47 protein-coding genes and 1 pseudogene (2 of these 48 only partly in view) are annotated in these 57,671 nt (G+C 46.6%); 26 read left to right on the forward strand and 22 right to left on the reverse strand.

Annotated features, from left to right (window positions below; genetic code table 11):
* On the forward strand, positions 1-954 hold the 3' portion of the coding sequence (locus L5M11_RS02385; protein ID WP_028761419.1) for a chemotaxis protein. 27 nt of this gene lie to the left of the window's left edge; 954 of the gene's 981 nt are visible here — the last part of the coding sequence; the start codon falls outside the window, past its left edge; its stop codon occupies positions 952-954.
* Positions 955-1,106: 152 nt separating this feature from the next.
* On the opposite strand, the gene L5M11_RS02390 is transcribed toward L5M11_RS02385, so the two are convergent.
* Positions 1,107-2,363, reverse strand: coding sequence for an adenylosuccinate synthase (locus tag L5M11_RS02390; RefSeq protein ID WP_113939327.1), 1,257 nt, complete (start codon positions 2,361-2,363; stop codon positions 1,107-1,109).
* A 140-nt stretch (positions 2,364-2,503) separates the two neighbouring features.
* On the opposite strand from L5M11_RS02390, the gene L5M11_RS02395 reads away from it, so the two are divergent.
* On the forward strand, positions 2,504-3,394 hold the full coding sequence (locus tag L5M11_RS02395; protein WP_028761417.1) for a LysR family transcriptional regulator: 891 nt from the start codon (positions 2,504-2,506) through the stop codon (positions 3,392-3,394).
* 28 nt (positions 3,395-3,422) lie between these two features.
* On the opposite strand, the gene L5M11_RS02400 is transcribed toward L5M11_RS02395, so the two are convergent.
* The 3 genes from L5M11_RS02400 to L5M11_RS02410 all read right to left on the reverse strand — a co-directional run bounded on the left by L5M11_RS02400 (position 3,423) and on the right by L5M11_RS02410 (position 5,242).
* Positions 3,423-4,247, reverse strand: coding sequence for a substrate-binding periplasmic protein (locus L5M11_RS02400; protein ID WP_263181185.1), 825 nt, complete (start codon positions 4,245-4,247; stop codon positions 3,423-3,425).
* A 156-nt stretch (positions 4,248-4,403) separates the two neighbouring features.
* On the reverse strand, positions 4,404-4,586 hold the full coding sequence (locus L5M11_RS02405; RefSeq protein WP_263191253.1) for a hypothetical protein: 183 nt from the start codon (positions 4,584-4,586) through the stop codon (positions 4,404-4,406).
* Positions 4,587-4,807: 221 nt separating this feature from the next.
* Positions 4,808-5,242 (reverse strand): PACE efflux transporter, encoded by a 435-nt coding sequence (locus L5M11_RS02410; protein WP_263161960.1) that lies wholly within the window; start codon positions 5,240-5,242, stop codon positions 4,808-4,810.
* 90 nt (positions 5,243-5,332) lie between these two features.
* Here L5M11_RS02410 and L5M11_RS02415 point away from each other — a divergent pair, with 90 nt between their 5' ends.
* Positions 5,333-6,220 (forward strand): LysR family transcriptional regulator, encoded by an 888-nt coding sequence (locus L5M11_RS02415; RefSeq protein ID WP_212599308.1) that lies wholly within the window; start codon positions 5,333-5,335, stop codon positions 6,218-6,220.
* Positions 6,221-6,319: 99 nt separating this feature from the next.
* Here L5M11_RS02415 and L5M11_RS02420 read toward each other — a convergent pair whose 3' ends face one another.
* Positions 6,320-6,937, reverse strand: coding sequence for a TetR/AcrR family transcriptional regulator (locus L5M11_RS02420; protein WP_198572928.1), 618 nt, complete (start codon positions 6,935-6,937; stop codon positions 6,320-6,322).
* Between the two features lie 418 nt (positions 6,938-7,355).
* Here L5M11_RS02420 and L5M11_RS02425 point away from each other — a divergent pair, with 418 nt between their 5' ends.
* From L5M11_RS02425 to L5M11_RS02450, 6 genes are all read left to right on the forward strand, one after another.
* Positions 7,356-8,594 (forward strand): efflux RND transporter periplasmic adaptor subunit, encoded by a 1,239-nt coding sequence (locus L5M11_RS02425; RefSeq protein ID WP_263191256.1) that lies wholly within the window; start codon positions 7,356-7,358, stop codon positions 8,592-8,594.
* A 13-nt stretch (positions 8,595-8,607) separates the two neighbouring features.
* The gene (locus L5M11_RS02430; RefSeq protein ID WP_263178743.1) at positions 8,608-11,766 is read left to right on the forward strand and encodes an efflux RND transporter permease subunit; all 3,159 of its coding nucleotides are present in this window, start codon (positions 8,608-8,610) and stop codon (positions 11,764-11,766) included.
* Positions 11,767-12,208: 442 nt separating this feature from the next.
* Positions 12,209-12,886, forward strand: a complete 678-nt coding sequence (locus L5M11_RS02435) for a methylamine utilization protein (RefSeq protein WP_263178744.1) — start codon at positions 12,209-12,211, stop codon at positions 12,884-12,886.
* Complete coding sequence (locus tag L5M11_RS02440; protein WP_263191257.1) at positions 12,876-15,182, forward strand: EAL domain-containing protein; 2,307 nt, start codon at positions 12,876-12,878, stop codon at positions 15,180-15,182. Before L5M11_RS02435 ends, L5M11_RS02440 begins: the two co-directional genes overlap by 11 nt.
* Positions 15,183-15,258: 76 nt before the next feature.
* Positions 15,259-16,140, forward strand: coding sequence for a DUF3034 family protein (locus tag L5M11_RS02445; protein WP_263178746.1), 882 nt, complete (start codon positions 15,259-15,261; stop codon positions 16,138-16,140).
* Positions 16,137-16,613, forward strand: coding sequence for a group I truncated hemoglobin (locus L5M11_RS02450; protein WP_263178747.1), 477 nt, complete (start codon positions 16,137-16,139; stop codon positions 16,611-16,613). Before L5M11_RS02445 ends, L5M11_RS02450 begins: the two co-directional genes overlap by 4 nt.
* Before the next feature lie 94 nt (positions 16,614-16,707).
* Here L5M11_RS02450 and L5M11_RS02455 read toward each other — a convergent pair whose 3' ends face one another.
* Both L5M11_RS02455 and L5M11_RS02460 read right to left on the reverse strand, forming a co-directional pair.
* Positions 16,708-17,181, reverse strand: a complete 474-nt coding sequence (locus L5M11_RS02455; RefSeq protein WP_006082658.1) for an NYN domain-containing protein — start codon at positions 17,179-17,181, stop codon at positions 16,708-16,710.
* Positions 17,182-17,296: 115 nt separating this feature from the next.
* Positions 17,297-18,156, reverse strand: a pseudogene (locus tag L5M11_RS02460) (helix-turn-helix transcriptional regulator).
* Between the two features lie 192 nt (positions 18,157-18,348).
* Between L5M11_RS02460 and L5M11_RS02465 the strand changes: the two are divergent.
* Positions 18,349-19,260 carry a DMT family transporter gene (locus L5M11_RS02465; RefSeq protein ID WP_263186084.1) on the forward strand — a complete coding sequence of 304 codons (912 nt, stop codon included), beginning with the start codon at positions 18,349-18,351 and terminating at the stop codon, positions 19,258-19,260.
* 75 nt (positions 19,261-19,335) lie between these two features.
* Here L5M11_RS02465 and L5M11_RS02470 read toward each other — a convergent pair whose 3' ends face one another.
* Positions 19,336-20,103: an AraC family transcriptional regulator gene (locus tag L5M11_RS02470; RefSeq protein ID WP_263186086.1), complete on the reverse strand. Its 768-nt coding sequence runs from the start codon at positions 20,101-20,103 to the stop codon at positions 19,336-19,338.
* Positions 20,104-20,248: 145 nt separating this feature from the next.
* Between L5M11_RS02470 and L5M11_RS02475 the strand changes: the two genes are divergently transcribed.
* The 3 genes from L5M11_RS02475 (at position 20,249) to L5M11_RS02485 (ending at position 23,929) form a co-directional block, all read left to right on the forward strand.
* The gene (locus tag L5M11_RS02475; protein WP_263186088.1) at positions 20,249-21,412 is read left to right on the forward strand and encodes a multidrug effflux MFS transporter; all 1,164 of its coding nucleotides are present in this window, start codon (positions 20,249-20,251) and stop codon (positions 21,410-21,412) included.
* 678 nt (positions 21,413-22,090) lie between these two features.
* On the forward strand, positions 22,091-22,894 hold the full coding sequence (locus L5M11_RS02480) for a sensor domain-containing diguanylate cyclase (RefSeq protein WP_197018086.1): 804 nt from the start codon (positions 22,091-22,093) through the stop codon (positions 22,892-22,894).
* A 111-nt stretch (positions 22,895-23,005) separates the two neighbouring features.
* Positions 23,006-23,929, forward strand: a complete 924-nt coding sequence (locus L5M11_RS02485) for a GGDEF domain-containing protein (RefSeq protein ID WP_219254128.1) — start codon at positions 23,006-23,008, stop codon at positions 23,927-23,929.
* 116 nt (positions 23,930-24,045) lie between these two features.
* Here L5M11_RS02485 and L5M11_RS02490 read toward each other — a convergent pair whose 3' ends face one another.
* From L5M11_RS02490 to L5M11_RS02520, 7 genes are all read right to left on the reverse strand, one after another.
* Positions 24,046-27,189 (reverse strand): multidrug efflux RND transporter permease subunit, encoded by a 3,144-nt coding sequence (locus L5M11_RS02490; RefSeq protein ID WP_028761399.1) that lies wholly within the window; start codon positions 27,187-27,189, stop codon positions 24,046-24,048.
* The gene (locus L5M11_RS02495) at positions 27,189-28,298 is read right to left on the reverse strand and encodes an efflux RND transporter periplasmic adaptor subunit (protein ID WP_198572920.1); all 1,110 of its coding nucleotides are present in this window, start codon (positions 28,296-28,298) and stop codon (positions 27,189-27,191) included. The genes L5M11_RS02490 and L5M11_RS02495 overlap by 1 nt, the downstream gene beginning before the upstream one ends.
* A gap of 210 nt (positions 28,299-28,508) precedes the next feature.
* Positions 28,509-29,303 carry a substrate-binding periplasmic protein gene (locus L5M11_RS02500; protein ID WP_263140189.1) on the reverse strand — a complete coding sequence of 265 codons (795 nt, stop codon included), beginning with the start codon at positions 29,301-29,303 and terminating at the stop codon, positions 28,509-28,511.
* A gap of 247 nt (positions 29,304-29,550) precedes the next feature.
* The gene (locus L5M11_RS02505) at positions 29,551-30,753 is read right to left on the reverse strand and encodes a metallophosphoesterase (RefSeq protein WP_263186090.1); all 1,203 of its coding nucleotides are present in this window, start codon (positions 30,751-30,753) and stop codon (positions 29,551-29,553) included.
* Between the two features lie 308 nt (positions 30,754-31,061).
* Positions 31,062-31,532 carry a nuclear transport factor 2 family protein gene (locus L5M11_RS02510; RefSeq protein WP_263186092.1) on the reverse strand — a complete coding sequence of 157 codons (471 nt, stop codon included), beginning with the start codon at positions 31,530-31,532 and terminating at the stop codon, positions 31,062-31,064.
* Positions 31,533-31,534: 2 nt separating this feature from the next.
* A complete protein-coding gene (locus L5M11_RS02515) occupies positions 31,535-32,227 on the reverse strand; it encodes a DsbA family protein (protein ID WP_131523576.1) in 693 nt (230 codons plus the stop codon).
* A 189-nt stretch (positions 32,228-32,416) separates the two neighbouring features.
* Positions 32,417-33,340 (reverse strand): MBL fold metallo-hydrolase, encoded by a 924-nt coding sequence (locus L5M11_RS02520; RefSeq protein ID WP_263186096.1) that lies wholly within the window; start codon positions 33,338-33,340, stop codon positions 32,417-32,419.
* A gap of 288 nt (positions 33,341-33,628) precedes the next feature.
* Here L5M11_RS02520 and L5M11_RS02525 point away from each other — a divergent pair, with 288 nt between their 5' ends.
* Entirely contained in the window at positions 33,629-34,570 is a 942-nt protein-coding gene (locus L5M11_RS02525; RefSeq protein ID WP_212599293.1) for a LysR family transcriptional regulator, read from the forward strand.
* A gap of 138 nt (positions 34,571-34,708) precedes the next feature.
* Here the strand turns inward: L5M11_RS02525 and ettA are convergent, their stop codons facing one another.
* Positions 34,709-36,376, reverse strand: coding sequence for an energy-dependent translational throttle protein EttA (gene ettA, locus L5M11_RS02530; RefSeq protein WP_028761391.1), 1,668 nt, complete (start codon positions 36,374-36,376; stop codon positions 34,709-34,711).
* A gap of 189 nt (positions 36,377-36,565) precedes the next feature.
* On the opposite strand from ettA, the gene glyA reads away from it, so the two are divergent.
* The 9 genes from glyA to L5M11_RS02575 all read left to right on the forward strand — a co-directional run bounded on the left by glyA (position 36,566) and on the right by L5M11_RS02575 (position 44,293).
* On the forward strand, positions 36,566-37,819 hold the full coding sequence (glyA, locus tag L5M11_RS02535) for a serine hydroxymethyltransferase (protein ID WP_263140204.1): 1,254 nt from the start codon (positions 36,566-36,568) through the stop codon (positions 37,817-37,819).
* A 204-nt stretch (positions 37,820-38,023) separates the two neighbouring features.
* Positions 38,024-38,473: a transcriptional regulator NrdR gene (gene nrdR / locus L5M11_RS02540; protein ID WP_006082643.1), complete on the forward strand. Its 450-nt coding sequence runs from the start codon at positions 38,024-38,026 to the stop codon at positions 38,471-38,473.
* A 109-nt stretch (positions 38,474-38,582) separates the two neighbouring features.
* A complete protein-coding gene (ribD, locus tag L5M11_RS02545) occupies positions 38,583-39,761 on the forward strand; it encodes a bifunctional diaminohydroxyphosphoribosylaminopyrimidine deaminase/5-amino-6-(5-phosphoribosylamino)uracil reductase RibD (protein ID WP_263140207.1) in 1,179 nt (392 codons plus the stop codon).
* A gap of 105 nt (positions 39,762-39,866) precedes the next feature.
* Positions 39,867-40,523: a riboflavin synthase gene (locus L5M11_RS02550; RefSeq protein ID WP_263140209.1), complete on the forward strand. Its 657-nt coding sequence runs from the start codon at positions 39,867-39,869 to the stop codon at positions 40,521-40,523.
* 95 nt (positions 40,524-40,618) lie between these two features.
* Positions 40,619-41,722 carry a bifunctional 3,4-dihydroxy-2-butanone-4-phosphate synthase/GTP cyclohydrolase II gene (gene ribBA / locus L5M11_RS02555; protein ID WP_263191259.1) on the forward strand — a complete coding sequence of 368 codons (1,104 nt, stop codon included), beginning with the start codon at positions 40,619-40,621 and terminating at the stop codon, positions 41,720-41,722.
* A gap of 130 nt (positions 41,723-41,852) precedes the next feature.
* On the forward strand, positions 41,853-42,332 hold the full coding sequence (gene ribE / locus L5M11_RS02560) for a 6,7-dimethyl-8-ribityllumazine synthase (RefSeq protein ID WP_113939351.1): 480 nt from the start codon (positions 41,853-41,855) through the stop codon (positions 42,330-42,332).
* A gap of 11 nt (positions 42,333-42,343) precedes the next feature.
* A complete protein-coding gene (gene nusB / locus L5M11_RS02565; RefSeq protein WP_006082638.1) occupies positions 42,344-42,748 on the forward strand; it encodes a transcription antitermination factor NusB in 405 nt (134 codons plus the stop codon).
* A 78-nt stretch (positions 42,749-42,826) separates the two neighbouring features.
* A complete protein-coding gene (gene thiL / locus L5M11_RS02570; protein ID WP_049821775.1) occupies positions 42,827-43,783 on the forward strand; it encodes a thiamine-phosphate kinase in 957 nt (318 codons plus the stop codon).
* Positions 43,784-43,798: 15 nt separating this feature from the next.
* A complete protein-coding gene (locus L5M11_RS02575; RefSeq protein ID WP_263140216.1) occupies positions 43,799-44,293 on the forward strand; it encodes a phosphatidylglycerophosphatase A in 495 nt (164 codons plus the stop codon).
* Positions 44,294-44,446: 153 nt separating this feature from the next.
* Here the strand turns inward: L5M11_RS02575 and recN are convergent, their stop codons facing one another.
* Together recN and L5M11_RS02585 are read right to left on the reverse strand one after the other, a co-directional pair.
* Entirely contained in the window at positions 44,447-46,105 is a 1,659-nt protein-coding gene (gene recN / locus L5M11_RS02580) for a DNA repair protein RecN (protein ID WP_263162017.1), read from the reverse strand.
* A gap of 128 nt (positions 46,106-46,233) precedes the next feature.
* The gene (locus L5M11_RS02585; protein WP_263191260.1) at positions 46,234-47,196 is read right to left on the reverse strand and encodes an AEC family transporter; all 963 of its coding nucleotides are present in this window, start codon (positions 47,194-47,196) and stop codon (positions 46,234-46,236) included.
* Between the two features lie 299 nt (positions 47,197-47,495).
* Between L5M11_RS02585 and L5M11_RS02590 the strand changes: the two genes are divergently transcribed.
* Positions 47,496-48,395, forward strand: coding sequence for a LysR family transcriptional regulator (locus L5M11_RS02590; protein ID WP_263140224.1), 900 nt, complete (start codon positions 47,496-47,498; stop codon positions 48,393-48,395).
* A gap of 36 nt (positions 48,396-48,431) precedes the next feature.
* On the opposite strand, the gene L5M11_RS02595 is transcribed toward L5M11_RS02590, so the two are convergent.
* From L5M11_RS02595 to barA, 3 genes are all read right to left on the reverse strand, one after another.
* Complete coding sequence (locus L5M11_RS02595) at positions 48,432-48,665, reverse strand: DUF3319 domain-containing protein (protein ID WP_131523583.1); 234 nt, start codon at positions 48,663-48,665, stop codon at positions 48,432-48,434.
* 142 nt (positions 48,666-48,807) lie between these two features.
* On the reverse strand, positions 48,808-49,407 hold the full coding sequence (locus L5M11_RS02600) for a YjaG family protein (protein ID WP_028761381.1): 600 nt from the start codon (positions 49,405-49,407) through the stop codon (positions 48,808-48,810).
* Positions 49,382-52,183 carry a two-component sensor histidine kinase BarA gene (barA, locus tag L5M11_RS02605; protein ID WP_263191261.1) on the reverse strand — a complete coding sequence of 934 codons (2,802 nt, stop codon included), beginning with the start codon at positions 52,181-52,183 and terminating at the stop codon, positions 49,382-49,384. The genes L5M11_RS02600 and barA overlap by 26 nt, the downstream gene beginning before the upstream one ends.
* Before the next feature lie 100 nt (positions 52,184-52,283).
* Between barA and rlmD the strand changes: the two genes are divergently transcribed.
* Positions 52,284-53,636 carry a 23S rRNA (uracil(1939)-C(5))-methyltransferase RlmD gene (rlmD, locus tag L5M11_RS02610; RefSeq protein WP_263191262.1) on the forward strand — a complete coding sequence of 451 codons (1,353 nt, stop codon included), beginning with the start codon at positions 52,284-52,286 and terminating at the stop codon, positions 53,634-53,636.
* Positions 53,637-53,788: 152 nt separating this feature from the next.
* Positions 53,789-55,996 (forward strand): GTP diphosphokinase, encoded by a 2,208-nt coding sequence (gene relA, locus L5M11_RS02615; protein WP_028761378.1) that lies wholly within the window; start codon positions 53,789-53,791, stop codon positions 55,994-55,996.
* 501 nt (positions 55,997-56,497) lie between these two features.
* On the opposite strand, the gene L5M11_RS02620 is transcribed toward relA, so the two are convergent.
* A protein-coding gene (locus tag L5M11_RS02620) for an FAD-dependent oxidoreductase (protein ID WP_263191264.1) crosses the window boundary here: on the reverse strand, positions 56,498-57,671 show its 3' portion. 107 nt of this gene lie beyond the right edge of the window; only the last 1,174 of its 1,281 coding nucleotides appear in the window; its start codon lies off the right edge, out of view — the gene reads right to left on this strand; it ends in the stop codon at positions 56,498-56,500.

The raw sequence follows: 57,671 nt of genomic DNA on the forward strand, positions 1-57,671 counted from the left end.
TTGACAGAGAGTGGCACAAATGAACTCGAAATTATTGAGTTTCATCTACATAAGACACTTCCCAATGGTGGCCATAAAGTGTGCCATTACGGTATTAATGTCGCCAAAGTGAGAGAAGTAATTAGGGTGCCAGAAACGTCAGATTATCCCAATGCCCAGCGGCACATGGTTGGGGTGTTCTCGCTGCGAGAAAAGTTGATCCCTTTGGTCGATCTTGCCGGTTGGCTCGGAATATCGACACCAGAGGATTTAACCCACAAAGTGGTCATCGTGACTGATTTTAATAAGATGATTAATGGGTTTTTAATCGATAGTGTTCGTAGCATCCATAGAGTGTCGTGGGAGCAAGTTGAATCGCCGAGTCAATTTTTAGAAGCGGGTGAAAATGATTGTGTCGTTGCCGTAGTGCGCCGTGATGGCATGCTCATTATGATATTGGATTTTGAGAAAATTATTGCTGACATTAATCCTGAACTGAGTATGGATAAGTACGATGTCACGCTCGATAGAAGTGTACTGATCAATGATAAAATGCTGGCGAAACGTGAAGCGAAAACGATTTTAATTGTCGATGATTCCGCTTTTATTCGTAAGATGATCGAAAATACCCTTCGCAGCGCAGGTTACAACATTATCACAGCCAAAGATGGTGGTGATGCCCTTGAAATGCTGATGGAATTTGAGAATCTTGCTGACCAAGATAATGCTTCTATTTCTGATTTTGTCAGCGCCATTATTACGGATGTTGAGATGCCTCGCATGGATGGCATGCATTTGGTGAAACGCTTAAGAGAATCCAAGGCGTATCGACAAATGCCAATTGTGATGTTTTCCTCTTTAATGAGTGAAGATAACCGCGCAAAGGCGATGGCATTAGGTGCTAACGATACCATTACTAAACCAGAAATTGGTCGTATGGTCGGTATGATAGATAAATACGTATTCGAAGAGTAATGCCATTTCATTTAGTGGCGATATTTGAATATGGGGTATTCGAGTCATCGCTATCAACGTCTTGAGTGATTCTTCAATGACAAACCATATCAAAGTAAAAAGCCATATTCACCGAGGCGAATATGGCTTTTTTGTAGGGTAAATGTTGTTTACTAGCGGATGATCATTTGATCGCGCTCTGGTCCAACAGAAACCATGCTAACGCGTACACCCATTAAGTCTTCAATACGTTCAACATATTGTTGTGCGGCGACTGGTAGGCTTTCGAAGGTGCGACAACTAGTAATATCTTCGCTCCAGCTTTGCATTTGCTCATACACTGGGCTTAACGCAGCAGTTTGTGGCCAAATTGGGTTCTCAGTGTGTTCACCAGCATAGGCAACACAGATTTTTAGATCTTTCATGCCAGAAAGACAATCAATCTTAGTCAGGGCAATTTCGGTTGCTGCTTGTAGCTCAACACCATTACGGGTGGCAACAGCGTCGAAGTAACCCATGTCACGTGGACGGCCTGTCGTTGCACCAAACTCGTTGGCATTTTCGCGGAAGGCGTCTTGCTCTTCCATTGCGGTCACTAACGTACCTGTGCCGACTGATGAGCTAAAGGCTTTCGCGACAGCAATTACGCGCTCTGGACGCAGAGCTGGTAAACCGCTGCCGATACCCGCGTAAGCCGCAGTCACGTTTGAAGATGTGGTATAAGGATATTCGCCGTAGACTAAGTCGCGGCCAGCACCTAATTGCGCTTCAAACAGTAAGCTCGCATCTTGTTTTTGTAATGCTTTTAATGGCTCTGTCACGTTACAAATAAACGGACGCCAAGGTGCCGTCACTTCTAATAACCATGCGGTCATTTCGGCGGCGGTTTGATTAAAATCGCAACTTGGATAAAGTGCTTTTAACTGCGGTAATTTCCAGTCGAGCATAAATTGAATGCGCTCTTGCAGCACTTCAGGTTGGTTTAACCAGCCGACTAAAATGCCTTTTTTCATCACGCGATCGCCATAGGCTGGTGCAATCCCTTGACGGGTTGAACCATAGGCGAGGTCGCCAAGACGTTGTTCTTCTAAGGTATCTTCTAATGCATGTAGAGGTAAGCACAGGGTAGCACGGTCAGAAATGCATAATTTGACTTCTATGCCAGCCGCTTGCACTTCAGCAATTTCTACACTGAGTTTTTCAGGGCTGATCACCATACCAGGGCCTAAAACTGCAACGCAGTTAGGGTTGAAAATGCCACTCGGTAATTGGTGTAATTTAAAGGTGCCATAGTCGTTGACGACGGTATGGCCAGCGTTGTTACCACCTTGAAAGCGAATACTGGCAGCGGCATCCGCGGCTAAATAATCTACGATGCGGCCTTTGCCTTCATCACCCCAATTTGCACCCACAACCACGATCGACGGCATAACAACATCTCCTCATTGATTAAGACGCTATGCTAGACCCGTCATTTAAATAAGAGAAATTAATTATGGTTATCATCCCAATAAGAATTTCATATATCATTGGCTATCATTAACTCTAATACTTTGCAAAAGGTGACGTTATGCTCGATATCCATTGGTTAAAGACCTTCGTGACTTTAGCTGAATACAAGCATTTTGGGAAAGCGGCCACAGCGCTGCACATGACGCAGCCCAATGTTAGCTTGCATATTAAGCAGTTAGAGCAAAGCACTCGAGTCAAGCTGATTGACCGTAATCCCTTTCGATTAACGCAAGCGGGATTTCGCCTGTTAGAGAGCAGTCAGAAGACGTTAATGGAGCTGCAAATTTGTCAGGCGGATCTCAATGCGATTAATGACCTTAGCCAAGGCACCTTGACCATTGCCGCCAGCGATATTATCTCGCGGTTATTGTTGATCCAGCCGTTTCAGCTCTTTAAGGCGGAGTTTCCGGGAATAGATTTCTCTCTGCTCAACACAACCTCATCACAAGCCTCTGAATTGGTGAAAAATGCCGAGGCCGATTTAGGGTTTGTGATTGCGCAGAAGGAAAGTCAGCCACTGCATTTTACTGAGCTACAACAGATTAAATGGTGTGCAATCGGAGATAACTTACAGCAATGGCAGCAGGCAAAACCCTCTGTGGATACGCCCTTAGCCGAGCAACCGACGTTGATTTTATTAGGACACGATACGCGAACCCGCGAATTGTTAGATCCTGCATTGCCGTCGCTGAACTTATCGAATTACAGAATAATGGAAGTCGGCAGTGTTGACGCGCAAATCGATTGGGCTGAGGCGGGATTTGGTGTGGCGATCGTACCGGAGTTTTCGGTTTACACTAAGGCGAATCTCACCACTAAAGTCACTCCTCTACCGCAATTCCCTACAACGAGTTTAGGTTATATTGTGCGCCAGAATCAGATCCTGTCGAAGGCTATTAAGCAGCTGTTATATTGGGTGAATCAAGAGATCATTCGCTCGCAGCGGTAATCTATCATTCGCTTGTAGCGATAGTGGATTAGTCAGCGACTAAGAGCAGTTTGTCGTATTGGCCTGTGGCTTTTAGCTGTGATAAGCCAGCGTCGAGTTGGGTCGCTAAGGTCTGTGCCTGTGGATTTTCCTTTGAGAAGGCCAAAAAAATATCGCTGCTATGGTTAGCAAATACAGGAATGACGTCATCATCTACGCCCATTTTTTTCAGGTTTTCCTTGGCGACTAAGTCGAACATCAAGGCGGCATCTATGCGACCAATCAATAATAAATTGATGAGCTGTTGTTGGTTGGCGACGGTGACGATATTGAGCTGTTGCTGTTTAACTAATTTGGGAAATTCATCGCCATATTCATAGCTTTTAATCACGCCGATAACGGTGCCTTTAGGTAGCGCCCATTTATTGTCTGCAAGAATAGGTTTTTGTTTCTTTTGATAAAAAGAAGCCGTGGCGATAAATAATGGGGTGTTTCCAAAGATGAAGCGTTGCTCAGTACTGTTCTCGCGGGTGACGTTAAACACCCCATCAACTGCACCTTTTTCCGCCATCATTAAGGCGCGGGAGTAGGGCACAACTAAGCTATTCACTTCAATATGCGACTGTTTAAATGCGGCTTGGATTAAACGATGGGAAATACCTTGACCAAACTGATTGGCGAAAGGTGGCCAACTGTCTTCTGCGGCTAAGGTTATGGCTTGAGGTTGCGATTCTGCTGGTATTGCATTGCTTTCTTTAGCGAGTGCCATGTTGCAAATAATGGATATGAGCAATAAAACGATGCTAAGTATCAATGCTGACGGCAAATTTAATGCCTGCTGCATCCTGAGCCTCATTCTGTTCCCTGCACGCATTTTGCTTCCATCTCCCCGCTTAATATATGGCTTTTATAGCATAAAGAATTATATCTAGACTAATGATTTGAATATTAATTACTGATAGTTAGTCCTTTTGTGATGCTTATAGGATATTTCAACAACCTCAGTTTACTGTGTGCGGGTCTATTATTTTTATGTTGTGTTTAAGGGGGATTTTACGCTGGGCAACACATGAACTGGCTTAGCTTTCTTGCTAATACCAATCGTACTAAATATCTGTTCATTCAGCGGGAGTTCAACGCGCTTTAGACAAGGCGAAGGCTTGAAGGCATAGTGGTACTCTGTTCCGCCGCCCTTCGGGAGCCTCACAGGCATCCCACTCCCGTGTTGCATTGACTTAAAAGGGAATAACCATTTCTGCGTCAATGCGCCTTGGATTGAGATGCCTGTGAGGCTCTGAACTGATTAGATATTTAATGTGATTGGTAATAAGTAGAAGAAATTGAAATGGATAAGTTTCAATGCTGCCATCAAACGAATCGCTAAATTGTTTAGTGAGGTTCGTTTGATGGTGATGTGTGTTGATCTTAGCTGCGCTATTTGACCTTAGTGGCTTGCATAGTAAACCAAGTCTTGTAGGGCTGATACTTGTCATAGCACCAATGGAATAGGGTGCTGTAGAAGAAGAAAAAGATCAAAAAAACCGCCTCTAAGCCCATGGCTGCCAACCAACCTATCTGTAGAAACCAGGCGATGGTCGGTATGCTAATAAAAATAAGTCCCCCTTCAAATCCAAAGGTATGCAGTATTCTGGTTTTCAAAGTGCGTTGCTCTCGATTTGCCCCAAATACCCTGTCGAATCCTAGGTTGTAGAAGTAGTTCCATACCACGGTATAAAGACTCAAAGCGATACCAACTATGACAAGTTCACTGGTTCCCTTGCCTGATATAAGGGCAGAAAAGGGGATAATAATAGCGAGTGCAATCGCTTCAAAGAGTAAGGCGTTAAAGATACGTTCTGTCGTTTTCATGGCTATTTCCCATTCATTTAATGTGACTATGGCCATAATTTTATCTAGTATAGGGATAAGTTATAGTTAGATAGTATCGGTAAAAGCGATATGTTTAGTCTCGAACAACTCGAAGCCTTTATGGAAACCGTAGAATCGGGTTCATTTTCGAATGCTGCAAGGCAACTTAAGAAAGCACAATCCGTGATTAGCCAGCATGTGATGAATCTTGAAATTGACTGTGGGGTTGAGTTATTTGACCGTTCGGGTCGTTATCCGGTATTAACGGCCGAAGGTAGTAAATTACTGCCCTACGCAAGAGCGACGATTCTTCAACATCGTAGGCTCAAACATACCGCCTTATCGCTCTTCAGTAGTCAATCTTCAGAAGTGTGCCTTGCGATGGATGAAGGCATTCCGATACAGAGAATATCTGAAATTATTCGGTTGTTAGAAGGTGATTTCCCTAATATCGAACTCGAGTTTCTCAGTGCCTCAAGCATAGATATTATCGACATGGTGCATTCGGGAAGAGCATCTACAGGATTGATTTTTAGTGAATTATCTATGCCAAGTAGTATAGATTTTGAGAGTATTGGGGTGATTCAATTCGATCTTTATGTGGCGAGTTCGCATCCCTTAGCAAAATCAGTTGCACCGAACATGGACTCATTGCGACTGTATCGACAATTACTCATCCGCTCACGGAATACTAAAACCAGTAGTTTTCAGCAGGCGTTCAGTCCTGATGTTTGGTATGCCGATAACTATTACGTGTTATTGGAGCTCGCATTACAGGGCCATGGTTGGTGTCTATTGCCCGAGCATATGGTGTCCAATTTAGTTTCATCGGGTAACTTAACTCGCGTCCCCATAGAATTTGAGCAGATAGGCTGGCATGCAAACGTCGATGTGATCCAGCATCAAGATAAAAGCAGCCTGCCATTATTGAAACGACTCAGACAACTGTTTAGAGAACTCTTGGTTGGACAGAAATAAATGGTTGGACAGAAATAAAGCAAAGCATAAATAAAACCCCAGTTAAGTGAGTACTATACTGGGGTTTAGTTTTTGTGGATCAGGATTGGTGAATCAGGATTAATTATTACGCGGAAAGTTAGCCAGCACTAGTTCGGCCACTTTGCGCAGTTCATTCGGGCAAATTCCACTGGTCGCTTGTACGGCCATACCTTGCAATACAGTGCCTATATAACGGGCAAGCAGCAAGGGATCGGCGTCAGCGGGCAAATCACCTTCATCTTTGGCGCGTTGCAGTCGTTCGCACAGGGCTATTTCTCCGTCACGGCGACGATTAATCAAAGTATCTTTAATCGCTTGTCCTGCTTCACTACAGGTGAGTGCCCCTTGAACAATCAAACATCCCTGTGGATGGCTTTTATCCACCAAAGAGCTTGCCGCACCTAGTAGCATTGACTCGATAACCTGATAGGCGGTTTTTTGTTCAAGTGCCGGGTAGAAAAACGCACAGGGGCGTTGTTCATATAATTCTATCGCCTTGAGAAATAACTGTTCTTTATTACCGAAAGCGGCATAAAGGCTAGGTTTATTAATGCCCATAGCTTGGGTGAGATCGGTTAACGATGTACCTTCAAAACCTTTGAGCCAGAAGACTTCTAAGGCTTTTGCTAATGCATCGTCAGTGTCAAAAGCTCGTGGGCGACCAACACAGGGCGTCTGGGTGACGGTTGACATCATTAGGCTCCTCAATTCTCAATTGCCCCTAGGATAGACATGGGTTTAGTCCCTGTCCAGCCACACTTGCCACCGATGACGGACTTAGGGGGATATGTCTACTTAGTCATTCAAGGTGTCACCTAAGTTCAGCATGTTATCTGCGTTAGTCAGTGTTTGCTTCAATATTCATCAAAATGCTTTGCAGTTCAAACTCGTAGCCTTTTGCCTCTGGACGCATTGCCTGCCTAGGGTAAGTGCACACTTTTAATTAAATACCGATCGGTACATAAATTTGTTGACAGCATCATTTTACGCTATATATTACCGTCCAGTACAGAATATTTTTTACCAGTCGGTATTTAATTGGTTTGGTTTGTAACACATCTGCATGTGTGTGGTTCGAACAGCGTGAAATGCCCGCCACTTTGAGGATAGTAATATGATGAGTAACAAACCTTTACGAATAATGATGTTAACGGCTGTGGCTGCTTTCGTCCTTTCAGCTTGTGGTGAGCAAACTGCGCAGCAGGGACCTGCACCGAGTGCGCCTAAGGTGGATGTCGCTCAGGTATTACATGAGCGAGTCACCGAATGGGATGAGTTTACCGGTCGTTTACAGGCGCCAGAAAGTGTCACCCTTATCCCGCGGGTGTCGGGTTATATAGACTCAGTAAATTTTAAAGAAGGCGCCTTAGTGAAAAAAGGCGAAGTGTTATTTCGCATCGATCCAAGCGTGTTTGAAGTGGAAGTGGCCCGGTTAAAAGCAGATCTTGCTAGCGCACTCTCTGCAGAGCAACTGGCCACTAATGATTTTGAACGAGCACATAAGTTATTTGACCAAAAGGCGGTCTCGGCCGAATTACTCGATACCCGTGAGTCGAATAAACGTCAGACTGCAGCCGCAGTCGCTTCGGTGAAAGCAGCACTCATGCGCGCCGAGCTTGATTTAGCTTATACCCAAGTGCAAGCGCCGATTGATGGCCGCGTATCCTACGCTAACGTCACTGCGGGTAACTATGTCACCGCAGGGCAGAGTGTGCTGACCAGCTTAGTCTCTACCGCCAGCATGTATGCCTATTTTGATGTGGACGAGCAAACCTACCTTAAATACGTGAAGTTAACCGCGCAGAACAAACGTAACGATCCCCGTGCTGGCGATAATCCTGTTTACATGGCTTTAGCCAATGAGCGCGATTATCACCATATTGGCATGGTCGACTTTGTGGATAATGCGATGGATAAGCAGACGGGTACTATTCGAGTTCGTGCGACTTTTAACAATGAAGACAATAACCTATTGCCAGGCTTGTTTGCGCGTCTTCGTACTGCGGGCAGTGGCGCCTATGAGGGGATCTTGATTGACGATAAAGCGGTTGGCACAGATCTCAATAATAAGTTTGTGCTGGTCATCGCTCATGATGGCACGGTCGAATATCGCGGTGTGACCTTAGGCGAAAAAGTCCAAGGACTGCGCATTGTAACCCAAGGCTTGATGGCCGATGACAAGATCGTCGTTAATGGTATGCAACGCGTACGTCCTAAGATGCAAATTGAGCCAAACATAGTGGACATGGTCGACAGCGACAAGCTCGAGGCACTGCGCCAAGCCCAGTTAATACTCGATAAAAATCAAGAGCATTTGACGGCGCAAGCGGTCGAAACGGCGAGCCGCGGTTAAGGAATAACACACTATGTTGTCGCAATTTTTCATTAAAAGACCGATATTTGCAGCCGTACTGTCATTGCTGTTTTTTATCACTGGGGCGATTGCCGTTTGGCAGTTGCCTATTACCGAATATCCCGAGGTGGTACCGCCAACCGTAGTGGTCACCGCTAACTATCCTGGCGCTAACCCTAAAGTGATTGCCGAAACTGTGGCTTCGCCGCTGGAGCAGGAAATTAACGGCGTCGAAGACATGTTGTATATGTCATCGCAGGCGACGTCCGATGGACGCATGACCTTGACCATCACCTTTGCGATTGGCACGGATGTGGATAAGGCTCAAACCCAAGTGCAGAGCCGAGTGGATAGGGCTATGCCCCGTCTGCCGCAGGAAGTACAACGCTTAGGTATTGTTACTGAAAAATCATCGCCGGATCTCACCATGGTGGTGCATTTGTTATCGCCGGATAACCGTTACGACATGCTGTATTTGTCTAACTATGCGGCGCTAAACGTCAAAGACGAACTCGCACGGATTAACGGTGTCGGCGCGGTACGCTTGTTTGGCGCCGGCGAATACAGTCTGCGAATTTGGCTCGATCCGAATAAAGTCTCGGCGCTGGGTTTATCGCCCGCAGACATTATTGCCGCCGTACGTGAGCAAAACCAACAGGCAGCAGCGGGCAGTTTAGGCGCGCAGCCCAGTGGTAGTGCTGACTTTCAACTTTTGATTAACGTGAAAGGCCGTTTAACTGAACTGTCTGAATTTGAAGATATTATCATTAAAGTTGGTCAGAATGCTGAGGTGATCCGCCTTAAAGATGTCGCGCGGGTGGAACTCGGGGCAACGAGTTATGCGCTGCGCTCTTTACTCGATAATAAGGATGCGGTCGCTATTCCTGTATTCCAAGCATCGGGTTCTAACGCGATTCAGATTTCCGACGATGTACGCGCCAAAATGGCAGAGCTGTCTAAAGGATTCCCTGAAGGATTAACGTACGAAATCGTTTACGACCCAACAGTGTTCGTGCGTGGCTCGATTGAAGCTGTGGTAAAAACCCTGCTCGAAGCCGTGTTGCTGGTGGTGTTAGTGGTGGTGCTATTCCTGCAAACTTGGCGCGCATCGATTATTCCGCTGGTGGCCGTGCCTGTGTCTTTGGTCGGTACCTTTGCCTTTATGCATCTGCTCGGTTTCTCGTTAAATGCCTTGTCGCTATTTGGGCTGGTGCTCGCCATTGGTATCGTGGTTGACGATGCCATCGTCGTGGTCGAAAACGTCGAGCGTAATATTGCCGCAGGATTAAGCCCAGTAGAGGCAACGCAAAAGGCGATGAAGGAAGTGACTGGCCCGATTGTGGCAACCACCTTAGTGCTGGCGGCGGTGTTTATTCCAACGGCCTTTATGAGCGGTTTAACCGGGCAGTTCTATAAACAGTTTGCCTTGACTATTACTATCTCGACCTTTATCTCGGCGATTAACTCACTCACTTTGAGTCCGGCATTATCGGCGCAGTTACTCAAGAGCCATGATGCACCTAAGGACGGCTTAACCCGTCTAATGGATAAGTTGTTTGGTGCTTGGTTATTTGTGCCTTTTAATCGTTTATTTAACCGTGCATCCGATGGTTATGGCTGGTTAGTGCGTAAGGTGATCCGTTTTGGCGGCATTATTGGCCTAGTGTATTTAGGCATGGTGGCGTTAACGGGTGTGCAATTTGCCAATACACCAACGGGTTATGTACCCGGCCAAGATAAACAGTATTTAGTGGCCTTTGCTCAGTTGCCCGATGCGGCATCCCTTGAACGTACGGATAGTGTGATCAAGAAGATGTCTGAGATTGCGCTAAATCACCCCGGAGTCGCGCACTCGATTGCTTTCCCTGGCCTTAGCATCAACGGTTTTACCAATAGTCCTAACTCAGGCGTGGTGTTTGTTGCGCTCGATGATTTTGACTCGCGTACCAGTCCTGAACTGTCGGCGAATGCCATTGCAGGACAATTGAATCAGCAATTTGCTGTTATTCAAGACGCGTTTATTGCCATCTTCCCGCCGCCACCTGTGCAAGGCCTCGGCACCATAGGAGGGTTCCGTCTGCAAATTCAAGACAGAGCCAACCTTGGTTATGAGGCCTTGTATCAGGTGACCCAACAAGTGATGTACAAGGCGTGGGCCGATCCTCAGTTAGCTGGCGTTTTCTCTAGCTATCAAGTGAACGTGCCACAACTTGAACTGGATATCGATCGGACTAAAGCGAAACAGCAGGCAGTGTCGCTCGATCAAATCTTCCAGACATTACAAACCTATATGGGCTCGACCTATGTCAACGACTTCAATCGGTTCGGTCGAACCTATCAGGTGAATATGCAAGCCGACGAGGCGTTCCGCCAAAGTCCGCAACAGATAAGCCAGCTAAAGGTGCCGAATCTGAATGGTGACATGATCCCGCTAGGTTCGTTCATCAACGTCAGCCAAAGTTCAGGCCCAGACAGAGTGATGCACTATAACGGTTTCACGACCGCTGAAATCAACGGTGGTCCAGCGCTCGGAGTGAGTACAGGCCAAGCGCAGGCGGCGATTGAGAAAATTTTGGCTGAAACCTTACCTAATGGTATGACTTATGAGTGGACCGAGCTGACCTATCAGCAAATTCTCGCGGGCAATACGGGTCTTTTGGTTTTCCCGCTGGTGATCATCTTAGTGTTTATGGTGCTAGCCGCCCAGTACGAGAGCTTAAGCTTGCCATTGGCGATTATCTTAATCATCCCAATGACCTTACTTTCAGCCCTCAGTGGTGTGCTGATTTACGGTGGGGATAATAATATCTTCACCCAAATTGGCCTGATAGTGCTGGTGGGGCTGGCGACTAAGAACGCTATTTTGATTGTCGAGTTTGCAAAGGAGAAACAAGACCATGGTATGGCACCTATGGAGGCGATATTAGAGGCAGCAAGATTACGTTTACGTCCTATCTTGATGACATCTATCGCCTTTATCATGGGAGTGGTGCCTATGGTGTTCTCCACTGGCGCGGGCGCCGAGATGCGCCAAGCCATGGGCGTGGCAGTATTCGCCGGTATGATAGGGGTGACAGTTTTTGGTCTTATCCTAACGCCGCTGTTTTACTATGCCTTAGCAAAGAGAGGCGGTAAAAAAGCCGATGAGTATAAAGAGATAACAGTCGGTTAAGCTTGTTTTCTAGTTGAAAACACATGAAAGGTCTACATTGAGTAGGCCTTTTTTGTTTATTCACGGCGAGAGCGATTAGATTTGACTATCTTTAGCTGGGGTTAATTAACATTAGGTCAATTGATGTTTAGTGATGGTATTGCTCGCCAGATTAAAACTAAAACCAGAAATGAGGAATATCGTTGGTATTTTCTGGATCATCAATAAGAAACAATGAATAATTATTACCAGACCATTCTGTTAGCTTATAACTTATTGCCACTTGAGCGCGTCATTATCACAGTATGATTAGAATGGTTACTGTTTTACGACTTTTCTATATAATTTGATGATTATTCAATGTATTAGTAATGTACAATGCTAGATGAATCTAGATCGTTTTTTTACGCAGAACTCAGCTAAGGTACTTGTTGGCCTTGCATCACTATGCCCGAGGTAACGGATGATCCTATATCGCGTTTTATATGCGTTAGTACTTTGCGTTTTGATCTATTTCACGCCTCAAGTCATGGCTGCTGAACTCAATATTAATGTAGTAGATCTGCAACAACAGGCCATTGCCGATACTGTTGTGGAGCTGATCCCTGCAGTGATGCCCGATAATGCAATACCTATCGAGCATTATGAAATGTCGCAAAAAAATCGAACCTTTATCCCCTTTGTGCTGGCGGTGCCTAAAGGTGCAAAGGTGGATTTTCCCAACTTAGATCGTACTCGTCACCATGTGTATTCTTTTTCAGAAGCTAAACCTTTCGAACTTAAATTGTATGTGGGTCAGGCCGAAGCGCCGATTCAGTTCGATAAACCCGGTTTGGTCGCGCTTGGCTGTAATATTCACGATTATATGCAAGCATTTATCTATGTGGCAGATAGCCCTATTGTCGCGGTGACGGACGAAAAAGGTGAGCTCCAGTTTAAGGGACTTATCGCCGGTCAATATAAAGTTAAGCGCTGGCATCCATGGCAGAAGGCGGCATCAGAGCCAACGGATTTACTGATCGCTAATGGTCCTAATCAACTCAGTCTGTCTTTAGACATTGAGCGTCAAGCTAAACCGTCGTCGCCGCCGTCGGGATTTGGTCACTACGATTCTGAAGGTAAGCCATTACATGCTAAATAGTTTTCGCGCTCGGTTGATTTTAGTTTTCTTTATTGTGCTGACGTTAGTGCAATTTGCCACAGCATTTTCTGTGTTGACAGCGACCGAAAAAGATAACTTTTTACAGCAACAGAAAAGCCTCGATATTGGCGCGAATGTGTTTCTTGAAGTGTTATCGAATCGCGGTATTCAGCTCAGTCAAAGTTTGTCCGTACTCAGTGCCGATTTTGGTTTTAAGCGCGCGATTGCTACTGGTGAGCAAGAAACCATTGAGTCAGTGTTATCTAATCACGGCTCTCGTATTGGTGCCGACGCCGCTGTATTGTTATCACCTAAAGGGGAGCTCTTGACCTCGAGTTTGCCCGGACTCACTCAGGATGATATTCAATCCTTATTTAATATGACCACCAGCAATCATAATGCGTTAGCTATCCTTAATTTTGATCATGCTAGCTATCAGTTTGTGCTGCAGCCGGTGAAGGCGCCGACCTTAATCGCTTGGGTTGGCATGGGGTTTCTATTAGATGAGAAGGTCGCCCAACAAGCTAAAGCTATTACGGGCATCGATGTGAGTTTTGTCAATCAGGCAACGGGCCGCACTGAAATTGCTTCAACCTTATCAGATAATGAAAAGTTAAGCGTAATTGAGCAGGCGAGCTTATTGCCTAGCTTGCTGCAAATGCCTAGTGAAAGTATTCCCGTAGATCATCTGTCTATGGGCATCAAACTTTATGATCACAACGGCAGCCAATTAGCGCTACTACACCAATCAAACCTCAAGTGGCAGCAAAGTTATCAGCAACTACGTAATAATATGCTGCTGATCTTTGCTTTGACCTTAGCGCTGGCGATTGCGATTACGATTTGGTTGTCGGGCAGTTTGACTGAACCCGTGCATCAACTTGTGAATTATGCCCGCAAAATCGGTCAAGGTAAGCAGCCTGCCAATATTCAAGGTGCGCCAGCAGAGCTTAGGGTGTTGGCTAAGAGTTTATCCTTAATGCGCGATGATATTGAAGCGCGGGAAAAGGATTTAGTCTACCAATCTCGCCACGATAGCTTGACAGGTTTACTCAATCGTTTTGCCGCAAAACAGCATTTGGCGGATCTTAACGATAAATTATCCGGTGCTATGGTGTTGTTAGATATTAAACATTTCCGCCATATCAACGATATTATTGGTTTTGCCAATGCCGATACTTTGTTACTGCTTTTTGCTCGTCGCCTAGAGCAATTAGCACCCACTCCGGATTTACTGGCGCGTTTAGACGGTGACTCATTTTTACTTCTGTATAGTCAAGGTATTCGCCCCGAACATTTACTGAAGTCATTGGATATGTTGGAGTCACCTTTTCCAATCCAAGGCTCAAACATTTCTCTTACCGTGCGGGCGGGATTACTTGAAATCGATGGTAATGGTGCTGATATCGATGTGTTAGTGCGCCGCGCCGAAATTGCCCTCAATCAAGCCTGTCTCGAAGAGCAACGTATTGTCAGTTATCGTCAAGGCGCCGATGAAAAGTATCAGCGTGAGCTGACGATTATCCGTGATTTGCCTATAGGTTTAGCGCAAAACCAATTGTATTTAGTGTTCCAACCTAAAGTGGATTTACGCCTAAACCAGTGCACTGGCGCCGAAGCATTGATCCGCTGGCAACATCCTACGCTAGGGTTTATTCCGCCCGATGAATTTATCCAACTGGCTGAAAATTCAGGCAACATTGATATTGTTAGCCAGTGGGTATTGAAGCAGGCAATTCAGCAATTAGTGACATGGCAGCGGCGGGGTATGGTGCTAAAACTGGCTATTAACCTGTCGGCCCATGATTTAGTCGATACTCGCTTACCGAATCAAATCGCCATTTTACTGAAAGACAATAATCTGCCAAGCGGTGCACTCTGTATCGAAGTCACTGAAGGCGCCGTGATGAAAGATGCACAGACTGTGGTGAGTGTATTACAGCGATTTCGTGACATGGGCGTGTCTGTTGCCATTGATGATTTTGGCACAGGTCATTCATCATTAGCCTATTTGAAAATTTTACCCGTTAATGAGGTGAAAATTGATCGCAGCTTTATCAAAGACATGCTCACGGATAGCCAAGATGTGATGATAGTCGATACGAGTATTAAATTGATCCATGGCTTAGGTTTTACCGTAGTAGCCGAAGGCGTTGAAGAACAAGAAGGTGTTGAGATATTGCGTAATCTTGATTGCGATATCATTCAAGGTTACGTGTTTTCGAAACCCTTAAAAGCGGCTGAATTTGATCTGTGGTTCGAGGCGTTTAACCATCCAAATGCCTCTGATGCATAAGCGCGTTTACTCAAGTCAATATGCAAAGACGTTAGACTAACGATTCATCGTCGAAAGAATGAGAGCGGAGCATCAAGTGAACATTTCCATAAATGCATTGAAGTTGAATTCATTAACTTGGAATTATGTTAAGGCCTTGTTTTGCCTATTTTTACTATTGGGTACTGTTCCTGCGTTTGCCGAAGGTAGCCGCGTGGTTGCGACTGGCGGCGGGACGACGATTGAGGGCAGTGCTGGCGGTGGCATAGTGCCGTGGGCGGTGATCAACGGTTATGGCAGTAGCGATGAATGGTCCGCTACAGCGATGGCGACAGGCGTTTATGTCGATGACTTTACGCTGAAAGTGATTGGCGCTTCATTGAGTTTTGATAATCGATTCGAGCTCAGCGTTGCGCGGCAAACCTTTGATTTGGATACTATGGGCGGCGAGTTAGGCCAAGATATCTTCGGCGTAAAATACAAGCTTACCGGAGAGCTGCTTTATACGGCTATGCCGCAAATTACCTTAGGTGCCCAGTATAAAAGAGTCGATGACTTTGAGATTCCTCAGGCGGTTGGGGCGCGGGATGATTGGGGTTTAGATGTGTATATTGCTGCCAGCAAAGTATTTTTTGATGCGGTAGCGGGACGAAATGTATTACTCAATGGGACCGTGCGCGCGACCAAGGCGAATCAAACGGGTTTATTGGGTTTTGGTACTCAAGCCAATCATGATTACCAGTTTGTGCTCGAAGCCTCTGCCGCGGTATTGCTGACGGATAATGTGGCACTGGGTATCGAATATCGCCAGAAACCCGATGAGTTAGCTTTTGCCCAGGAGGATGATTGGCAAGATGTGTTTTTAGCGTGGTTTATCAATAAGCATTTTTCCGTGGTTACGGCCTATGCGAATTTGGGCAGTATTGCGGGGTTTGAAGAGCAACGGGGTTGGTACCTGTCGGTGGAGGGGGCGTTATGAGGCGTTTACGGGTGAAGCTAATACCTTTCGTCGCAGTGTTTTTTTTCACTGGCTGTGCGGTGCAAACGACCGAAACCTCAGCATCACAAACTCACTCGAGTCGCCAAACCGCAAGCCATCAAACCTTATACCAAGATTTAGGTGGTAACGCAGGCGTATCGGCGATAGTCGATGGTTTACTGGCTCGTATTGCCACAGATCCACGCATAGTGCATCACTTTCAAGAGACAGATATTGCGTTATTTCGTGAGCGTGCCATTGAACATTTTTGTCTGGTTGCCGATGGCGGCTGCGTGTATCACGGCGAAAGTATGGCGCACAGTCATAGAGGCTTGAATATTACTCAAGCGGATTTCGATGCCTTAGTCGGCCATTTGATTGAATCGATGAAAGAGCAACATATTCCGCTATCGACCCGTAATGCCTTTCTAAAACGTCTCGCCCCTATGTATACGGACATTACCTATCACTAGTGTGTTGTTTGTATTATCAAAAAGTGGCCTTTAAATATGGCTAAGGTGTTTGATGCTGTTAGTGTGATGAGTAGCCGCATTTTTTGTCTTGTGACTAGAGCAATAACGCCTCATCTATGGGATGAAATTGAGAGGCTGCATCCCTTAAGGATTTAGCCGTCAGGGTAGGAACGCCATACACTTGGGTTTCAACGCCATACTTTTGATGAATTTTTTGCAGCAATAAATCGAAATCGCCATCACCAGACAATAAGATCACTGTATCCACTTCACTCGCCGCTTCCATAATATCTATGGTGATCCCCACGTCCCAATCGCCTTTGGCTGAGCCATCGCTGCGCTGAATAAACGGTTTTAACTTCACCTCAAAACCTATGTGCTTTAGTGCGTCTTGGAATTTCAATTGCCCATCGTCGCCTTTATGGATGGCATAAGCCACGGCCAACGCTATGTCTCCCTCGTAGCCTAAGTGCTGCCACAGTTTACGATAATTAAATTGGCGGCCATAGGCTTCGCGGCAGGTGTAATAGATGTTTTGTACATCGACAAATAAAGCGATTTTTTTCAAGGCGTTTTCCAGCGGCTAGGGGAGTAAGGGCACTATAGCATATCGAGGCAATAGGGTTTTCAAGGATGTTAGAGTGTTGGGTTCAGCCGTCGAGATTGTGAACCCAAAGCGTATGTTAGCTTCTATGGTATTTTTGATATTCGCCCGTTGACATGCCGCAGAGTTTTTTTAAGTAACGCCCCATATGACTTTGATTGGCAAAGCCATTATTGAGGGCGATATCGGTCAAGGATTGCGTTGAATGGCTCAAGCTTTGTTTGACCTTTTCAATGCGCACTTGCAGCAAATACTCCTGCGGCGTCATCGCAAATTGGCATTTAAACATGCGACAAAAATGGTACTCGCTCAGTTGGGCAAGCTCGGCCAACTCAGACAAGTAAATCTGCCGATGGGAATGGCAATGAATAAACTCTTTGATCGCTTTAGCCACTTTAGGTGCGAGCCCACCCTTAATTGACCCCACCGACAAATTAAAGCCGGAACTTTGCAGCAAAGTCACCAGCACAGTGTCGGTTACTTGTTCCATCATCAGATGCTGATCACTCGTCTGCCAATCGAGCTCGGCAACTTGGTGCCGAAACAGCGCCTCTAATCTCGGATTATCGACAAAGGTCAACTCAGGTAAACGCACTTGGCGTGGATCTTTATCAAAGACTCGCACCGCCAATTTTTTAAGATGTTCATCGCTAAAATACAAATGCATAAACTGCTGCGGTTGTCCCAGTTGCCAATGGCTTTGGCAGCCTTGGGGCATAAGGCAAAACTTACTGGGCGCGCCATAGTCTGCCTTGATATCGGTTCTGTGGGTTTCGTAGCCGCCATCCAGTACATGCTCAGCGTATGTTGTGCATCGTTTTGGTAATACAGACGCTCGCCCGCATTTTGATAATGGGCCCAAGATAAATCCTCCGTAATCGCTTGTTTACGAATACAGGTTTTGGCGGATTTATCAAAACTGATGTATTTGGGCTCCATGGGTCCTTGTTATCTCACTGGCTAAGCATTTTGTCAGTCCAAATTATCGCACTTATGGGCGTGGCTCAACGTCCGTTCGCGATTAAAACCGCAATATCGTGTTATGGCCAACAAGATGGTGACATAAGGACGAAAGCCATCGCTGTATAGTCTGCCTTATTAAGCATTTTATGAAGGTGTAGGGGACTCATTATGGCTGCTGTGATGTATTTGCTGATGATTTTTGTGTGGGGTTTTTCGTGGATTGCCATTAAGTGGCAGCACGGTGAGGTGGCGACGGAAGTCTCGATTTTCTATCGGTTTGCGATTGCGAGTCTCTTGATGTTCGCCATTGGCTTTGCCTTTAACAAGCTGCAAGCGGTAAAGCTTAGGCAGCATCCTTGGTTTGCACTACAAGGCGTGTGTCTATTTTGTTTGAACTTTATCGCGTTTTATACCGCAACCCATTATATCGCCAGCGGTTTAACGGCGGTGATTATGGCCACTGCCCCCATTTTTAATGCGATACATGGCCGCATTTTTTACGGTACGCCAACTAGTCGTAATTTTTGGTTAGGCGTCGGTGTCGGTCTGGGGGGCATTAGCTTACTCTTTGGTGCCGATTTGCTCGCGACTCAGTGGTCACAAAATTTAGTGTGGGGCTTATTGTTTTCGCTGTTAGGTACGTGGTTTTTCTCGATTGGTAACATGATCAGTATGCGCAACTCGCGCGATAATATGTCGCCCTTTACCTCAACAGCCTATGCCATGTGCTATGGCAGTGCGGCGTTACTGCTCATCATCTGGTTTAAAGATTTAAGCTTTAGTTTACCGCTGACAACCAGCTATCTTGGCAGCTTGTTTTACTTAGCTGTTATCGCCTCAGTGATTGGCTTTACCGCTTATTTGATCTTGGTTGAGCGAATTGGCGCTAATGCCGCTGCGTATCTGTTGGTGATAACCCCTGTGGTGGCGTTAAGTGTATCGAGTGTGTTTGAGGATTATCAGTGGACTTGGTATTCAAGCGTGGGACTCTTGCTGGTCGCGCTCGGAAACATGTTAACGCGCCGTCAAAAACCGCTTGTTTGGTTTAAGTCTTCTGCCACGCCAGCGGTGAAAGCTTAACGTCGCAGCTAGCGTCATGAAAGTGCATATGAGACAAGGCTCGATTCGACGATTGTAAGTCAGGCGAGCCAGTACTTATTTGAAATATTGTGCCGGTGTGGTGCCAGTATATTGCTTAAAAAAGCTGATAAAGGCACTGTCGCTGGAAAATTGTAAATTAAAGCCCACCTGCGCCACCGAGGTTCCCGTTGCTAATTGTTCTATGGCCGCAAGTAAGCGCCATTGCTGGCGCCAGGCTTGATAAGCCATGCCCGTCTGCGCGCTAAAAATGCGGCTAATTGTGCGTTCACTGGCACCGATTTCTACTGCCATATCCTTAAGATTGGCTGGCGGTTTTTGATCTTGCTGTAGTTGCGCTAGCCAGGTTGTTAAACGTTTATCCTGTGGGAGGGGTAAAGCCAGATTTTCTTCCGTGGCATTGCCCAATTCTTCGCAGAGCAGCAAAAAGACATTGTATTGAGTGCTTCTTGGTTTGTCCCAAGGCCAAAACGACATAGTGTCGATTAAGGCTTTGAGTAGCGGATTTACATGGAAAATAGTGACTTTATCGGGCAATAAAGTGACGGTTTCTGGTTCAAAGTAGAGTGAGCGATAGGCAACCACATTACGCATGGTGACGCTGTGCTTAACGCCAGCTGGCAACCAAGCCGCACGCGTTGGCGGTAACACCATTTGAGTATCGGCTAGGGTGAATCTCATCACGCCTGTGGGGGCGTAGAGCAGTTGCGCCTTCCTGTGGTGATGCATTCCCGAGTCGTGTTCGCCCATATCGGCGGCAATGCCAATAACCAGATTATCCAGCAGATCTGGATTAAATAGTTGTTCGGGTTGAATAAAGGCCATCTTGTCCTATTTTTGATGTTTTTTGTCTAAGTGTTGTTAGTTGTCACATTTGGATTTTATCTATACTGCGCCATCTTTTACAAGTATGGAGTGACATTTCGGTAAACCAACTCATTTGTTGGAGTGCTGAAATGGACTAAAAATCATGAATATAAAACTCCCTTTAGGGCTCGCTGTGCTGCTAATGATGTTTCCGCAAATTATGGAAACAATCTATAGCCCAGCGTTGCCTAATATTGCAGAACACTTTGCAGTGTCGATTGCTGGCGCATCGCAAACCTTATCTGTGTACTTTATTGCTTTTGCTATCGGCGTATTTTGCTGGGGCCGCTTAGCCGACATTATTGGTCGCCGTAAAGCTATGCTCGCGGGATTAGTATGTTATGCCATTGGCTCTGCGTTAGCCTTGATGGTGAGCGATTTTAGCCTGTTGTTGCTGGCCCGCATATTGTCGGCTTTTGGCGCGGCAGTGGGTTCTGTGATTACCCAAACTATGATGCGTGACAGTTATAGCGGCGAAGAATTAGCCAAAGTCTTTTCTGTGATGGGAATGTCACTTGGGATAAGCCCTGTCATCGGATTGCTATTGGGCAGTATCCTCAGTGCGTATTGGGGATATCAAGGTGTGTTTGCCGCACTCATGGTCTCTGCAATTGTGCTGCTGTTTTTGTCGGTAAAATCTTTACCCGAAACCAAACCCACACATACCCAGAAAATCGCGATAGGCGAGTTAGCGATTAAGATGCTTACCGACAGCGAGATTATTAAGAGCAGCTTGTTGGTGGCGGCGTTTAACCTAATGTGGTTTAGCTACTTTTCACTGGCGCCATTTATGTTTGAGGCGCAAGGCTTATCGACACTCGCGTTTGGTACTAGTGGCTTACTGTTAGGCTTTGGTGCTTTCCTTGGTAGTTATGTTAATAAAATAATGCTGGGTCGAGGCCACACCAGCGCACAACTCGTTCGCTTAGCCAGTGCTATTGCACTTGTCGGTGGACTGGGCATTTGGCTCCTTCAATCGACCTTTATTGGGCTGAATAATGTTTACTTTCTAGCCCCTATGCTATTGATTGTGATGGCTTACGGTATCGCAATTCCGAACATACTAAGCTCTGCTCTGGCAAACTACCGCACCTATGCGGGCTCTGCTGGCGCACTCTTTGGACTATTTTATTATATTCTGTTGGGATTAGGTTTAGGCGGCGCGGGAATCATCCACCATTTAGGTATTGTGATTACGTTAAGTGCACTGCTTTGCGTTGGCTTAGGTTTACTTTTAGGCTTAGCCAATAAAGCAAAAAACGCTTAAGACGCAAATGAAAAGCCAAGATACTAAGTACCTTGGCTTTTCTATGTAATTTCTACATTTTGTATAGACGTGAAAAGCTAGGTTTTAGGTGCGAGTTCCTGCTGCTTTGCTGCCTCTTGGGCTGCAGTCGAAATCAATCGAGGCATGGCAGGAAGTAAAGTTAACTTCATCATTGAGTAGACCACAGTCTATTCATAAGCAGAGAGTTATGAATGGTGACGTTTACGCATCTATTCTTTCGCTAAATCCCATCATCTCAAAGTTTCTATTGAATATTGTTACTACTGAGTAGTACGAAAAACGAGCATCCGAACAAAGGGAATCAATGTCTTTTCAAACAAACACTTTTCATTAGGCTTTTCTTAAGTAATTGTCATTCCATCATTTTAGATGTACTCAAAGTCACTTTCTGATTTTACGATGTGCGATTGTAGCGTTTTTATATCGACGACAGCCTAAGTGAGTTCTTGTCCTCACAAATCATATGTGGTTCTATCACACTAAATGTTATCTCTATGTTATTCGTTGTATGGGGAGATACGGATGCGTCGACTTTTTTCAGAAGATAGTGAAGTCTTATTATTCAAAAGTTTAAATTATATACCTATCCCAGTTCTATTATCTGAGGCCTTGGACGTTGAAGGACGTCGCCCAAGCACTCATAGGGTGCATAGATTTATGAATCATGCATTTATTGAGCAATTGGGTTATACCATGTCGGACATACCCGATATTGAATCTTGGTTTAATACTGTTTATCCCGAGCCAATCCTTCGAGATAAAGCGATGTTTGATTGGGATAGGGCTGTGTATGTAAGTGAAAAACAGGGGCTGAGCACCGCAGGTTTTCAAACTTACCTTCGCTGTGGCAATGGTGAATATCGTTGGTTTTTAATCACAGCTCAAATTACCACAGAAAATCAATCAAACTTAAACATAGTCACTATGAGAGATGTTCATCAGTTGCAGTTACTGATTGAGGATAACAAGCGACAGTCTAATACTGATTTACTGACGGGACTTGCCAATCGTCGTCAAGTGGAACAGCTCCTCGCTTTAGCCATAGAACACAGTGCCGATGCACAAGGTTCACTCTGTTTAGTGATGTGTGATATCGATTTTTTTAAGAGTATCAATGATAACTTTGGTCATTTGTGTGGGGATGATGTGCTTAAATTAGTAGCGGATCAGCTTAAGCGCTATGTCCCCTCTGCCTCCTGTGTCGCACGTTGGGGAGGGGAAGAGTTTCTGATCGTGCTGGAAAACACTGAACTTGAAGTCGCTATAGAGCTTGCCGAGAAGTTGCGTTGTGATATTGAATCCACGGATTACCAATCCTATGGCCAGCATATGCATTTGACCATGAGTTTTGGGTGTGTCGGGCATCAAGTTGCTGAAAGCTTGCATAGTCTATTATTTCGGGTTGATAGCGTTTTATATAAAGCTAAAAATGATGGCCGTAACCGTGTTGTATTTGATTGAATTCTGAATAAATTCAAACGTTAAATTATATTTTATCTATCATCTTTTAGCCCCAATTAGGTTTGGGATGTGATAACAGATCTTTGTCTGGAATTTGAGCGGAGAAGGTTAATGACAGCACGCAATACCAGTGAGGTAATTCTCTTTAAAAGCTTAGATTTCATTCCTATTCCAATCCTGCTTTCAGAATCACGCATGAATGAGATGTCTGGCCGTATACAGCGGATCCATCGTTTTGTTAATCATGCCTTTATCGAACAGATTGGCTACACATTAGTCGATATTCCCGATATGGATGCTTGGTTTAATACTGTGTATCCAGATCCTTTAGTGCGCCAAGCTATGGTTGAAGGATGGGCAAAAATTGTTGAAAGCAGTATCAATGCAGGAATCGATACGGCTGAAATGCAGGCTCGCATTCTTTGTCGTAACGGTGAGTACCGTTGGTTTTTGATCACGGCACAAATTACCACAGAGAATCAATCGGACTTGCATATAGTAACGATGAGAGATATCCATGATTTACAATTGCTTATTGATGAAAATCAAACTTTGTCTAATACCGATGTGTTGACTGGACTCGCTAATCGCCGTAAAGCGGAAGCAGTGTTGGAGAATGCCTTAAGTACCACAAATGGCTCTGACCTTTGCTTATTAATGTGCGATGTCGATTATTTCAAAGCCATTAATGACACGTTTGGTCATTTATGTGGGGATGATGTCTTAGTACAAGTTGCAAGGTTACTTGAAGGGCTACAGCAATCCGCTGCTTGTATTGCACGTTGGGGAGGTGAAGAATTCTTGATTGTTTTACAAGGTTACTCCTTAGATGAAACATATCAAATTGCAGAGCAATTACGTTTAGATTTAGCGTCGACGGATTTTTTCTATCAAGATAAACAACTGAATTTGACTATGAGTTTTGGCTGTATCTGTGTTCAAGATAATGAGAGTCTGCGCAGCGCACTTTTCCGGGTAGACAGTGCGTTGTATAGCGCTAAATCCGCTGGCCGAAATTGTGTTGTGATTGGATAGATAAATTCCCAATATCCTATGTAGGGAAAGAAACTTGATTAAGACACCAATAAAAAAGCCAAGACACTGAGTGTCTTGGCTTTTTGTTCTGTGATCTTCTGCAGTTATTATTAGCGCTAGGCTTTAGGTGCGAGTTCCTGCTGCTTTGCGGCCGCCTCTTGTGCCGCTAACTCTTGTGCTTTAATCGCCGCTTCGAGCTTAGCTTCAACATAACCAGGAGAGTGCGTTGTGGCCGAGATTAATCGATACATGGCGGGGATCACCAGTAAGGTCACAAAGGTCGCAAACGCCATTCCGAAGAACACTACAGTACCTACAGCGATACGGCTTTCTGAGCCCGCGCCCGTCGAGAAAATTAACGGTACAGCACCCACTAAGGTGGTGAAGGCTGTCATTAGGATTGGCCGTAAACGACGGGATGACGCATCGATAATGGCTTTATCGAGTTCAAAGCCGCGGTCGCGCAATTGGTTGGCAAATTCCACGATGAGGATACCGTTTTTAGTCACCATACCAATTAACATGATCATGCCTATCTGGCTGTAGATGTTGATCCCTTGGCTCGTGATCAGTAGTCCTAAGAAACCACCGAATACACCCATAGGCACAGTAAACATCACCACTAACGGGTTGATAAAGCTCTCAAACTGTGCGGCTAATACTAAGTAGGCAACCAGTAAAGCTAAACCAAATACGATAAAGATACTGCTTTGGTTTTCTTTAAAGTCTTTGGATTCGCCCGTATAACCAATCGAAATATCCTTAGGTAATAGTTCAATGGCTTTAGCGTCAAGGAACTTTAAGCCTTCACCTAAGGTGTAACCTTCACTGACGTTAGCCTTGAGGGTGATCGATTTTTGCTTATTGGTGTGGCTTAATCTTTGTGCAGAGGCAATTTCTTCTATATGAGTGACAGTATCGAGAGTGACTAATTCGCCCTTAGCTGACCGCATGTAGATTTGGCTCAGGTCACCGACATTATTGAAACTGTTTTCATCACCGCGTAAATACACATCGTATTCTTCGCCTCGATCAACAAAGGTCGTTTCGGTACGGCCACCCAGCATGACTTCTAAGGTTTCCGATACTTGGTCGACACTGATCCCCAGTTCTGCGGCGCGCTCTTTATCGACAGTAACAATGAGTTCTGGCGTTGTTTCTGCATAGTCTAAGTCAGCCCCTTCCATCATAGGGCTAGCGTTAGCCTCTTCTTTCAATATCTGCGCCCACTTAAACAGTTCGGCATAGTCCGAACCACCAAGTACAAATTGCACCGGTTCGCTCGATTGCCCTCTAAAGCCTGGCATCATAGGGCGAACCATTACATCTGGAATATCCTTTAAGGCATTGCTAATAATTCCAAGGGCTTGCTGCGCTGTCACATCGCGGTGTTCCCAATCTTCTAGCTGCATGATGACAAAGCCAGTTTGATCGCCAGCACGGCCACCAAAGGCGGGAGCTTGTACGCTGAAGGATCGCAGCACACCTTTACCGAGCAAGGGCATGAGTCTGTCTTCGACTATGTCCATGTTGGCTGTCATACGGTTATAACTGGTGCCTTCGGCGCCTTTAATAAAGGCGAACAACACGCCGCGGTCTTCCTGCGGCGCAAGCTGTGACGGTACTTGTTGCATTAACCAAGCGCTGCCGCCGATACAAGCGAGGATAACTAGCGGTGCGAGCAGGCGGAGTTTAATCGCTCGAGTCACGGCGACGCGATAAACGCTTTCCATGCGAGCAAAGCCGCTGTCGACCCAACGATTAAAGCGATTCGGTTTGACGTTGGCTTTGAGTAATTTACTGCTTAGTACAGGCGTAAGTGTGAGTGCCACTAAGGAGGAGAACAGCACTGACACCGCCAGCATCACGGAGAACTCGGTAAATAGTAGTCCGACCATGCCCTCCATAAATGAAATTGGGAGGAATACCATCACCAGTACCGCCGTAGTGGCGATAACGGCAAAGCCCACTTCTCGAGTACCTTTATAGGCGGCGAGTAAGGGCTCTTCACCTTTTTCGATATGGTGGAAAATGTTTTCAACCACCACAATCGCATCATCCACCACTAGACCGATGGAGAGGATTAATGCCATCAATGTCAGTAGATTAATCGAATAACCTAGCATGTTGGCGGCGATAAATGCCGAGATCAAAGATACTGGAACCGTCACCGCTGGGATTAACGTTGCTCGTGCTTGTCCAATGAAGATATACAGCACGAGTACGACCAAGGCGCCCGTGACATAAAGGGTGCTATACACTTCGTTAATCGAGCGGTCGATAAATACGGTCGAGTCGAAGTCGACCACTAGGCTAGTGCCTTCGGGCAGGAAGTCTTGTACGCGATCAACTTCTTTATGTACTTCTTTGGCAACGAGCAGAGGGTTGGCATCGGACTGGGCAATAATGCCTAAACTGATGTTAACTATGCCGTCGCTTTTGAAGGTCGAGTTTTCGTTTTGTGCGCCAACAGCCACATCGGCGACATCTTTTAAGTAGATAGCCGTGCCATCGCTGGCGGTACGCACCACAAGATAGTCGAAATCCTTCGGCGTGTAGTACAAGCGTTTGGTACGCACCGACATCACAGTGGTGTCGTTACGCACTTGGCCGCCGGGTGTTTCGATGTTCTCTTTACGCAGGGCGTTGATAATATCCGTTGCGGTAACATTACGTCCTGCCATTTGTTCGGGTCTGAGCTTGACGTACATGACCTTATACAAGCCGCCGGAAATGCTGATAGAACTCACGCCGCTGATTAAGCTGAATTTGTCCTCGAGTACTCGCTGGGCGTAGTCCGTTAATTGAGTGCGGTCCATCACACTCGAGCTTAAGTTCACATAGACTGAGGGTTCGCCGGAGCCGTTGTCTTTTGAGACGACAGGATCTTTTGCATCTTCTGGGAGCCTGCGTTGGGCGCGGGCCACTGCATCACGCACATCGCTGACCCCTTCGGTTAAGTTCCAACCGAGGAGGAATTTAACTGTGATACGCGAGCTACCGTTACGTGTGGTCGAGGTGATTTCGTCAATACCACTGATCCCTGTTAGCTCATCTTCTAAAGTCTTAGTGATCTGGCTTTCCATAATCGCCGCCGACGCACCCGAGTAACTGGTGCTGATGGTGACCACAGGGCTTTCGACGTCGGGCATTTCTCGTATCGACAGTTTAGTGAACGACACTATGCCGAATACACATAGCAGTAAGCTTAAAACGATGGCAACGACAGGGCGTTTAACCGAAACATCGGATAACCACATTATTTCGTCTCCGTTGCTTTAGGACCTGAAAGCTCTGTTGCACGGGCTGAGGCTTTATTATCGAGCGTGACTTCATTGATTTGCAGGCCATCGCGCATATTGACTAAGCCCTGTACCACGACTTTGTCACCTATGTTTAAACCGCTTTCGATTAAGACTTGGTTATCGATACGTGCCCCGAGTGTCACTTCTGTGCGGTGGGCAATGTGGTCGGCGCTAACTACGTATACGTAACGTTTAGTTCCTGAATATTCAAGAGCTTGCACTGGCACCATAGGTGCTGAAATCGCTGGGAAGGTGATGGTTGACGACATCATCATGCCCGGTTTTAAGCGTTTCTTTGGATTATCGAATAGCACTCGTACTTTGAGGTTTAAGGTTTCCTCATTGACGCGGGGATCGATAGCTACCATTTTGCCAGTAAAGATTTCATTCGGCCAAGCGCGACTGGTGGCTGATACTTGCATGCCAATACTCAGTTGCGATAGGAAATGCTCAGGCACTTGTAAGTCGAGGCGCATGCTGGACAAATCATCTAGCGACATCAACTCAGTGCCCATGCTGACCATCTTGCCTTCGCTGAAATTAATCAGGCCAGTATTACCTGCAAAAGGCGCTATCAGCGAGTGGTAATGTAAATCTGCTTGTGCGGAAGATAAGCGTGCTTGGGCGATATCAACACTGGCTTTTTGTGCGTCAATCTCGGTTTGGGTAATAGCGTTACGGCTGATCAGTTTTTCAAATTCTTTGAGTTTACGTTTTTCATCATTGAGGAAAGCATTGGCCTCGGCGACGGCGGCTTGGGCTTTCATATCATCGAGTTCGATCAGTAATTGGCCTTTTTTCACCGCTTGGTTTGAGGTCACTGCGACTTGTTTAATCTTACCTGTGACTTGCGGTGCAATGATCACTGCACGTTCAGCCGCGAGTTTGCCGATAAGAGAGATAGATTGCGCTAATGGATATTCAATCACTTCACCCGTGACCACAGGAACGGTACGCATAAGATGTGGCGCGTTCTCGGGTTTAGCCGCTTGAAGGACATCACTAAAACTCACCGCTGTGGCGATAATCGCAAGCAGGGCAATGGCAATAATGGTTTTTTTCATTGTAATTATTATCTCGCGCAAAGGCAGTTTAAAAAGGTAATCGCTCTAATGGCGCTATTCTAGTGAATAACGTACGCCAGTTGGGTAAAAGTTTGTAAAGGTAAGCGAACGAAAATGAAAGAAATTGTGTTTTTTGAGCATTGTGCACAATTCAACGAGGGTTTTGCTGTTTTTTTGTACTGCTATTGCTTTTTAAAAGCTGGACGGACTTTAGGGATGGACTTCAGTTCGCGTTTTTTCAATCGGCGCTTGAGTCGTTTCAACCTGAGGATATTGGCTTAAAATTGCCGCTAATCGTCCATCGCGTCGCATACTCTCTAAACCTTGATTAAAATCTGTCACTAACTGCGGATGATCCGCCATAGCCAAAGAGATCCCTAAATGAAATACCTCAGTCGCTATGGGTTGGCCGACTTGCTCAAAGGCCCCCTCATATTCACTTGGTCCTTTTTTAATTAAATACCTCGCTAAGTTATGGCCAATCAAGACTAAGTCAATACGCTTTAAAAACAGCTTTTTGAGATTCATCTCATCCGAATTTCCTTCCTCTGTGGTAAGCCCAGCGGCGAAGATTTCTGGTGGATTAGCGTAACCGCGACCTATACCGATAGTGAAAGGTTTAAGATCTGAAAGTTGACTGAAACTCAGCGGTGAATCTTTACGTTTATAAAACACAATTTGTACGGGTTGGATAGGTGCGGAATATTGGGCCCATTGCTCGCGCTCTTTACGATACCAGAGCCCAATGATGCCATCAGCTTGGCCAGTTTTAACGAGTAAAGCCGCGCGGGCGAAGGGATAAAACTTGAGACTGGCAGTGTAACCTTGACGTTTAAAAGCTTCTTTGACGACTTGCGCAACGCCGCTCTGTTCAGGTAAAGCATCGGCATAAAAAGGAGGATAGTTAGTGGCGACTAAATGGAGTTCTCGCCCCGCAAATGCTGGGGGATAGAAGCTGAATAGAAACAAGCAAAAGCTAGATAATCTGAGTAATTTCTTCCCCATTTCTACTCCAGCAGTGAGGTGAGTCGCACTTGGCTTGAGTATAGTCAGAGTTAATTAAAACAGGCGAACTTATGGATATTAAGATGAGCGTATATTGAGAGCCATACGATTGAGTGTTATGCCGATTGAGTACCATGGTGGGCGTCCATTTTACCTTTACTTATTTATACATTCGCGCCCTAACTTATTCATGCATTAAGGCGCTAGCTCATGCACGTATTGGGGCAAAAGATATTAGTGAGGCAGGTTATAGCGAAACCTGCTCACCCTGATACAAACCTCGGCGGAGTTTGCCGGCGTCGATAAGTAACAGCTCACCGGATTTACCATTCTTAATGCTGCTATCTATCGCAATGATTTTATTATGATAAAGCCCAAGAACTTGTTCCTGCGATGTGTGCCCTACGACGATATGATCGACCTTGAAATAGCTCAGTATGCTATCGATATCTGACTCTTTCAGTTCATCTTTAAAGTAGCCACGATACCAAGTTGGACCATTGGTAAAAAACAAAAAGTTGAGTAAATCGTCTTGCTTTAAATCGGCTTTTTTATCATCTAAATGCTGACGAAATAATTGGTTAGCATCGCTGATATTTAATTTACGCTCGACCCATTCAGGGCTGATGCCACCGTGCATAAACAAGATATTATTGATTTTGACTAAGGTATGTTTGCTGCGAAGCCATTGGCCTATTTCGGTGTCTTTGTTGTAGAGCGCATCGTAGCTGCGTTTGAGTAAATCTGCCGAGACTTGATAGCGTTCGTTGACGTAGCGTAAGTCGCCGCGAAACACCATTTGCTCGTGATTGCCCATGAGTAGATGTAAGCGTCCGCCCGCAGCTTGGGCTTCTTGGTCTAAGGAATATAAAAACCACAATACTTCATTGACTTGATGACCACGGTCAAACATGTCGCCCGTCATCACCATATGACCGTCACCAAAGGCCCAGTGGTTATCTTTGTCGATAATCTGATGGGCTTTTAGCAAGTTAATCATTACATCAAACTGGCCGTGTACATCGCTAAGGGCGACAATTTTGCTGATATGGGTAAAGGTATCTGGTTCAACCGTGACAGTTTGTGTATGAAGGTGCGGTTGGGGTAATTCTCCGCAACTGGCAGGGCGAGTTAACTGCGCCTTCGCAATCGGCGTTTGTTTTAGCTCACTCTGGCAAATCCAATAGGCAGTGTCCTTTTGAGTGTCATCTAAAAACACATAAGGGCCATCGGTGACGCTGTTTTCTTGAACTTTTAGCTCTAGCTCGGCTTCACTTGCATTGGCCGCTAATGAGGTCAACGCCAGTGAGGTAAAGGGGAGTGCGGTGACAAGCCATAACAGGGGCGTGAATTTTCTCTGTTGCTTGAGTATCCATTGGCTGGCTCGGCTAAGTCGCGTCATAGATAGCGTGATTGGATGAGCCCCGACTGGCATCGAATTGATTCGCATTAGACCGCATCCTTGTTCTTGTTTTAGTTATTCATTCTGTCATTTTAGACACTTGAGTTGATGAGTCTTCAACGTGCAGCTTGACGAATTCAATTTCAAGCGCTTAATCCAAACGCTTAATCACAAGTGCTTAATCTTAAGTACTTAATGTCAAGTGCTCAACCTATTCAAAACACTAAATCATACGGATAAGGCTTAACATCGGCAAGTCGTGAGGCTGGCTAAAGTAAACTTGTCCGCCTCGTTATTCAGTTATTCCATCATTGCATGTCTATAAGTGCATGACTGTCGTTACATTGTATTGGCAGTTACATGGCATTGACGACGGTATAACTATCAACAAACTGCTCGAAACTGACGATTTTTCCGCTGTGTATTTTCCATAAATGGGCGACTCGGGCGCTAAAATACTTGCCCGTTTTGACATAGGTACCTGAATAAGTGCCGAAGGCAAAAACCTTATCACCCTGCGCCACATAGTCTTCGATATCGACGCGATAGTTATTCCATTCTTTTTCGAGGCGGGCGAACACATTGGCGGCTATCGCGCTAAAACCTATGTAAGTGCCCGCATAGGGAAAACCTGCCGCCTCTGTCCAGCGTGCGTCATTTGCCAGTGCATGCTCAAGATTTTTAGCATTTTCGGCTGAGCTATGTCCCTCGTAAGTACTTTTGACAAGTGCAAGATTCGCATCAGTTTGCCTTGCTGTTTCGATAAGATTTAACTGAGCAGGCTCACTCACTAAAGAGCTTGTTGGAACACTATTAAGCGTTGGCATGATTACGACTCAAACTGTGCTTCAAGATGGCTTAACCACTGGGCGGGTTGGCCATAAAAGCGGTTGATATTAATGGCGGTGATGTTGCCGTCATCATCCTCTATAGCCATTGAAGGGAAGCCTTGGGCACCCATCAGATTCAGTAATGCTCTAGATTCAACAATATGCTCATATAGCTTGTCTTCACCTTGGGCATAATGTTGCGCAAAGCCTATAGGGTCGAGCCCAAGTTCAGCGGCTAACCTTGCGAGATTACCTTCATCACTGGCGCTGTGACCATCACGGTAATGGGCCAGTTGTACTGAGTGTAGATAGGCCAAACTGTCGCCACCCATAGCATCGACTGCGAGCATGGCTTTAATAGGAGGCGCCGAGTCGAGTACGATTGTGGTATCGCGCAGCAGACCATCAAAATAGTTTTCCCCAAAAGGTTGTCCAGTTAGCTCGGCAATACGCAGATCGTGGGGCATAACATAGTCGCGCCAGTTAGCATCGATTTGTTTACGTCTTGGGCCTGTGAGCATACCGCCGCCGTGGAGCTTAATGGTAAAGCCTGCTTTTGCGGCGGCATCGAGTAAAGGCGCTGCGGCATAACACCAGCCACATAAAGGGTCGATAATGGCGTGCAGAGTGCGCTCTTTGGCCGTTGCTGTGCTGCTGGTTGTGCTAGTTGGATGAGTTGTTGGCTGAGTCATAGTGTTAAACCTTTTGGCTTAAGTTCGTCGCGACATTAGCGACTTAAACCCTTTGAGAAAATCGATTAAAATAGTTAGGTTGGTACCGTTATTTAGCTAAAAAAGTGGCACGCAATCGAATACGTGCCTGTCTTTAACTGTTTGCACTTAACTAGCTGTACCTAATCGCCTAGATAGATATGGCTGGGCTTACATAGGCCAGGTCATTTCGCCCATGTAAACTTTGGCGCTGATCTCAAGCCCTGCATCGGCTGGCATTTGTGGGTATAGCGCCAGCATCTTTTGGATTAATTCAGCTGAATCTTTCGAGGCTTTTGCAGCGATTTCAAAGGCTTTTACATATTCACGAGTAAAACCGATGGCGTGGGTATTAAATCGCGCTTTGCCTAAATAGTGCCCTGGGATCACTGTGGTCGGCAGCAGTTTTTCCATTGCATCTAAATGGGTTAACCATTCCTGACGCTCAGAGGCTGTTTGAGTGTCAGCCATCCAAACATGCGTGTTATCAAATACTTCCACGCCACCTGTAATGGTTTTTGCCGATGGCACCCACAGGAAAGTGTGTTTAGGGTGTTTATCATTAAAACCTTTGATAATCACTTGCTCACCGTCGATAGTAAAAGTGTCACTGTGAATCGCCTTAGGTAACACTAATTCGCTTGGCGCATTATCTTTTAAAATCGGCCCCCAGTAGGCGAGTTTGCCTTCCATTGAGGCTTTAATCGCATCGACAGTGGTTTGAGTCGCGACGATTTGTGCATCGGGGAAATTCTTTTTAATCACGGCTAAGCCGAAATAGAAATCAGGATCGCTATGGCTGATATACACCTGAGTCAGCTTTTTACCGCTGGCTTTGATGGTGTCGACCAATGTTTGGGCATCGTTATTTTGAAATTGCGCATCGACTAGCATCATTTCACGCTCGCCGCTGATAAAGCTTGATGACACGGCAAAGATACTGTTTTCGCCCGGATTAAAATGGCTCACTTGCAATGGCGCAGCATTGACCGCGCTAAGTCCCGCCAGCAACAAGGTGGCGGCTAGGCTGATTTTAGACGAGGCCTTCAATGTGGCGTTAACTGTGTTACGTATTGCATAGGTCGATGTGTTCATTTGGGGCTCACTTATAGTCACAGGATGAAAGAGTAAAAGGTTCGATTTAGCATTCATTGATTTGCAGCTGCTGCAAAAAGTGAGTTAAGTATAGGTTGCAATAATCAATAGATAAATGCGAGTATCTGCCCATGTTTGTTGCATTAATCGGACGAATGGCTGCGTGTACTCTTAGTTATTATTCATGTGGTGACGTGAGTATGTGAGTGAACCTTCGAGTGATTTGAAAGTGAGTGATTAAACGTTATTGATTGAACGTTATTGATTGAACGCGAGTGGAGATAAATCATGGATAGACTCGAAGCGGCTAAGGTGTTTGTGACTATTGTTGAGCGCGGCAGCATGATAAGCGCCGCCAATGCCTTAGATATGTCGCGTTCTATGGTGACCCGTTACTTGAGCGAAATGGAAGAATGGTCTGGTGCTAGGTTGTTGCATCGCTCGACGCGTAGCCTCAGCTTAACGCCCGCGGGTGAGCAAGTGCTGGACTATTGCCATCGGCTGCTCGAACTGGCTAACGAAGTGCCTGCGGTAAGCCACGCCGCTGTGGCGATTCCGCGGGGCTTGTTGCGTATTAGTTGCTCCCAGTTTTTGGCGCATCAGATTTTAGCGCCCGTGGTACAGCAATATTTAGCCAGTTATCCGCAGGCGAGCGTGAATTTCCACGTGAGCAGCCAAACCGTCGATTTAGTCGCCGAGCGTATTGATCTGGCTATTCGCATCACCAATGAACTCGATCCCAATCTTATCGCTAGGCGCTTAGGGGAGTGTGAGTCTGTGGTGTGCGCCGCACCGAGTTATCTTGCAGCGCGCGCCGCCGTGCTGCATCCCGAGGATTTAACTCAGCATAACTGTTTAACCTATTCTTATTTTGGCGATGTGATGTGGCGCTTTTATAAAACCGATGTAGGGGCGAAACAGGCTCAAGCGTTGAACTCCGATCCTAAGTCAAACCAAGGTCAGGTATTTAACGTGCCGGTGAATGGTAATTTCAGCGCCAATGATTCCATGGTGGTGCTTAATGCCACGCTGGCTGGTGAGGGAATTGCTATGCAGCCGGTTTGGGCGGCGAAACCCTATTTAGACTCGGGTCAGCTAGTGCCTTTATTAACTGAGTTTAAGCCTCTGTCCCTCGGTGTGTATGGCGTGTATCAATCCCGCAAACACATGCAGCCTGCACTTAGGGTGATGATGGACATGCTGGTGGCCTACTTTGCCAGCTTGAATTGAAATAGTGTTAGTTTGAAATAGCACCTTTGAAATAGTGCCAAAGTCTACAGCACTCATAGCGTAATTGGATGCCATAAAAAAGGAGCTTAACCCTTTCGAGTTAAACTCCTCAGATTTACACTTGCCTAGATTCTAGATCTACTTAATCATCCGCTTGTATTTCAAGCGGTGTGGCTCAACCACATCGGCGCCATAGGTGTTCTTCAACCATGCCGAGTATTCTGTGTAGTTACCTTCGTAGAAGTTCACTTGACCTTCGTCGCGATAATCCAGAATGTGGGTCGCGATACGGTCGAGGAACCAACGGTCATGCGAAATCACCATAGCGCAACCTGGGAATTCCAGAATCGCTTCTTCCAGTGCGCGCAGGGTTTCAACGTCTAAGTCGTTGGTGGGTTCGTCGAGGAGTAATACGTTACCGCCCGCTTGCAGCAGTTTGGCTAAATGCACGCGGTTACGTTCACCACCAGATAAAGTACCGATGACTTTTTGCTGATCGCCACCACGGAAGTTGAAGCGGCCTACATAGGCGCGGCTCGGAATTTCCATGTTGTTGATACGCATGATGTCTTGACCACCGGAAATTTCTTCCCAAATGGTGTTCTTATCATTCATCGAATCGCGGAACTGCTCAACCGAGGCCAGTTGCACAGTATCACCCAGCTCAATGCTGCCGCTGTCTGGCTTTTCTGCGCCGGATAACATGCGGAACAGGGTCGATTTACCCGCGCCGTTGGCACCGATAATGCCGACGATCGCGCCCTTAGGCACAGAGAACGACAGGTTGTCGATCAAAACGCGGTCACCGTAAGATTTGGTCAGGTTATTCACTTCAATAACCTTGTCACCTAAACGAGGTCCGGGCGGAATAAACAGCTCGTTGGTTTCGTTACGTTTTTGGTAATCGTTAGTGTTCAGTTCTTCAAAGCGTGCCATACGGGCCTTGCCTTTAGACTGGCGGCCTTTCGCGCCTTGACGTACCCATTCCAATTCTTTGGCAATGGTCTTTTGGCGAGCGCTTTCGGTAGCCGATTCTTGCTTCAGACGGGCATCTTTCTGCTCAAGCCATGAAGAATAGTTACCTTCCCACGGAATACCTTCACCGCGGTCGAGTTCTAAAATCCAGCCAGCAGCATTGTCGAGGAAGTACCTGTCATGGGTAATCGCGACCACAGTACCAGCATATTCCTGCAGGAAGTGCTCAAGCCAAGCCACAGATTCAGCATCCAAGTGGTTGGTCGGTTCGTCCAGTAACAGCATTTCTGGCTTTTCAAGCAGCAAACGACAAATCGCTACGCGGCGACGTTCACCACCGGATAATACTTCGATTTTTTCATCCCAATCAGGCAGACGCAGGGCGTTGGCGGCGCGCTCAAGGACGTACTCTAAGTTATGGGCATCTTGGGCTTGAATAATGGCTTCGAGTTCGCCTTGCTCTTTCGCAAGGGCGTCGAAATCGGCGTCCGGCTCGGCGTAGGCCGCGTAAACGGCATCGAGGCGAGTTAGGGCATTTTTTGCCTCTGCAACCGCTTCTTCAATCGCTTCACGCACGGTTTGATTCGGATCGAGTTTAGGTTCCTGCGGCAGGTAACCGATTTTCAATCCCGGCATTGGGCGCGCTTCACCTTCAATTTCGGTGTCAATACCCGCCATAATGCGCAGTAGCGTCGACTTACCTGAACCGTTGAGGCCGAGTACGCCAATTTTGGCGCCGGGGAAAAAGCTTAAAGAAATATCTTTAAGGATCTGCTTCTTAGGCGGAACAATTTTACCCACCCGCAGCATGCTGTAAACAAACTGAGCCATTTTTCTCTATCTTAAGTGACTAATGATGCGGCTAATTCTACTCGATTGCGCGCCGAACTCAACTCGACAATGAGCCAAGTTCAAGCACTATCTGCAGGAATTTCATGTTTCAAATACTGGGATTGTGACCGCGTTCCGAGTAGAATACCGCGCAACCCTACCTATAAGAATTGGCAGCTGGAGTAAGCAATGCTGAAAAAAGATATGAATATCGCAGATTATGATCCGGAACTGTTTAACGCAATTCAGAATGAAACTCTGCGTCAAGAAGAGCATATTGAGCTGATTGCTTCTGAAAACTACACCAGTCCACGCGTGATGGAAGCGCAAGGTTCACAGTTAACCAATAAGTACGCTGAAGGCTATCCAGGCAAGCGTTACTACGGTGGTTGTGAGTATGTGGACGTAGTTGAAACCTTAGCGATTGAACGTGCTAAACAACTGTTTGGCGCAACTTACGCTAACGTACAACCTCATTCAGGTTCACAGGCAAACAGCGCGGTTTACATGGCATTGTTAAAACCTGGCGATACCGTACTGGGCATGAACTTAGCTCATGGTGGTCACTTGACCCACGGTTCTCCGGTTAACTTCTCTGGCAAACTGTACAACATCATTCCTTACGGTATCGACGAGTCTGGCAAAATCGACTACGACGAGATGGAGCGTATTGCCTTAGAACACAAGCCTAAGATGATGATCGGCGGTTTCTCTGCCTATTCAGGTATCGTTGATTGGGCAAAAATGCGTGAAATCGCAGACAAAATCGGTGCTTATTTATTTGTCGATATGGCACACGTTGCCGGTCTTATTGCTGCGGGCGTTTATCCAAACCCAGTACCACACGCGCATGTTGTGACATCTACGACCCACAAAACCTTAGCGGGTCCTCGTGGTGGCGTGATCCTATCTGCTGCTGACGATGAAGACTTGTACAAAAAGTTGAATTCTGCGGTATTCCCAGGCGGTCAAGGTGGCCCATTGATGCACGTTATCGCCGGTAAAGCGGTGGCGTTCAAAGAAGCCCTAGAGCCAGAATTTAAAGTGTACCAACAGCAAGTGGTTAACAACGCTAAAGCTATGGTTGAAGTGTTCCTTGAGCGCGGTTACAAAATCGTCTCTGGCGGAACCAGCAACCACTTAATGCTAGTTGACCTGATTGGTCGTGACTTAACGGGTAAAGAAGCCGATGCCGCCTTAGGTAGCGCTAACATTACCGTGAACAAAAACTCAGTGCCAAACGACCCACGTTCACCCTTTGTGACCTCAGGTGTGCGTATCGGTACGCCAGCCATTACGCGCCGCGGCTTTAAAGAAGCGGAATCGAAAGAGCTGACTGGCTGGATTTGTGACATCCTTGATGATGCAAGTAATCCTGTAGTGATTGAGCGTGTTAAGGGCCAAGTACTGGCACTGTGTGCACGTTTCCCTGTTTACGGTTAATCTGTAAATAGTCTCCTTTTTGTGGTGCTGAGCCTAACAAGCATCAGGTGGTTAACCTCAGCCCATAAATAGGATAAAATCCCATGGCCGCATTAAGCGGCCATTTTTATTGGTAAAATCTTAGGCTTAAATCCATAGCGTTTGACTGAGATTTAACAGGTAAACCTATTAACGCTTTACGACCATTCACTGGCAGGAGGCTCAATGCATTGTCCATTTTGTAGCGCGACAGATACTAAAGTCATCGATTCCCGATTAGTGGCAGAAGGCCACCAAGTGCGCCGTCGCCGAGAATGCACCGAATGTCATGAAAGATTTACCACCTTCGAAGGCGCCGAATTAGTCATGCCTAGGGTGATTAAGCGCGATGGTTCACGCCAACCCTTCGATGAAGAAAAACTCCAAGGTGGCATGTTGCGCGCCGTTGAAAAACGTCCCGTATCTATGGATGAAATCGAGCAAGCACTCAGCAAAATCAAGTCTACTCTGCGCGCCACTGGCGAGCGGGAAGTGCCGTCAGAAATGGTGGGTAACTTAATGATGGAGCAATTGATGAGCCTCGATAAAGTCGCCTACATACGTTTCGCTTCTGTGTACCGTGCCTTCGAAGACGTGTCTGAATTTGGCGAAGCCATCGCCAAACTGCAAAAGTAGTTATTCAGCTTTTGTCGCCTAAAAAGGCAGGCGTGCAGTTGCTAACAGCATGAAAAGAAAGATTTTATAAGACTGGTGAAAGCCGAAACCTTTAACAACAGGGTTGAACATGAGCTTGAACATAAGTTGGTCCGTACTCGATACCCAAATGATGAGCCGCGCGATTCAATTGGCGCGCAAAGGCTTTTACACCACGAGACCCAATCCCAGTGTGGGCTGCGTTATCGTTAACGATAACCAAATCATCGGTGAAGGTTATCATCAAAAAGCGGGTGAGCCCCACGCCGAAGTGCACGCACTACGTATGGCTGGTGAACATGCCCGTGGCGCAACCGCCTATGTCACCCTAGAGCCCTGCAGTCATTATGGCCGCACGCCGCCCTGCGCCTTGGCGCTGATCAATATTGGCGTTAAGCGTGTGGTGGTGGCGGTTGAAGATCCTAATCCGCAAGTGGCTGGGCGCGGTATTAAAATGCTGCGCGACGCCGGTATTGAAGTGGATGTGGGATTACACCGTGATGAAGCCTATGCCTTGAATTTAGGCTTTATGAAGCGTATGGAATCAGGTTTACCTAGAGTCACTGTAAAATTAGCCGCGAGTCTCGATGGTAAAACTGCGCTGTCTAACGGTGTGTCTAAATGGATAACCGGTCCAGAATCTCGCCGCGACGTGCAGCGATTACGTTTACGTTCCTGCGCTTTGGTCACTGGGATTGAAACCATATTGGCGGACGATCCCTCACTCAATGTGCGTTATCAGGAACTTGGCAGCTTAAAAGACAGTGTAACCGAGGCGCAATTACTACAGCCATTAAGAGTCATACTCGACAGTCGCGCCCGTTTGCCGTTATCGGCCGCCTGCTTGACTATCGTATCGCCCATACTCTTGGTCTCGACCGTGGCTTATCCCGCAGACTTTCAAGCACAATTGCCCTCCCATGTGAGTTGCCTCGTGTTACCTGCAATTGCAGGTCGCGTCTCATTGCCTGAACTATTAAGCTATTTAGGCCAAAGTTGTAATCACGTGCTGGTGGAAGCGGGTGCAACCTTAGCGGGCGCATTTTTAGCGCAGGGTCTGGCCGATGAGTTAGTGCTGTACCAAGCGATGAAAATCCTCGGCGGGCAAGGGCGTAATCTGCTGCAGCTACCCGATTATCAAACCATGGCGCAAATTCCTGCATTAATGTTGGTCGATGAGCGCAAATTAGGGCCAGATACCCGTTTAATCTTGAGCGTTAAGCCTGATACCTCTTTATCTAAATCGAATTGGAGCAAGATAACCGTTTAACCTTGAGCGTTATGCTTGATACTTCTTCATTTAATTAGGGCAAGATAACCGTTAAACCTTGAGTCTTATGCCTTATTACTTCTTTATCGAATAAGTGAGTTAACCATGTTTACTGGGATTATTGAAGCTGTTGGCACCCTGCGAAAGCTTGAACGCAAGGGCGATGATATTCGTTTGACCGTGGCGAGCGGCAAACTGGATTTAAACGATGTGCGTTTAGGCGACAGCATTGCCACTAACGGTGTGTGCTTAACGGTTGTGCAGCAATTAGCCGACGGTTATGTGGCTGATATCTCTGCCGAAACAGTGAGTCTAACCGGCTTTGCTCACTACAAAGTGGGTACTAAGGTGAATCTTGAAAAAGCCGTCACCCCAACCACACGTTTAGGCGGCCACATGGTCAGTGGCCATGTAGACGGTATTGCAACGGTTGAGCAACGCTTAGTGCGTGGTCAAGCTATCGAGTTTTGGCTAGCCGCACCCGCAGAGCTTGGGCGTTACATTGCCCATAAAGGTTCCATCACCATTGATGGCGTGAGTTTGACGGTTAACGAAGTGGACGGCAGTCGATTCCGCTTGACCATAGTGCCGCATACCGCGGGGGAAACCACGTTAATCGACCTGCAAGCGGGCGATAAGGTGAATATCGAAGTGGATTTAATCGCCCGTTATCTTGAACGCTTGATGAATTATGATGGCAAAGACAGCAAGAGCGGCGGTGTCACCATGGAAATGTTAGCCCGTGCCGGCTTTGTGCGTTAGTGCACAGGAGCAGATTATTTAACTTAAGCTTATCGGCAGCTTAGGTTATTTAGGTATAGAATTTCATAATAACAGCAAAATCAGAAGGTCCTACAATGGCGCTGCACAGTATAGAAGAGATCATCGAAGATATTCGTCAAGGCAAAATGGTTATTTTGATGGATGACGAAGACAGAGAAAACGAAGGTGATTTGATCATGGCGGCCGAAATGGTCACGCCAGAAGCGATTAACTTTATGGCGAAATATGGCCGTGGGCTCATTTGCCAGACCATGACTAAAGCCCGTTGCCAGCAGTTAAACCTGCCTTTAATGGTGACGAATAATAACGCCCAGTTCTCGACTAACTTTACGGTTTCTATTGAAGCGGCGGAAGGTGTGACTACCGGTATTTCGGCCCACGATCGTGCTGTAACGGTGAAAGCGGCTGTGGCTAAAGAGGCTAAAGCATCTGATTTAGTGCAACCAGGGCACATCTTCCCGCTAATGGCACAGGACGGCGGCGTATTAACCCGCGCAGGCCACACTGAAGCTGGCTGTGATTTAGCCCGTCTTGCGGGACTTGAGCCATCGGGCGTTATCGTTGAAATTTTGAACGAAGACGGCACTATGGCACGTCGCCCAGATTTAGAGATTTTCTCCGAGTTGCATGGCATCAAAATCGGCACTATCGCTACTTTAATCGAGTATCGCAATACCAAAGAAACCACGGTTGTGCGCGAAGCTAAATGCAAACTACCGACCCGTTTCGGTGAGTTCGACATGGTGACTTTTAGAGACACTATCGACAATCAACTGCATTTTGCCTTAGTCAAAGGTGAGGTGAAAGAAGATTGTTTGGTGCGCGTGCATTTGCAAAATACCTTCAACGATTTACTCCACTCAGAGCGCGATCAGCAACGCAGCTGGCCACTCGAAAAGGCGATGGAGCGTATTTCTGCAGAAGGTGGCGTATTGGTTTTACTCGGGAATCAAGAACATCCCTGTGAAATTCTCTCTAAGGTGAAAGCCTTTGAAGCTGAAGATCAAGGCCAAGCGCCTGCTTCTGCAAAATGGCAGGGGACGTCGCGCCGAGTGGGTGTTGGCTCGCAAATTCTCGCTAGCCTTGGCGTGACTAAGATGCGTCTGCTCAGCTCGCCTAAACGCTACCATTCACTTTCAGGCTTTGGCCTTGAAGTGACTGAGTATGTGGCGGACTAAAACCCAAAGTTACACTGAAGTAAAATTAACAATTTCTGATAATTTGCATAGGGCTCTGGGCAATTGGCTGTGATATCATGTCGCCACTTTTCGCCCCGAGCTGGGTGCTTTAGCTAAATTAGGTAAGATAATGAACATAGTTCAAGGTAATATCGAAGCGAAAAATGCCAAAGTTGCGATTGTAATTTCGCGTTTCAACAGCTTTTTAGTTGAGAGCTTGCTTGAAGGTGCACTTGACACGCTGAAACGTTTTGGCCAAGTCAGCGACGACAATATCACTGTTGTCCGTGTACCAGGTGCGGTTGAGTTGCCGCTAGCTGCGCGTCGCGTAGCTGCCAGTGGTAAATTCGACGGTATTATCGCATTAGGTGCGGTGATCCGTGGTGGTACTCCTCATTTTGATTTTGTTGCAGGCGAATGTAATAAAGGTCTAGCTCAAGTTGCTTTAGAATTTGATCTGCCTGTTGCTTTCGGTGTTTTGACCACTGATACCATTGAACAAGCGATTGAACGTTCAGGTACCAAAGCGGGTAACAAAGGCGGCGAAGCTGCTCTAAGCCTACTTGAAATGGTCAATGTTCTGCAAGAACTTGAACAACAGTTGTTATAGTAGGAAAAATAATGAAGCCTTCTGAGCGCCGCAAGGCCCGCCGTTTAGCCGTTCAAGCCATCTATTCATGGCAACTAAGCGGGAATAATATTGCCGATGTCGAGCATGAGTTTTTAACTGAACAAAGTCTCGACGGTGTTGATGTAGCTTATTTTCGTGAGCTATTTTCAGGCGTTGCAACGAAGAAAACCCAATTGGATGAGCTGATCATCCCGCATCTGGAACGCCCGATTGATGAAGTGTCTCCAGTAGAGAAAGCCATAGTTCGTTTAGCGACCTATGAGCTGACTTTCCGTAAAGATGTGCCATACAAGGTCGCGATTAACGAAGCGATTGAGTTGGCAAAAGCTTTCGGTGCGGACGAGAGTCATAAGTTTGTGAACGGACTGCTCGACAAACTGGTTGCACGCAAGTAATAAAGACAAACGGTATCTTAGGATACCGTTTTTCATTGCTAACAAAGGTGGCCGATGTAAGTCGTGCCAAACTGTACAGTGAAAGAATTCCAATTAATTGAATGTTATTTTAGCAACCGCGGCCCCACTCGCCGTGATGTGAAGCTTGGCATCGGTGACGATTGTGCTTTAGTGCAACCTGCAGAAAACAAGTCGATCGCTATCTCCTGTGACACCTTAGTTGAAAATGTCCATTTCTTCCCCGATATGCCTCCTGCTGCCTTAGGTTACAAAGCTTTAGCGGTAAATTTATCTGATCTGGCTGCCATGGGCGCTGAACCCGCGTGGATGACGCTTGCCTTAACGCTACCCGAAGTCGATGAGACTTGGCTAAGTGGCTTTAGTGAAGGTTTATTTGAAGCGGCCGATTACTATGGCATCGCCTTAATTGGCGGCGATACGACTCGTGGTCCACGGGCGATTAGCATCACTGTGCACGGCCAAGTCCCACAGGGTAAGGCACTCACGCGTCATGGTGCTAAAGCCGGTGATTGGATTTATGTCACGGGCACGCTCGGAGATTCGGCTTTAGGTCTGGATATCATTCGCGGCGCGCAACAGGCTAGAGCCGAGCATAAAGAATTCCTGATCAATCGCCATTATCGTCCAACACCAAGAGTTTTAGCGGGCCAAGCTTTGCGTTCGCTTGCCTCCAGTGCAATCGACCTTTCCGACGGGTTTATCTCGGATATCGGTCATGTGCTTAAGGCTTCGGCAGTCGGTGCTGTGGTGGACGTTAATTGCATCCCGCTTTCACGCGCGATGCAAGATACCGTCAGCGAGGAGCATGCCTTAGGTTATGCGCTGACGGGGGGCGAAGATTATGAACTGCTGTTCACCGTTCCTGAGGCGCAAAAAGGTGCGCTTGAGACAGCGTTGAGCCATGCAGGAGCAAAGTTTGTTCGCGTTGGACAAATTTGTGCAGGCAGTAAGCTCAAGTTGCAACTTAATGGTGAGCCGTTTACACCGCCGTATCACGGTTTCGAGCACTTTTAAGCGAAGAGCATGTTAATGAAATGGTTGTCAAAGGATCAGGTGCTAACGCGCCTGTCATTAAAAAATCCTGTCCACTTTTTGGCACTCGGTTTTGGTAGCGGACTCGCCGCTAAAGCGCCTGGTACTTTCGGTACCTTAGCAGCCATTCCCCTCTATTTATTGATGGCGCCATTACCGCTCACTTGGTATATCGGCTTAACCTTATTGAGCGCATTTGCGGGATTTTATATCTGCGGTAAAGCCGCTCAAGATATGGGGGTACACGATCACGGTGCGATTGTGTGGGATGAAGTGGTTGGGCTACTGATCACTATGATAGCGGCACCAGCAGGTTGGGGTTGGTTGTTAGTCGGCTTTGGTCTATTTCGCTTTTTCGACATCATCAAACCTTGGCCTATTCGATGGCTCGATGCCAAAGTTCATGGTGGCTTTGGCATTATGATTGACGATGTGTTAGCGGGCGTGTTTTCATTTATTTGTCTGCAAGGGCTAGTCTGGTGTGTTAGCTAACATTATCGTTAACCTAACATGATAGTTAACCCGACATGTTCGTTAGCATCTCCATCAACTAACCCTTAGTTTTTGATATGGCCCCTTAGCTTGTGATCTAGAGTGTGTAGATTCAAGCGTTTAGCTACCTCATTCGTTATCTAAACCATACTACTATTGCAGCAGTTCCCTTGCGTTCGCGAGGGTATTGCTGGTGATAGTATCGCCACCTAACAGTCTTGCAAGCTCTTGGATACGCTGCTCACGATCGAGCGATTTCATTGTGGTCTCAGTACTGCCTGCCTTATTAAATTTATCGACGAACATGTGTTGATGACCATTGCCCGCAACTTGCGGCAAGTGAGTCACGCACAGTACTTGGGTCGATTCCCCTAAGCTGCGTAACATGCGGCCCACCACTGCTGCGGTGGGGCCGGAAATCCCGACATCCACCTCATCGAAAATTAATGTCGGTGTGGCAACTTTCTTCGCGGTAATCACTTGGATCCCTAGCCCTATCCGTGAGAGCTCACCGCCAGACGCGACTTTCGAAATCGGTTGCAAAGGTTGGCCAGGGTTAGTGGTTACCATAAATTCGATATTGTCACTGCCATTGGCTGACATTTGCTCGGGGTGGAAATTGACTTCGATCGTAAATTTACCCTTAGGCATATTCAGTTCGTGGATTGACTGAGTCACCAGTTTGTCGAGTTCTTTAGCATAGCGGGCACGGCTTTGGCTGAGCTTTTGCGCATTGCTAAGATAAGCGGCTCTACTTGCCTCGACTTGAATCTGAATTTCTTCAAGTTTACTTTCATCACTGTCTAAGGTGCTTAGCTCAGCCTTTAATGCTAAATGATGCTCGGCCAGTTTATTCGGGCTAACATGATGCTTACGCGCCAGTTGCATGGCTTTTGATAGCCGTTCTTCTAAATAGGCAAAGTGGGTTGGATCGAGTTCAAGTTTACTCAAATAGTGCTGTAATTCGCCTGCACTTTCTTGCACTTGGATTAAGGCATCATTGAGCATAGTGTTGATATTGCTTAATGCGGGATCGTAGCTTTGCAGATCTTCGGCGAGGGAAACGACTCGGTTGAGTAGCGACTCTATATTGTTCTCTTCGCCCTCTGTGAGTATATCTAAGCTCGCCTGACAGGTATCAATCAACTCAGTGCCATTAGCCAGACGTTTGTGCTCTTGCTCAATCTCATCGAACTCATCAACTTTAAGATCAAACTCATCGAGTTCTTCTACTTGATATTGCACTAATTGCTTACGGGCAATACGTTCATGCTGGGAGGCTTCGAGTTGTTTTAGATCGGCCTCAATTTGCTTGCAGCGTTGAAAGCTAGCGGCAACCGTATCTATAAGCAATCTGTGGTTGGCATAACTGTCGAGCAGGGTGAGTTGATGTTCACTTTTTAACATTGCATGGTGCGCATGTTGACCGTGAATACCGATAAGCAACTGACCCAGTAATTTTAGCTGCGTCAGCGGCACTGGATTCCCATTGATGTAGGCGCGTGAACGGCCATCGCTACCAATAGTCCGACGTAGAATGCACTCATCATCGAGTTCAAGATCGTTATCTTCTAACCAACGTTTCGCCAGTGGAATATCATCCAAGGAAAAGCGGGCGCTGACCTCGGTTTTATTGGCTCCGGGACGAACACTGCTGGCATCGGCGCGATTGCCTAGGCATAGGCCTAGCGCATCGATGGCAATCGATTTACCCGCACCGGTTTCACCTGTGATGCTGGTCATACCGGGGCGAAAATCCAGTTCTAAAAAACGGACGATAGCGAAGTTATTAATGCTGAGTTGGCAAAGCATAGTGAATTCCTGTCGAAAAACATACCAAACCACTGTATTGATAAACAGTATATACTGATTTTATATACAGTAAAGTGGCTTGGGTGAAAAATCGACATTATCGACAGTAAATATTTTTAATTAACTGATTATGCATAGGTTCTTACTAAGCTTTCTAAGATAGGTAAACTGAAGAAAGTGACTAAGGTGCCAAATAGAATGCCTTGAGCACTGGTTGAAGCCTGAGTGTTATAACGCTGGGCGAGTAAGTACACGCTAGCCGCGGTGGGCAGTGCGCTCAAGATCACGCCCATGATCAGGTAGTCACCACTTACTCCAAAACGGTTAAGCATAAAGTAGACGAGTGCCGGTTGGATAGCCAGCTTGAAGAGGTTGATAAGGCTCAGTTCGATAAAATTCTTGGGGCTAAATACGCTGCTATCTTTCTGGTAGCGCATCGCTTTGGCGAGTACCATGCCGATAGCAAATAGGGCGCAGGGGCTTGAGGTATTGCCTATTTGCTGGATCATTAGCGCCAGCCCAGAGGGCAGTTTTATCTCTAGCGCTGAAATGCCGACGCCAATCAAGCTACCAATAACGATAGGGTTTTTACCGACCGCCATCATCATTATGACTAAGGCGTGGTGTTGTCTTTGGGTGTTAGTGGCCAGTTCCATCGAGACTAAGGCGACGGCAAACATCAGCACGGATAATAAGCTGGCAATCGCGGCGGCAACTAAGGCACTTTGCTGCTGCGGGAATAAGATGATAAGCAGTGGAATACCAATAAATGCCGTATTACCAAAGGTGGCATTGAGGGCTCGAATGGCGGCAACCGCATGCTGTTTAGGGTTAGCAAGCAGCGAGAGCCCAAGGCAGACAAGATAAGTAATCACCATAGCCGTGCTGTAGCCCGCAATGAATCCCCATTGCAAAATTTCATCAATCGGCTGCTGGGCGAGGGCGATAAGCATGATCGCAGGGAACGCAATATAGTACACATACTGGTTTAGCACTTGATCCGTATTGACGGGCAAGAGTTTTAATTTTTGCACTAGTGTGCCGAGCAACATGGTCCCGAAGACGGCAAACAGAGGGGTTAAAATGGTCATTTCCCTCACTCATCCTTACGATTAAATTTGAATAAACTCAGCCACCACCGTTATTTCTACTATCACTATGATTTTGGGTGGGCGCTTGCCTTTTTTATGTCACGTTAGAACCAGAACTAGCGCCAGCGCAGTAAAACTCGCCACAAAATAACATATCATTTCAGTCTAAGGCTATTGCGCTATGGTCGTATAAGTGGATTAATTGATGTTTAAAACACAATGACTTAGCGTACGCTGTGATTGTTGATGACTTTATATAGTGCCTAAAGTGGGCAGCTAGAACAGAATTAGGACATGCAATGAGTGATGATTTAAGCGCTGAACTACAACTTGTCTATCTTTTTGTGCATTTAGTCAATGCGGGCAGTTTTTCGCAGGCGGCGAAAGAGCTCGATATGCCCATCGCCACTGTGAGCCGCAAGTTAGCGAAGTTGGAAGAGAAGCTCGATAAACAGCTTTTTATGCGCAGCACCCGCAAGTTGCGACTGACAGAGGAAGGGCTGGCGCTCTTTCAACGCTACCAGAGTGTGGTTGCTCAATTTGATGAACTAAGTGGTTTAGGCAGTGATAAACCCGAGGGAACCTTACGCATCGCCGCGCCGATTTCGATTATTTCCATCGTGTTTATTCAAGCATTGAATGAGTTTGGCCGTTTGTATCCTGATATCCGTTTGCACATTTCCCAGAGTAATGAGTTAGTAGATTTGATCGACAAAGGCATAGATGTGGCGATTGTTGGCGGAGCTCAGCCTGATTCTTCTTGGGTGTCGAGTACCTTAGGCGAGCTCGACTATTGCCTGTTTGCCACACCAGAATATTTGGCTCAGGCACCTAAACTTGTGCATCCCGATGATCTTGAAGCCCATCAACTGATAAAAGTCTGGCCGCTGTTTAATTGGCATTTAAAGCATCCAAGCGGCGAGTCTTTTTATTTTAATGGCCCGACTAAGCTCACCCTCACGGACTTACACGGAGCGATTCAGGCGACCTTAGGCCATGGCGGGATCTTGTATGGTCCTGAACTGTTTGTAAAACAGCAGATTAAAGAAGGGAAACTTAAAGTATTACTGCCGGAATGGATTGGCGAGCAGAGGCGGATTTCGATTTTATATCATCAGCGCAGCCAGCAGCCGCTAAAGGTAAGAGTCTTTATTGAGTTTATGCAGTCAAAGGCGCCAGAGTTATTCTCTATGCGTTGATTTAACCGAGTTATTCTTTAATAAGGGAACTGATTTTTAGCGTCTTTTAGGTTTTACGGTGTTTTTGCTCATGGTGTTTTGCGTTTGTTTTGCGTCTTGCAGGCTGGAGCGTGTCGCGGGCAGTATGCCGAGTTCTAAGAAGTATCCCACTAAACGCCGTAGTTCAAATAAAGAACCGATACGCTGTTGATCTTTGATGGTCAGTTTCCAACTGTCGGTGCGTCCTTCGCTATTGGTTAAGATAAATCCTTGATAAACAATCTTTCTCATTGGAATAACTCAATCTTTATTGATGCTATTTATAGCAACTGGATATCTTTGACGGGATTCGTTGGTGAGGGTGTAAAACGATGATCCCTTTCTTATTCTGCATGGATAATAGGTGCTTGAGTAACCCCAAGCACCTCATCAGTTAAGCTACGCTGATACCGATATTTGATACGCCAGCTTCGATAATGTCTTTGCGTAAACCTTTGACCAGTTCTGCGGTGATCTTCGGATTTTCTTCAATAATTTCCAGCAGAGAATTTTGTAATTCTTTCTCTTCCTCCATGACTTCATGGGCGAAAACGAAATCATCTAATGCTTCATCCACCAAATCGACATCGCTGATCGCTTCGATGTAGTTAGCCACTGTGCTGGATGATAATTTGCTGATATTGACTATGTCTTCTTCAATTTTGCCTTGAATCGCACCCAGTAAGGTCGATATGGCGACCACTGCATCCATAGCAGGATAGACGCCATAGGCTTCAAAATCAGCAGGATCTGGGGTGTTATCTTCCAGGCGTTGCAGATGCACATCGACATTGAATTTGAGCTTGGAGTCGTACTGGGATTGCCACAATAGTTCTAATGCGGTACTCAACACTGTAGGATCGCCAAACTCACAGACTTCGGAAAACAGTTGATAGTTGGGCAACATACGTTGGCAAAGTGCAGTGGCAAAGAGTTGTTTTTGTGGCAGTGTTAACGCCTTGAGACGTTTAAAGAAGCCCGTTTTTTTGGTCATCTGTTATTTCCGCTGATAGCTGTGATATCACTTGATTTGCCGCAGATTCTACCTTAGTTAACTCATCAAGTAACTCTAGTATTTCGGGTTCGAGATCTTCAACCGATGTTTCACGTTTTAGTGCCGATTCAATTTCTTGGCATAACCTTTGTGTGGTGGGCACGCCGCAGTAGCAGCTCGCACCATGCAGTTTATGGATAGTACTGAGCATGACAGGGTGATCGTTTTGACTTAGTGCCGTTTGAATCGTCGCCACGGTTTGCGGCAATGAGTCGAGCAACATTCTGAGCATATCTAAGGCGAGATCGGCCTTGTGATTGGCTTGGGTTAAGCATAAATCCCAGTTCAGCGTATGCAGGTCAAAATGGGTGAACTTAGGTCGAGTGATCCAGCGATGAATAATGTCTTTGAGCGCCGCTTCATCAATAGGTTTAGGTAAATATCCGTCCATACCACTGCCTAAAATCAGTTCGCGTTCTTCGGCAATGGCATGGGCTGTCACGGCAATTATCGGCGTGTTGCGGTTCATCGAGCCTTGGCGAATTTGCTTCGTGGCGCTAATGCCATCTGTGCCAGGCATTTGGATATCCATAAAAATCAAGTCGAAGGTGCGAGTCTTCGCCTGTTTAACTGCCTCATCACCACTGTTGACGGCAACCACAGTCGTCACTAATTCGCTGAGTAAAGTATCAATCAGTTTTAAGTTGGCAAAGTTATCATCTACCGCTAGCACGGTTAAGGATTGGCGCGCAACCGGCGTTGATATTGTCGCAGGGGCTATGATGTCGTACTCCATCGGTGGATAGAGTAAGTTGCGCGCAAGCTGATGCTCACTGACTGGCAGAGACAACACCACATCGGCATTCGGGCGAATAAATTGGGTTAAGGCATCCTGTTCTTGGCAATCGTATAGCACTATAAGGCAATCTGTTTTGGTCTTCGCCAAGTTTAGTGTACTCACCAGTTGTTTTGAATCGCTAAACCCATGGCAACTCAAGAGAACATAGTCGTATGGCGCTTCAGCCGTGGCGAGCGTAGTCAACAAGCTTGGTATATGCTGATGATGGGTGACTTTTGTATCCCATTGATTCAATTGGCGGCTTAATACTGCGTGGGTGAGTACTCGCGGTTCGTAAAATAGTATGGTTTTGTCTTTGAGTTTTTCGAGTGGCAGTGAGTCACCGATTTGGAATTGACCTAAGCCGAGCGGCAAACTGAACCAGAAGTTTGAGCCTTTTTCTGGGGATGAAGTAAAGCCGATTTGGCCACCCATTTGATTCACTAAACGTTTAGTGATCACTAAACCTAAGCCAGTGCCACCAAAGCGGCGCGAAATCGACGAGTCTGCTTGGCCAAAGGCTTGGAATAAAAAGTCCTGTTGGCTTTCATCGATACCAATACCTGTGTCGACCACATCACAGCGCAGTACCACTTGTTCATCCGATTGGCTCTGCAGTTCGATTTTGACCATCACGCTGCCAGAGTCAGTAAATTTAATCGCGTTACCAACCAAGTTATTGATGATTTGGCATACGCGCATGGCATCGCCATTGACATTGTCGGGCACGTTGGGGGCGATATCGACGACGAGTTCTAGGCCTTTGGCCTGTGCGCTGCCCGAGATCAAGGTAATCGTATCGCTTATGGTTTCCCTAAGGCCGAAGGGCATGTTTTCTAACACCATTTTACCGGCTTCGAGTTTAGAAAAGTCGAGAATGTCGTTGATGATACCCAGCAGGTTAGTGGCGCTGCGTTCTATGGTCTTGATGTAATCGACTTGGCTCGAATGCAATGGTGTTTTGACTAATTGCCGCGCAAAACCGATAACACCATTGAGTGGCGTACGTAACTCGTGGGACATATTCGCTAAGAATTCAGATTTAATTCGGCTGGCTTCTAGGGCGCGTTTTTTAGCTAAATCCAGCTCGACGTTTTGGATTTCAATCTGCTCTAAGGTTTCCCGCAGATCCGACGTTGCTTGGTCGATATTTTGCTGCATCTCATCATGATATTCCGACAACGAACCTGCCATGGCATTGATGCCGCGTTTGAGTAAGTCCAGCTCACCAATCAAGTTGCCATCTAAGCGGGCGTCTAATTTACCTTCACGGATTTTAGCGACGACGCGCACCATTTCAGTAATGGGCTGAGTGACGTTTTTCACTAGCCGGAAAGTAAATAGCAGGTTTAACTGCACGCCGATCAACACGATAATAAAGGCGGCGACAGCGGCTCTATGTTGCTCTAACAAGGCGCGTTCTTTATTGATTATTATCGAGATATAACCTAAAAGATGACCATCGTCTGTCTGGATATCGTAATTAGCGGGAGCAGCAATGGGGCCTGTGGCAAAAATGGGCGTCCGTAAAATAAGGCTGTCGTCCACATGTTCAATTTCGGTTTTATGCAGCGTGTTGAGGGCTTCTTTGTAGCGCATAATCTCAAAGTCTTTGTGATAGTGGGAGGTCACAAAGAGTTGATTATTGGCATCGAAAATCGCGATGGATTTTACTAAGGTGGATTTGTTGAGCTGTGCCGCCGCGAGTAAGCGTTTGGTCGCCTCGCGATCATTCGCCACTAAGCCGATTTCACTGGCAATCGACAGGGGCTCGATAATATTGCTGCCCTGTTCGGCGAGCGTATCTTCGAGCTCATAAAAACGGTTTATGGTAAAGTAGCTGCCCAGAAGGATACCGACCAAGATTGTTGGCGCGAGCGCCAGCACAAGAACCCAAGAACGTAGGCTGTATTTGGTCATGTTGTTGACAGGGTTCATAGCAGCGGCGGTGTTTCCTGTGACAGAGACTAAGATAATTTTATAAGACTGCCAGAAAGAGGGCGGTCTTTGCCAGTATTTTATTGATTTAGAGGCCGAAATGGCGCAATTTTTTAAAGCAAAACCAAATAGTTCCAAACAGTTGTCGGCTAAGTTATCGCTGAGCGTAGAACAGCTCGATCACTTAGGCGCAGGTATAGCACAACATCAAGGTAAAGTCGTGTTTATCCCTGGCGCTTTGCCCGATGAAACCGTGACGGTACAGCTCACCGAGCAAAAGAAAAATTATGCCCGTGCCAAGTTGATTAAAGTCGATTCATCAAGTCCTGAGCGCGTTGAGCCTGAGTGTCCACACTACCACACCTGCGGCGGCTGCGACTTACAGCATATGTCATTATCGGGTCAGCGTGAGCATAAAGAAGCCGCGTTGCTGGATATTATGGCTAAGTTTGCTGGCACTGAAGGTGGTGCTTTATCGCCCGCACTCACGGGGGAAGGTTGGCATTATCGTCGCCGCGCCCGTCTTGCAACTTTATTTGATAAAAATACCAAACATTTAAGCTTGGGTTTTCGTGCCGCCAGTAGCAGCAATGTGGTGCCAATCAGCCAGTGTCTGGTGTTAGCTAAGCCGTTATCGGACTTGATCGTCCCCTTTGCTAAGTTGCTGAACCAATTGTCAGCTAAATCCAGCTTAGGCCATCTTGAGTTGATTGCCGCCGATAATGGTCATTTCGCTGTGCTGCGGATCACTAAGGCGTTAAACGATAAAGATCTCGCTAAGTTGTCAGCCTTTGCTGAGCTGCATCAGATCCATATTTGTCTGCAGGATAACGAAGGCCAATTCCAAGGCGTCGGCGCCGAGTTAGTGTTACCGGTTTATCAACTGTTAGATGAAAATGTGCAGTCGGAAGCGGTGAGCTTAAGTTTCACCCCAGGTAACTTTGTGCAAGTGAACGGACAGATTAACAAGGCCATGGTCGCTCAAGCGATGGATTGGTTAGCGCCAGCGCCAGATGAGCGCATTTTGGATTTGTTCTGCGGCATGGGTAATTTCAGTTTGCCCTTAGCGAAAATGGGCGCTGATGTGATTGGCGTCGAAGGGGTTGCCGAAATGGTGACTCAGGCACGGGTGAACGCGAAAGCTAACAATCTGGATAAACTGACCTTTTACCACGGCGATTTAAGTGCGGATTTATCCCTTGAGCCTTGGATGGGCAAGATTGATAAATTACTGCTCGATCCCGCTCGTGCGGGGGCATTTGAAAGCTTGCAATGGCTAAAGAAAATGAAGCCGCGCAAAGTCGTGTATGTATCTTGTAATCCTGCGAGCTTAGCCCGCGATAGCGCAGTACTGTTGGAGCGCGGTTACCGATTACAGCAATTAGGACTTATCGACATGTTCCCACAAACACACCATATCGAAGCCATGGCACTGTTTGAATTAACCAAGTAATTTGCGCTGGCAAAGTAAGCAAAGCGTTTGAATAACGTAAAAAATGTGATTATTACGTCGGTTGGGTTTGACAAGTTCGCGCCAATGCTGAAGATAGGAGAGCTGAAGTGGTGCCCACTTTCTCTCTGAGCACGGATAAGGAAATAAATTAGATGGTCTCTGTTCGCGAAGCGCACTTTAATGATCCCGATTTTCACTTAGAAGATTGGGTAGCTCGCTATGTCGGTCATGCCGATGAAGCGCAGATGCTGCTCTCTTTGATAGGGCAGATTGACGCCTTACCCGCCAAGAGTCCTGCGGCGAAGAGAGAACTGCTCGAACGTGCTCGAGAGATGATTGAAATCCTCGCACCGCTAAACATGGACATTGAAACCCTGCAAGCGGCAATTTTGTTTGTGGTGCTCGATGCTGGGTTATTGACCGAAGAAGCCATCCAAGAGAAATTTGGTGAGCCGCTGGCGCGTTTAGTCGCGAGTGTCGTGACCATGAACGCGATTGGCGCCTTGAAAATCAATCCTAATAGTCGTTCAACCGAGCCGCAAATCGACAATATCCGCCGCATGTTATTGGCTATGGTTGAAGATGTGCGCGCTGTGGTGATTAAGCTTGCCGAGCGTGTGTGTTTACTACGGGCGGTGAAAAATGCCGACGAAGAAACTCGCGTGCTGCTGGCCCGTGAAATTGCCGATATTTATGCGCCGCTGGCTAACCGTTTAGGGATTGGGCAATTGAAGTGGGAGCTGGAAGATATTTCTTTCCGCTATCTGCATCCTGATACCTATAAAGACATTGCTAAACAATTAGATGGCAAACGACTGGATCGTGAAGTCTTTATCGACAAGTTTGTCAGTCAGTTGCAACAAAGGTTAGATGAAGATCAAATTCGCGCTAAGGTCTACGGCCGACCGAAACATATCTACAGTATCTGGCGCAAGATGAAGGGCAAGCACCTCAAATTTGATGAGTTGTTTGACGTGCGCGCCGTGCGTATCGTGACCGAACGTTTGCAGGATTGTTATGGTGCATTAGGCGTAGTGCATACGCTTTGGCACCATATTCCACGGGAATTTGACGACTATGTCGCTAACCCTAAACCTAACGGGTATCAATCGATTCATACCGTAGTGGTGGGGCCTGAGGGCAAAACCGTTGAAATTCAAATTCGTACCCAAGACATGCATGAAGATGCAGAGCTTGGTGTGGCCGCGCACTGGAAATACAAAGAAGGCAATCATTCCGGTAAACAAAGCGGTTACGAAGAAAAAATTAACTGGCTGCGTAAAATTCTGCAATGGCAGGAAGACGTGGTCGAAAGTGGCAACTTGGTCGAAGAAGTGCGCAGCCAAGTGTTTGAAGACCGAGTCTATGTGTTCACCCCAAGCGGTGAAGTCGTCGACTTGCCACTGGGCTCAACCGTGCTCGACTTTGCCTATTACATTCACTCCCAAGTAGGGCATAAATGTATTGGTGCTAAGGTCGATGGCCGTATTGTGCCGTTCACCTATCAGGTTGAAACGGGCGAGCGTATCGAGATCATCACCTCGAAACAGCCCAACCCCAAGCGCGACTGGCTTAACCCTAACTTAGGTTATATCCGCACCTCGCGGGCGCGTTCGAAAATCCAGCATTGGTTTAAGCAGCAGGACAGAGACAAGAATATTGTCGCCGGCAAAGAAATGCTCGAATCTGAATTGGCGCGGGTGAGCCTTAAAATTAAAGACGCGGCCATCGCGGTCGAGCGCTTTAATATGGCGAGCATGGATGACTTGCTGGCGGCCATTGGTGGCGGTGATGTGCGTCTGCATCAAGTGGTTAACCATATTCAAAGCCGTCTGCGACTCGACGAAGTATCAGAAGAAGATGCCGTCGAAGAGTTAGTTAAGAAAGGCCAACACAAACCGACATCCAGTGGCCGTGGTCAGGTTGAAGTCAACGGTGTGGGTAACTTGCTTAACCATATTGCCCGTTGTTGTCAGCCAGTTCCCGGTGATGAGATCTTAGGTTTTATCACTAAGGGCCGTGGCATTTCTGTGCATCGCGCTGATTGTGAACAAGTTAAAGAGTTAATGCGGGTTCACCCAGAGCGCGGTGTCGATGTGGTCTGGGGCGAAAATTACTCCGGCGGTTATCGCATGCGTCTGCGGGTATTAGCCCACGATCGCAGTGGTTTATTGCGTGACTTAACCTCAGTGCTGGCTGCTGAAAAATCCAATGTACTAGCCATGAGTTCGTCATCGGACACTAAAAATCAGACAGCCGCGATTGAGTTGGAACTGGAGCTTTATAACCTCGATGGTTTATCGCGAGTGTTATCTAAACTGACCCAAGTCGATAGTGTGATCGAGGCAAGACGGCTTTAAGTTTCGCAACGCCTTTCGAAGCAGTAAGTATCTAGAAACCATCTAGAAGCTAGAAAGAAAGTAATCAAGGATTAGGGCGGCAGGATGAATTTCACCTGCCGCCTTTTTATTTGGCTTATTTTTATGGAAATTGAGCTGCATGACTTGTTAGTTTAGTTGCGGTGTTCTTAGTGTTAGCCTGATATCACCCATACAGGTGTACCATGGCATTCACTCTCCGACACTGTGGATAGAAGCCTAGGGATTCTAAGCTTATGAACGAGCTATGGAGGGCGAATATTTCGAGTGAACCAAAGTAATTAAGAAAGGGACTCCTTGCACCCACTTGATTTTGGAGATGACGCATAGATCGTCATGTCCATAAGCAGAAAAAGGTGATGACGATGGCCGCAATCCACGTCAGGAATCGCTGTTGAGCAATTCACTTCGAGCTTTCAGCCAACATTATTCTCATGGTCATGCAGACGCCCTGCGTTATTTGTCTTTTATATCAGTCACTTTCTATCCGGCAATCCCAAAGGCGATGGCGCTCACCGACAAGATAACAATGACTGCCAAACCAACATCCAACACGTTAGGAAGTTTGCAGTAATAAAGCACATCATCAATTTTCCCAAGGATGGTCAACACCAGAAAGTTCGACTGTGGAATGACCTGAAGTTGCGGCTCAAAAACCTTTACCGCCAGCTTGCCACTCTCGACCGCCGCCTCAATGCTCCACACATCCGCCGTCGTTTTGGTGTGAGCGCCAGCAAGAACAAGGTTGGGTATAGTCGTCTTTTGCTGTGGTAGATATTGTTGGGTGTGGGTTGAGTTCACCCATTTGGGCTGCGCCGATGTTATGCCTTCAGGAGAAAACGCCCATTCATGCCAAACGGTGATTTTTACGATGGAGAAATCTTGCCAACTTTTACCGCCGTTAGCCTTTTTGACCAATTCATCGAAGGCATGACTCTGTTTTAATTGAAATAACACTTCATCAAGGAATTGCTCCTCAGTGCATTGCTCCAAACAAAGGCCATGGACTGGGCCAGGGACTTTTGAAACACAAGCGGTGACAGTCCACAGTGATTGAATGTCGTCCCCCAGAGAACTCGACTCTCCCCACGCTTGTTCCTGAGAAAACAGTGTCAGGTTAAAAGCGGAGTCTGAAATAACCAGCGCGCATCGTTTTCTCGGCCAAGACATTGGTTCTTTGAAGCCAATTCTGAAGGACACTTGGGTGTGCGGCCCCTGTTGTACCAAGGGTTTAAAAAGATTGAGTTGCGGTTTATTTTGAAGCAGCGGGGTTCTGTCTAGAACATCTGCCGCAGAAAAGGGATTGAGTGCGAGGACATAGATATCAGCCTGAACGGTTTCGCCATTGGCGAGCTCTGCCGCTATGATGCTGTTATTCTCAAAACACAAACGATGAAGTGAGGTCTGCCAATGAAACTCGACTTGCTTTTTCTTCAGATAATCGACCCATTTATCAAACCAAACTTCACTGCTGGGCCCGTTAAGCAGCAACCATCCCATACGGGCCTTGTGTTCCCACGGCCCGCCTTCACTGTCTGCTTGATGATGATAACAATACTTAGTGACCAATTGCTTACGGAAAAAATGCGCCACATGATGGAAAGAAACATGACACCAGTCAGAGCCCACCCAAGGGCCAAAAGTGGAACTCCAGGTG

Source organism: Shewanella sp. SM87 (genome assembly GCF_025653705.1).
Classification (GTDB): domain Bacteria; phylum Pseudomonadota; class Gammaproteobacteria; order Enterobacterales; family Shewanellaceae; genus Shewanella; species Shewanella oncorhynchi.

Bases quoted from the DNA above. Each gene is read 5' to 3' on its own strand.
- L5M11_RS02390 (WP_113939327.1), bottom strand. From the start codon at position 2,363: ATGCCGTCGATCGTGGTTGTGGGTGCAAATTGGGGTGATGAAGGCAAA.
- L5M11_RS02395 (WP_028761417.1), top strand. From the start codon at position 2,504: ATGCTCGATATCCATTGGTTAAAGACCTTCGTGACTTTAGCTGAATAC.
- L5M11_RS02400 (WP_263181185.1), bottom strand. From the start codon at position 4,247: ATGCGTGCAGGGAACAGAATGAGGCTCAGGATGCAGCAGGCATTAAAT.
- L5M11_RS02405 (WP_263191253.1), bottom strand. From the start codon at position 4,586: ATGCCTGTGAGGCTCCCGAAGGGCGGCGGAACAGAGTACCACTATGCC.
- L5M11_RS02410 (WP_263161960.1), bottom strand. From the start codon at position 5,242: ATGAAAACGACAGAACGTATCTTTAACGCCTTACTCTTTGAAGCGATT.
- L5M11_RS02415 (WP_212599308.1), top strand. From the start codon at position 5,333: ATGTTTAGTCTCGAACAACTCGAAGCCTTTATGGAAACCGTAGAATCG.
- L5M11_RS02420 (WP_198572928.1), bottom strand. From the start codon at position 6,937: ATGATGTCAACCGTCACCCAGACGCCCTGTGTTGGTCGCCCACGAGCT.
- L5M11_RS02425 (WP_263191256.1), top strand. From the start codon at position 7,356: ATGATGAGTAACAAACCTTTACGAATAATGATGTTAACGGCTGTGGCT.
- L5M11_RS02430 (WP_263178743.1), top strand. From the start codon at position 8,608: ATGTTGTCGCAATTTTTCATTAAAAGACCGATATTTGCAGCCGTACTG.
- L5M11_RS02435 (WP_263178744.1), top strand. From the start codon at position 12,209: ATGATCCTATATCGCGTTTTATATGCGTTAGTACTTTGCGTTTTGATC.
- L5M11_RS02440 (WP_263191257.1), top strand. From the start codon at position 12,876: ATGCTAAATAGTTTTCGCGCTCGGTTGATTTTAGTTTTCTTTATTGTG.
- L5M11_RS02450 (WP_263178747.1), top strand. From the start codon at position 16,137: ATGAGGCGTTTACGGGTGAAGCTAATACCTTTCGTCGCAGTGTTTTTT.
- L5M11_RS02465 (WP_263186084.1), top strand. From the start codon at position 18,349: ATGGCTGCTGTGATGTATTTGCTGATGATTTTTGTGTGGGGTTTTTCG.
- L5M11_RS02470 (WP_263186086.1), bottom strand. From the start codon at position 20,103: ATGGCCTTTATTCAACCCGAACAACTATTTAATCCAGATCTGCTGGAT.
- L5M11_RS02475 (WP_263186088.1), top strand. From the start codon at position 20,249: ATGAATATAAAACTCCCTTTAGGGCTCGCTGTGCTGCTAATGATGTTT.
- L5M11_RS02480 (WP_197018086.1), top strand. From the start codon at position 22,091: ATGAATCATGCATTTATTGAGCAATTGGGTTATACCATGTCGGACATA.
- L5M11_RS02485 (WP_219254128.1), top strand. From the start codon at position 23,006: ATGACAGCACGCAATACCAGTGAGGTAATTCTCTTTAAAAGCTTAGAT.
- L5M11_RS02490 (WP_028761399.1), bottom strand. From the start codon at position 27,189: ATGTGGTTATCCGATGTTTCGGTTAAACGCCCTGTCGTTGCCATCGTT.
- L5M11_RS02495 (WP_198572920.1), bottom strand. From the start codon at position 28,298: ATGAAAAAAACCATTATTGCCATTGCCCTGCTTGCGATTATCGCCACA.
- L5M11_RS02500 (WP_263140189.1), bottom strand. From the start codon at position 29,303: ATGGGGAAGAAATTACTCAGATTATCTAGCTTTTGCTTGTTTCTATTC.
- L5M11_RS02505 (WP_263186090.1), bottom strand. From the start codon at position 30,753: ATGCGAATCAATTCGATGCCAGTCGGGGCTCATCCAATCACGCTATCT.
- L5M11_RS02510 (WP_263186092.1), bottom strand. From the start codon at position 31,532: ATGCCAACGCTTAATAGTGTTCCAACAAGCTCTTTAGTGAGTGAGCCT.
- L5M11_RS02515 (WP_131523576.1), bottom strand. From the start codon at position 32,227: ATGACTCAGCCAACAACTCATCCAACTAGCACAACCAGCAGCACAGCA.
- L5M11_RS02520 (WP_263186096.1), bottom strand. From the start codon at position 33,340: ATGAACACATCGACCTATGCAATACGTAACACAGTTAACGCCACATTG.
- L5M11_RS02525 (WP_212599293.1), top strand. From the start codon at position 33,629: ATGGATAGACTCGAAGCGGCTAAGGTGTTTGTGACTATTGTTGAGCGC.
- ettA (WP_028761391.1), bottom strand. From the start codon at position 36,376: ATGGCTCAGTTTGTTTACAGCATGCTGCGGGTGGGTAAAATTGTTCCG.
- glyA (WP_263140204.1), top strand. From the start codon at position 36,566: ATGCTGAAAAAAGATATGAATATCGCAGATTATGATCCGGAACTGTTT.
- nrdR (WP_006082643.1), top strand. From the start codon at position 38,024: ATGCATTGTCCATTTTGTAGCGCGACAGATACTAAAGTCATCGATTCC.
- ribD (WP_263140207.1), top strand. From the start codon at position 38,583: ATGAGCTTGAACATAAGTTGGTCCGTACTCGATACCCAAATGATGAGC.
- L5M11_RS02550 (WP_263140209.1), top strand. From the start codon at position 39,867: ATGTTTACTGGGATTATTGAAGCTGTTGGCACCCTGCGAAAGCTTGAA.
- ribBA (WP_263191259.1), top strand. From the start codon at position 40,619: ATGGCGCTGCACAGTATAGAAGAGATCATCGAAGATATTCGTCAAGGC.
- ribE (WP_113939351.1), top strand. From the start codon at position 41,853: ATGAACATAGTTCAAGGTAATATCGAAGCGAAAAATGCCAAAGTTGCG.
- nusB (WP_006082638.1), top strand. From the start codon at position 42,344: ATGAAGCCTTCTGAGCGCCGCAAGGCCCGCCGTTTAGCCGTTCAAGCC.
- L5M11_RS02575 (WP_263140216.1), top strand. From the start codon at position 43,799: ATGAAATGGTTGTCAAAGGATCAGGTGCTAACGCGCCTGTCATTAAAA.
- recN (WP_263162017.1), bottom strand. From the start codon at position 46,105: ATGCTTTGCCAACTCAGCATTAATAACTTCGCTATCGTCCGTTTTTTA.
- L5M11_RS02585 (WP_263191260.1), bottom strand. From the start codon at position 47,196: ATGACCATTTTAACCCCTCTGTTTGCCGTCTTCGGGACCATGTTGCTC.
- L5M11_RS02590 (WP_263140224.1), top strand. From the start codon at position 47,496: ATGAGTGATGATTTAAGCGCTGAACTACAACTTGTCTATCTTTTTGTG.
- L5M11_RS02595 (WP_131523583.1), bottom strand. From the start codon at position 48,665: ATGAGAAAGATTGTTTATCAAGGATTTATCTTAACCAATAGCGAAGGA.
- L5M11_RS02600 (WP_028761381.1), bottom strand. From the start codon at position 49,407: ATGACCAAAAAAACGGGCTTCTTTAAACGTCTCAAGGCGTTAACACTG.
- barA (WP_263191261.1), bottom strand. From the start codon at position 52,183: ATGAACCCTGTCAACAACATGACCAAATACAGCCTACGTTCTTGGGTT.
- rlmD (WP_263191262.1), top strand. From the start codon at position 52,284: ATGGCGCAATTTTTTAAAGCAAAACCAAATAGTTCCAAACAGTTGTCG.
- relA (WP_028761378.1), top strand. From the start codon at position 53,789: ATGGTCTCTGTTCGCGAAGCGCACTTTAATGATCCCGATTTTCACTTA.